We start from the raw sequence: 57,054 nt of genomic DNA, 5'->3' as shown, positions 1-57,054 counted from the left end.
CCGCGTCGACATCGAAGTCATCGGCACCAAGTAATCCGCCGACGCTTCACCGAAAGCCCCGCACCGCGGGGCTTTTTCATTTTCACCGCACACCCTCATCACCATGCTCAACGCCGATCAAGCCGAACTCGACAAATTTGGAGAACTCGCCCACCGCTGGTGGGACCCGAACAGCGAATTCAAACCGCTGCATGACATCAACCCCCTGCGCATCGACTGGATCGACAAGAGCATCGGCCTCTCTGGCAAGCGCATTCTCGATGTCGGCTGTGGCGGCGGCCTGCTCTCAGAAGGCATGGCAGCACGCGGCGCCGACGTCATGGGGATCGACCTCTCCGAAAAGCCGCTGGGCGTTGCCCGCCTGCACCTGCTGGAAAGCGGTCGCAAGGTCGATTACCGCCTGGTTGCCGTCGAACAGTTGGCCGAAGAAATGCCCAACAGCTTCGATGCCGTCACCTGCCTCGAAATGCTCGAACATGTGCCCGACCCCTCGAGCGTCATCACGGCCTGCGCCAAGCTGGTCAAGCCGGGCGGCCAGGTTTTCTTCTCAACGCTGAACCGCAACCCGAAGTCCTATCTGTTGGCCGTCGTTGGCGCCGAATACGTGCTCAAGATGCTGCCCAAGGGGACACACGACTACGCCAAGTTCATCCGCCCCTCCGAACTCGCACGCTGGGCCAAGCTGGCCCGCCTGGAGCCGCAGGAAGTGATCGGCATGAGCTACAACCCCTTCCTCAAAGAATACAGCCTGGGCAAGGACACCAGCGTCAACTACCTGATGCGCACCATCCGGCATGCTTGAAGCGGTCCTCTTCGACCTCGACGGCACCCTGGCGGATACCGCACCGGACTTGTGCGGTGCCGCCAATTTTTTGCTCATGGAAGCCGGTCGACCGCCGGCAGACTTTCATCGACTGCGCCCGTACGTCTCCCAAGGCGTACGCGGCCTGTTGCATGCCGCATTCGGGCTCACCCCGGAAGATATGGACTATGCGCCGCTGGCGGAGCGATTTCTCGCCCGCTACGCCGCCCATCTCTGCGTCGAGAGCCGGCTGTTTGACGGTGTACCGGCCCTGCTCACGGACATCGAACAGCGTCAGATGACCTGGGGCATCGTCACCAACAAACGCATGCGCTTTACCGATCCGCTGGTGGCACAACTCGACCTCAGCCCGCGCACGACCTGCGTGGTCAGCGGCGACACAACCAGTGAAGCCAAACCATCAGCCCGCCCGGTTCTGCACGCCTGTTCGTTGCTCGGGGTCGATCCCGCACGCACCCTCTTCGTCGGCGACGACCGCCGCGACATTGAAGCCGGACGCGCAGCAGGCTGCACCACCGTTGCCGTACGCTACGGCTACCTGGGCGACTGCGGCCCCATCGAAACCTGGGGTGCAGACCTGATCATCGATCACCCCGAAGCCTTAATCGCTTACCTGGGCACGCAGGCCATACCGCCCACTGCACGCTGAACGGCTACCTGTCGTCAACCTGCCCATCGGGCAGAAAGCAACAGGTTGCGCGGCGTCAGATGGCGGGGGCAGAAGGTACCAACCTGTACACGGTACCCGCGATCCGCGAGGTAATCCGCCAAATCGCCCACCAGCCAGATTTCCAGTGCTCGCCGGAAAGCATGGCGCACGATCAAATCCCGCATCAGCGCGTGCTGACGCTGCCATCCCGCCCGCTCGCAAGCATCAGACAGCCCCGCCACCGCGTCGGTCGGCCACCCGTCGCGTGCCGCCATCAAGCGGAGAAAATCGGCAAAACTGCCGCGAAACCACGCCGCCGGCACCGGCTTGAAACTGCGATAGGTCGCCATCCCCAAAGTGCGGCGGAAGGCATCATAGCCCAGCTTCCAGGCCATTTCCTTGTCCCGTTGCCGTGCCAGACGGGGCGATGCCGTGACGGTCTCGGTGACAGCCAGCCGGGTATCGTCCCGCGTCAGTTGCAGGGTACGCCCCGGCGATAACGGCGCGTAGATCTCGGTCACGCCGCGGTAATAGCAGCACGGCGCAACATCCAGCGCCGGGAGCGCCGCCGCTGCTCCTGTCTGCACCAAACGGCGGTGCAACTCACCGCAGGCGTGCAAGGCCACCCCCTGATGCGCTTCGGACGGATGCGCCTGCAGCGCGTCCGCTTCAGTGAAATGGTGCGCCAGGTCTTGCCGGGCGGCGAGCATTCGCCCTTCCTGACAGAGCGCTGCATCGATCTCCAGCGTCTCTACCGAACAGCCTCGATCCAGGGCAAGCAAGCGTCCGAGGTGCCCCTTTCCGCCGCACCAGTCGAGGATTGGCCAGGCAGTCCGTTGTGCAGCGGCCGCAAACGCTTCGATCTGGGCACGTTTTCGTCCGGGAATTTCCCAGGCCCAGCGCGCGCCATGATCAGGCAAGGCAACCGCCGGCAGCGGGGCGACCTCAGAGAGCGCCGCCACCTCTGCAACCATCGGTACATGCGTAGCGAGGAAGGTGAGCGCAGCCCCGCAATCATCATTGAGATGCCCCACCTCGGCCTCGTCCAGGTCTTGCAGCGCGGCATGCAAGGCAGGATAGACCGACATCCACGACAGTACCGGATCACGAAACGGCTGCGGATGCCAGAGATCGTGACAGGCCAGCAGCACGGCATCCAGCTGCCGCAAACGCGTACCCAACAACATCAGCGTGCTGCGCGCCGCTCGCGGCGACGATAGGCCAGCCAGGCGGGCACCAGCCCCCCGACTCCGAGCAGCAGCACGGCCAGCATGGGCCAGCGCACCGGCGCATTCCAGTCGGCACGGGCAGCCCGACGGTCAACGCTGTCGATACGCTGATATTTCAGGATGTTGTTACCCACATCGTTCGGCTTGCGGTTTTTCAGCCAGCGGTGACCCAGCGTGTAACTCTTGGGATGCAGCCCAAACACCCAGGGCGCATCATGCTGCAGGATCCGGTTCATCTCGCGCACCAGGGCCAGGCGCTCGGGCGTGTTGTCCATGTTCTTCATGCGGATGAAGAGACGGTCAAACGCCGGATTGACGTAGTTGGACGTATTTTCACCCCCCTGCGCGACACGGCTTTCCGCGCCATGGAGCAGGAAGAAGAAATTTTCCGGGTCAGGATAATCGGCATTCCAGCCCAGGTAGTAAAGCTGGGTGTTGCCCTTCTTGAGCTTGTCCTGGAAACGGTTGAAATCGGTACTGCGCACCACGAGCTGGATGTCGATCTTGGCAAACTGCCGGGTCAGCCAGTCAAAACGCGCCTTGTCGCCGCTGCCACCACCGGTCGTATCGAGATAGACGACCAGCGGCTCGCCAGTCTTGTCGTCGCGCCCATTCGGGTAGCCCGCCTCGGCCAGCAGGCGACGCGCCACCTCAACCGACTTGCGCCGGGGCTGGCCATCGACCCAGTCATACACCACCGGATTGATCCCCTCCGCGCCGTTTTCATAACCAAAAATACCCGGCGGCAGCGGGCTTTGCGCCGGAATGCCGCGCCCGTTCTGGAAAATCGAGATGAACTCTTCCTGATCGATGGCAATGGAAATTGCCTGCCGCAGCTTGGTCGACCGTGGGGACAGCCCCCCCACCACCGGATCCAGCATGTTGAAGCCCATGTAGAAGGTCGAACTCTTGACCGAAGTCAGCAGCCGGATGCCGCGCGCCTGCATGGCATCACTCAAGCCCACGCCACCACCGACATCGATGCGCACCGCCTGATCGAAGCTGTCCGATGAAATCCCGGAGGCATCGTAATAGCCTTGCAGGAATTTGTTCCAGTACGGAATCGACTCTTTTTCCCGCGTAAACACGGCCTGCTCGATGAGCGGCAACGGCTTGCCGCAATCGGCCAGCAACCCGGCCTCGGCATCGCCGGGCTCGCCCTCGCAGGGATAGGTTTCGCCGTGAAAATTCGGATTGCGGGTGAGCACCATGCGACGATTGGGATCGTTCTCGGTCAGCATGAACGGACCAGTGCCCACCGGCCACCAATCCAGGGTCAAATTCTTCTCGGCCATGCCGGGCTGGGCGTAAAAACGCTCGACTTCGCGCGGCACCGGGGCAAAAAACGGCATGGCCAGCCAATACGCGAATTGCGGGTATTTACCCTGAATGCGGATACGCCAAGTGTAGCGATCCACCCGCTCGACACCGGGGAGCGGAAAAGCATCGAGATCCAGCCAGGTTTCCTTGGGTACCTGCTTGGCCGCCTCGGCCAACGCCTGGCCGAGCGCCTTCAACCCGACGATTTTCTCGGCCATCATGCCGTAGATCGGCGAATGCAGGCGCGGGTGCGCGAGGCGCTTGATCTGGTAGATGTAATCGTCCGCCGTCAGCTCGCGTGTCCCGGTTTCCGGAAAATCGGCCATGCGCTGACGGTCGACCGCCGCCGTGGGCCCAAAATAAAGCGGCTGACCGCTGGCATCGAGCGCAAAGGCCGGATGCGGCTGATAACGGATGCCCGGCTTCAGCCGCAACTCGTAGATGCTTTCGGCAATCCGCTCGACCGGCGCATCAGCGGGCAAAGCCTTGCCCGCCGCATCGACATAGTGCGGCACCGGGACGGCCTCCACCGTGGCCGGCACCAGCGTATAAGGGCGGCGCAGATAGTGGTACTGCAGGGGCGGCTCGTAGATCTGGCCGGTGAAGGTGGCCTCATCCTCGGTGTAGGACTGCGCCGGATCAAGGTGTTTGGGCCGTTCCGTAAAGGCCGTGTACAGAATGTCGCGCCCTGCTTCCTGTGCCGGATAGGGGTCGTTCCAGGCTTGCCCGCAGGCGGTCAGCAGGCAAGCGGCGAGAAGGCCGAAACAAAGAATTCGCATGCCGCCAGTTTAGCCGAAGATGCCCGGACACAGGCCGATCCCCGGCTTGACCGGAAGACCTCGATTTGCCCACAATGGACTGCAACCCAAACCAAGAGGCAAACATGCTCGATACATCCGTCCCCGACTTCTCCCTGCCCGCCACCGGCGGCCAGACCTTCACGCTCTCCGGCCAGGCCGGCAAGATCGTCGTGATCTATTTCTACCCCAAGGACAGTACGCCGGGCTGTACCACCCAGGGCCAGAATTTCCGCGACCTGCACGCCGAATTTACGGCAGCAGATGCCTTGATCCTCGGCATTTCCCGCGACAGCCTGAAGTCACATGAGAACTTCAAGGCGAAGCAGGCCTTCCCGTTCGAACTCGGCTCGGATGCTGATGAAGCGGTCTGTACCCTGTTTGGTGTCATGAAGCTGAAAAACATGTACGGCAAACAGGTTCGGGGCGTGGAGCGCAGCACCTTTGTCATCGACCGCCAGGGCGTCCTGCGCCGCGAATGGCGGGGCGTCAAGGTGCCCGGCCACGTCCAGGAAGTGCTTGATTACGTGAAGACCCTTTAACCCACCACTCGCCGAGGCCCGTCATGCCGCGCAAACCTGCCGCAGCCAAGAAGTCCGTCCAGACGAAGATTTTCGTTCTCGACACCAACGTCCTGATGCATGACCCGAGCTGTTTGTTCCGCTTTGAGGAACACGATGTCTTCCTGCCCATCATGACGCTGGAAGAACTCGACAACCACAAGAAAGGCATGTCGGAAATTGCCCGCAACGCCCGCCAGACCTCGCGTACCCTCGACGAGATGCTGGCGGGTGAAGAGGTCGATATCGAAGAAGGCATCGACCTCTACGGTCCCTCGGCGAAGCTGGCAAGCGGCCGGCTCTACCTGCAGACGGAGGCGATCAGCCACGAATTGCCGCAAGGCCTGCCCACCTCCAAGGTCGACAACCAGATTCTCTCGGTCGTCATCCACCTGCAGAAAAAATTTCCCAAGCGCGCCGTCATCCTGGTGTCGAAAGACATCAACATGCGCATCAAATCGCGCGCCCTGAACCTCCTTGCCGAGGATTACTTCAACGACAAAGTACTGGAAGACACCGATATCCTGTACTCCGGCACCCGCGCCCTGCCCGACAATTTCTGGGACAAGCACGGCAAAGGCATGGAATCCTGGAAGAAGGAAACCAAAACCTACTACAAGGTGACCGGCCCGCTCTGCCCGCAACTGCTGATCAACGAATGCGTCTGGCTGGAAAAGGACGGCTTCTCGGCCATCGTCAAGGAAACCACCGGCAAGACCGCCGTGCTGGAAACCCTGATCGACTACACCCATCCTAAAAATGCGGTCTGGGGCATCACGGCACGCAACCGCGAACAGAATTTCGCACTCAACCTCCTGATGAATCCGGACATCGATTTCGTCACTCTGCTCGGCCAGGCCGGGACCGGCAAAACCCTGCTGACCCTGGCCGCCGGCCTGACGCAGGTACTGGAGAGCAAGCGCTTCGCCGAAATCATCATGACCCGCGTTACCGTGCCGGTGGGTGAGGACATCGGCTTCCTGCCGGGTACTGAAGAGGAAAAGATGGCCCCCTGGATGGGCGCACTCGAAGACAATCTCGACGTGCTCACCCACACGGAGGAAGCCGGTAGCCCTTACGCCGGCGATTGGGGCAAGGCGGCCACGAACGACATCATCCGCTCGCGGATCAAGATCAAGTCGCTCAATTTCATGCGCGGCCGCACCTTCCTGAAAAAATACCTGATCATCGATGAAGCCCAGAACCTGACGCCGAAACAGATGAAAACCCTGGTCACCCGTGCCGGCCCGGGCACCAAGGTGGTCTGCCTGGGCAACATCGCCCAGATCGACACCCCCTACCTGACAGAAGGGAGTTCCGGCCTGACCTATGTGGTTGACCGCTTCAAAGGCTGGTCGCATGCCGGTCACATCACGTTACAAAGAGGGGAGCGCTCGCGTCTCGCGGACCACGCAGCCGAAGTGCTATAATCAATTCCACAATTCCAAAGGGGCCGTGTCTGTGACACGGCCTTTTCGTTTCAGCCACGGGCTGTCCATGCCGGAGGAATGTCTTGAAACGCCGTAAATTCCTTGCTTCTTTTGCCGCACTCTCGATGGCCGTTTCCGAGGCCTGGGCTGCCAAGAAACAACAATCGAGCAGCAGTAAACCTGCCAGCACCAAGCCGAGCGCGAAACCCGGCGCAAAGCCTTCGAATACGTCGCGCAATGCCCGGCCCACCAACGCCCGCCAGGCACGCGGCGGACGCACCGCTGCCCCTCAGGGCCCAGTCGCCCATACCGCAGAAGATCCGGTCATTGAGCGTCCGCCGCAAGGTACGACTGCAGCCAAACTGCCACCGGTCAAAGCCCAGGAACCGCCCAGCGAGTGGCGCACCTATGAGATCACGACCACGGTCAACCTGAAACAGAGTGGGCAAAACCGGCTCTGGCTGCCCCTGCCGCTCAATCAGGACACCCTTTTCCAACGGACGCTCGGACACGCCTGGGAAGGCAACCCGGTGCAATCGAGCATGCGCCGACTGCCCGACGGCAATCTGGAAACCTTCTACTGCGAGTGGAAGGACGGTAACGACGGTCGCCTCCAGTTACGCACACAGGTGACCACCGCCGATCGTCACTTCGACATCACGAAGCGGACAGTGGCCCCGGAGCGGGAGGACATTCTGCGCAAGAACCTCCAGGCCTCCCAACTGGTCCCGAATGACGGACTGGCCCACCAACTCGGCGAACGTATTCTGGGTCGCATCAAGGATCCGGTTGCCCAGGCCAAAGCGATCTACGACTGGGTCATTGAAAACAGCATTTACGATCCGAGCCTGCCCGGCTGCGGTACCGGCGACGTGCGAACGCAGTTGGTGCGCGGGCAATATGGCGGCCGCTCGGCCGACATCAACGGCCTGTTTGTCGGCATCTGCCGGGCCATCGGCATACCGGCGCGCTGTGTCTACGGCCTGCGTGTCGGCCCTTCCCGCCTCTTCCGCAGCCTTGGCCTGTCCGGTGATGATGCCACGCGCGGGCAACACGTACGCGCCGAGTTCTATATCCCTGGCTATGGCTGGATTCCGGTCGACCCGAGCGATGTGCGTCGCGTCATTGCGCTGGAAGGCATTTCGGATCGCGACAGCCGCCTGCAGTCGCTGAAGCGCGTGCTCTTCGGGGTTTGGGAAATGAACTGGATTGCCTTCAACGTCGGCACCGACATCACCCTGCCCGGACGCCAGTTCGCTCAACCTTTTCTGCTCACGCCACAACTCGAGGCCGGCAGCACCCGCCACGACGGCAACGTTCCCGCCGCCATCCAATACACCATCAACGCACGTCAGATCGCGCTCTAAGTCCCTGCGAAACCCCCTGCGCCGCACACAGCGGCTCAAGGGGATCGTGCCATGCCATAAAGTGGCATAAAAAATCCCCGCCAAGCACATCACTGGGCGGGGATTTTTTTGCCCTCATCGCGCGACAAGGGCAAAGCTGGGTGGCGCCAAAATTACTGCAATTGTTGTTGCAGCAAGCCCAGAATCTTGCGGGCAGTCTCCGATTGATCCGCGCCCCCTTCTGCCGTCAACACCTGGACAGTGGTTTGTGTTCCCACGCCCGAGACATGGATGCGGTACTGCACCTTGGACGAGACAGCTTCCTTACCCTTCCAGAAAGCCAGCTTGGCCAGAATGCCATCATCCTTCTTGCTGGCGTTGTCCTGCTCCGGATCGACATAGCGCACGAAATAGAGGCCACGAGAACGATCACGGTCCTCCACGGTGAAGCCGACACGATCCAGCGCCAGCCCGACGCGACGCCAGGCACGGTCGAAGCGCTCATCCACTTCCAGAATGCCGTCCCCGTTTTTGCCACCCGCCATGCGGGCACGCGGTTCGGTCTTGGCCGACGACGCCAAGGCGGCTTCTGCACGCTTCTCTTCCGCCCCCAGACGTACCATCAGGCGACGCAGCATTTCAGCTTCCAACTCCGGATCTGCAGCGCGCGGCTGCCAGCGGGTCTGGTCCTTGGCGGAAGAGGAATAGACTTCCTCCATCCCACGGTGGCTGATGAAGATATCCGTCGTACCAAGTTCAGCACCCGGCTCAAAGCGGGTCCGGAATTTGTCGCGCTCTCCGGTGGAATACAAGGTATCCAGCAGGCGACCAAAGGTCCGTCGCACCAGGTCATCCCCAATCTTGGCGCGGTTTTCTGCCCAGTCGGTTTCCATCACCCCTGCTTCGGGGCGTTCGACGTTCACGATGAAGCCGGACTCCTGCCAAAACTCCTTGACGGTATCCCAGACCTTTTCGGCCGGCACATTGACCACCAGCCAACGCTGGGTACCGGAGCGTTCGACACGAACCTTGTCGATCTGCGGCAGCACCACGCTATTCTGAGCCTGAGCGGCCGGCGTCCGATCTGCCGCGTAAGCGGAGAAGGTCGCGGAACCCTTGCCCGCGCCATCCGGCACTTTATAACGATCATCGCGGCTGATCTGCGAGAGATCTGGCGGCACTTCAAGGGAAGGCGCCTTGCCGGAGGATTTGTAATCAATCTTCTTCGAATCAGGCAGGATGCCACACCCCGCCACGGCCAGCGCGACGAGGGAAATCAGCAACCCGGAATAGCGGCATTTCATTGATCGTGCTCCGTCAGGCAATCAGGCCGGCCTGGCGCATGGCGGCCAGAACACGCTGCTGACCAGCTTCCGACAAGGTCGTCAGCGGCAGGCGGATACCGTTCGGGATCAGACCGAGCTTGTGAACCGCCCACTTCACCGGAATCGGATTGGCTTCGCAGAAAAGATCACGATGCAGTCCGAGCAGCTTGAACTGAATCTCGCGCGCCTTGGCCACATTCCCTTCGGCTGCGGCAACGCACATTTCATGCATCAGGCGCGGCGCAACGTTGGCCGTGACCGAGATGTTGCCGTGGAAGCCCATCATGATGGTCGAGACACAGGTCATGTCATCGCCGCTGTACAAGGCAAAGCCCTTCGGGGCACGGGCAATCAGATCGCAGGCGCGATCGAAGTTGCCGGTTGCATCCTTCACCCCAACGATCCCCGGCACTTCAGCGAGACGCAGAATGGTGTCATTGGACATGTCGGCGACCGTACGGCCCGGCACGTTGTACAACAGGATCGGCAGATCAACCGCCTCCGAGATGGTCTTGAAGTGGCGATACAGACCTTCCTGCGTCGGCTTGTTGTAGTAAGGCACGACGGAGAGCGCCATGTCGGCACCGGCTTCCTTGGCAAATCGGGTCAGCTCGATCGCCTCGGCCGTCGAGTTGGCCCCCGTCCCGGCAATCACCGGAATACGGCCTGCCGCGTGGTCGACCGTGGTCTTGATCAACTGGCAGTGTTCTTCAACGTCAACCGTCGGTGATTCCCCGGTCGTCCCCACCACCACGAGGGCATCAGAGCCTTCCTGAACGTGGAAATCGATCAGGTTCTTCAGGGCATTCAAGTCGAGGCTGCCATCTTCATGCATGGGGGTGACGATGGCGACGATGGATCCAGTAATCATGACCGTATACGGAAGAAAATAATTCGTTGATTGTAACTGAACCCCCCGGCATGCGGATAGGCAGGGGGTAACAGATTGTTACCCTTGAGGCGGGTTTTTACCGATCCAGCGCAGTCGACCGCGGGAAAGCTGCATGACACCCTCCGGCAAAAGCAGCGAAGGATGACGGTCTGGTGCCGCCGTCATGATCTGACGGGCAAATTCATCCAGCCGTGCGGCGACGGGCGCATGCCAGCCGAGCACGGCCAACCGGTGTCGCAACAGATGCTTCAGGCGCGGCACGGACAAGGTACGCAGGACGCTCAGGCGCAAAGCATCGCCATCGGCGGCGGCTTGCCAGTCCTGACGCGCGAGTTCGTCGAGCAAGTCAGCTGCCTCGGCGAAATGCTCGGCCGCTTGCGCCAGCTTGGCTGACGCAGCCGGAAAACGCTCGGTCAGCACTGGAAACACGGCATGACGAAGAAAATTCCGGCTGTAACGCCGATCAGCGTTGCTCTCATCCTCGACCCAGTCGAGCCCATGCGCCTCGGTATAAGCAAGCAAGGCGCTACGCGGCACATCCAGTAAGGGACGCAAGCGCCGCAGGGATGCCATGGCGCACACCGGTTGCATCCCCCTCGCCCCGGCCACCCCTGAACCACGCAGGAGGTTGAAAAGGACGGTTTCAGCCTGATCGTCCTGATGATGTGCCAGACACAGCTGCGCCACCCCGGCAGCCATAAATGCGGCATAACGGGCGTGACGCGCCTCGGCCTCCAAGCCCTGAGCCGTGTTGCGCCGTACCTGTACGCGCAGAACCTGACAGTCGACGCCCAGGCGGGCCGAGAAATCGAGACAAAACTGCGCCCACGCATCCGCATAGGGTGACAAACCATGATGGACGTGCACAGCACGCAAGCGCGCCCCGAGGCCAAGCCGGGACAGCAAATGCAACAGGACGACCGAATCGCAACCGCCAGACAAGCCGACGTGGAGCGGTGCAGTCGTCCCGGCATGGGCGGCGATGAAATCGCCGACCCGGGTCAGGAGATCAGGCGGCGTCCTGTTCCTTGAAGCGGCCATAGCTCATCAGCCGCTCGTAGCGCTGGGCCAGCAGTTCGGAGGTCGACAGGCCGGCCACCTGCTTCAATGCATCCTGCAAGGCTTTCTTGAGATTTTGTGCCATTGCGGCGTGATCGCGGTGCGCACCACCCAGCGGCTCATTCACGATTTTATCGACCAGGCCCAGGGTCTTCAGACGCTGCGCGGTAATCCCCATGGTTTCAGCCGCTTCCGGTGCTTTTGCCGCACTCTTCCAGAGAATGGAGGCGCAGCCTTCCGGCGAAATCACCGAATAGGTCGAATACTGGAGCATCTGAACCATGTCGCCAACGGCGATGGCCAGCGCGCCACCCGAACCGCCCTCGCCGATCACCGTGACGATGACCGGCACTTTCAGCTCAGCCATGACATAGAGGTTGCGGCCGATGGCCTCCGACTGACCACGCTCTTCCGCATCGATCCCCGGGTAAGCCCCCGGCGTATCGACAAAGGTCATCACCGGCAGGCCGAATTTTTCAGCCAGCTTCATCAGGCGCAAGGCCTTGCGATAGCCTTCCGGGCGCGGCATGCCGAAATTACGGAAAATCTTTTCCTTGGTATCCCGCCCCTTCTGATGCCCGATCACCATCACCGGCTGACCATTGAAACGGGCCAGACCGCCCACGATGGCGTGGTCATCGGCAAAGGCACGATCGCCATGCAACTCTTCAAAATCGGTGAAGATGTGCTGGATGTAATCCAGCGTGTAGGGGCGCTGCGGATGGCGCGCCACCTGAGAAATCTGCCAGGGAGACAGCTTGGCGTAGATATCCTTGGTTAACTGGGCGCTCTTTTGCTCCAGACGGTCGATTTCTTCCGAGATATCGACGGCGGAATCATCCTGCACGAAGCGCAACTCTTCGATCTTGGCTTCCAGATCGGCAATGGACTGTTCGAAGTCGAGGAAACTGGTTTTCATGGACTGCTCGTTTTTAAACTGGCGCGTATTCTACCCCAAAGGGCAATCCTGCCACCCCTTCACGACCATCCCCTAGGAAACCCCTTGAATGCCGGGGAGGCGGATATTTGATAAGATCGTCCTTATCCCGCAACGCGACAGATTGATTCCCCATGTCTCACGACGACCTGCTCTTCGTCCACCCCCTACTCGGTACGGACGACGCCTGGTCAGGCTACCTCGTCGAAGCCGCCCCCCACAGTTCGCCCGACGCCATGCTGCGCGAGTTGGCACGGCATCCCGCACTGGGCGGCTTTGATCAGCGCCAACCCTGGTTCTTACCCGCCCATGCGGGGAGTGCCGAATGCCCCCTTCAGACGGCAGTCCATGTTTTTTCCGAAATCAGCGAAACCTCGCTGGCACTGGAAGAAGCCTTACGCCAGAAAAAAGCGCGGGTTGCCCAGGTGCTCCAGCAGAGCAGTAAACTGCCGCAACCGGGGGCCTGGGATCATGTTCTGCTCAGCGCGATCCATGCACGGACCTTGCCCCCCTACTCCCTGCTCGGCATTTCAAGCCGGACCGGCATCGTGGCTGCCGGGGTGCAAAGCCATGCCGATCACAAATGGGTGCAAGCCAACGCCTGCAACCTGTGCACCACCGAATTTTTGCTGATCCGCCACGAAGGCGACAAAAAAGCCGACGTCACCCGCGTCAAGCTCCTCGAATTGCTGGCTCTGCTGGCTGAAGACGCGGATACCGAAGCCATCGAAGCCATTTTCCGGCAGGAGCCAAAGCTGTCCTACAGCCTGCTCCGCCTGGTGAACTCCGCCGCAATGGGACCGCGTAGTCCAATCACCAGCTTTGCCCAGGCGATCAACATCCTCGGACGGCGTCAATTGCAACGCTGGCTGCAGTTGCTGGTCTATGCGGACCCGAACAACGGCAATCACCCGAACCCGCTGCTCCAGAAAGCGGCTGCCCGCGGCCGACTGATGGAATTGCTCACGGAAGGCATGCCACCACTGCCCGACGTCGATCACAACGGCGACGCGGCCTTCATGACCGGGGCCTTCTCCCTGCTCGACGTGCTGCTCAACATGCCGATGCGCGACATTCTGAAGCAGTTGCCGCTCCCGCCGACGGTCCATGACGCACTCGACGAAGAAAGCGGCACCTTCGGCCCCTACCTCAAACTGCTGCAGGCCGCTGAAAACCGCGAGTTCGACAAAGCCTGCACGGCATTCGAGGAGGCAGGCTTAAGCGGACAGCGCTATCTGAATGCCCAGCTGCAGGCCTTTTCCTGGGCGGCCCGCATTCATACGCCGGCCTGAGCGTTCTCAGCCGGCGTATCCGACGGTCAACCGAAGCGACCGCTCAAAAACGGATTGTATTGACGCTCCTCGCCCAGGGTCGACATCGGCCCGTGGCCGGGGATGAAATCCACGTCATCACCCAAAGCAAACAGCTTCTCTTTGATGGATGCGATCAAGGTGGCGTGATCCCCTCGCGGAAAATCGGTCCGCCCGATCGAGCCCTGGAAAAGCACATCGCCGACCTGCGCCAAACCGCTTTCGCGGTGGAAGAACACCACATGCCCCGGGGTATGGCCCGGGCAGTGCAAGACCTCCAGCGTGACCTCGCCAAACTGCACGCGATCTCCGTCCTGCAGCCAACGGTCCGGCGTAAACGCCTCGACATTCGGGAAGCCGAACATCTTGCTTTGCTGTGCCATGCCATCGATCCAGAAGCGATCCTCCGCGTGCGGCCCCTCGATCGGCACGCCGCTCACTGCAGCCAGGGCTGCGACACCGCCGGCATGATCGATATGGCCATGGGTCACGAGAATCTTGCTCAAGGTCAGCCCCTCCGCCGCCAGCGCACGCTGAATCCGGTCGATATCGCCCCCCGGATCGATGACTGCGGCCTGGCGGGTGGCCTCGCACCAGAAAATCGTGCAATTCTGTTCAAAGGGTGTCACGGGAACAATGGTGTAGCGCATGATCAAAGCGTGCCGAAGGAATGAAAAACAGCGGCGATTATCGCACGCGGCTTGCTTGCCGGGCGGCGGGCCAGCCCTTAAACTCCCTGTCAGCGCGCCTTTGCGCCAGTTGGAGGAACACGGACATCATGCTCGAACATCCTTTGCCAAGCGTTGAAGACTGGGTGCTGCTGTTTACCAACAACAGCCTGCCCGTTCTGCGCCTGACCCGGCGACGCCTGGACGACATGCGAGCAGATATCGACCGTGTCGACGCGCGGGATTTGGCCAAGGTCATCCTGCAGGACCCGATCATGACCGTCCGGGTTCTTGCCTACATTCAGCCGCTGCGCGGGCGCTCGCTGCAACACGACATCACCACCATCGCCAGCGCGGTGATGATGGCCGGCATCATCCCCTTCTTCAATCGTTTCAATGAGCTGCTCACCATCGAGGAGCAGTTGAGCGACGCCAGCCCGCAAGCTCTGCTGGGCGTCCTGCAAATCATCCGCCGCGCCCAGCGTGCCGCCGATTACGCACAGGACTGGGCCATCTGGCGTCAGGACGTGAACATGGAAGAAGTGCGGATTGCCGCCCTGCTGCACGACCTGGCCGAAATTCTGGTCTGGTGCTCCGCACCGGCACTCGGACTGCAGATCCAGGCCATGCAGAAAGCCAACCCCGGCATGCGCAGCGCGGATGCCCAGCGCCAGGTGCTGGGCTGCAGCTTTCAGGACATCCAGCATGCACTCTGTGGCGCCTGGCATCTGCCCGATCTGCTACGAGAACTGATTGACGATGATCATGCCGACCATCCGCGCGTCCGCAACGTCGTCGTTGCGACTCGGCTGGCCCGACACTCCGCCAACGGCTGGAACGATCCCGCCCTGCCGGACGATTTTGCCGACATTGGCGGCCTGTTGCACCTGAGTGTCGAAGCCGTGCGCCAGCGCTTGGGCCTGTCCCCGCACCCTGCCCGCGAAGCAGGCGACTAAAGCCGGCCATGGCAGCGGCGATGACAGCGCCGCTGCCAATCAGCCAATCAGCCAATCAGCCAATCAGCCAATCAGCCAATCAGCCGATCAGCCGCAGTAGCGCAAATTCGCCCAATCAAGCAGCAAGTCGGGCGACTGATACGCCAGGAAGAGCATGACCAGGATCAACCCTGCCACGCCCACCCCCACACCCCAGAAAAAGATGCGCCAACCGGACTTCATTCCGCTTCGGCCTGACGCACCAGCGGGCGCTCGTTGATCGGCCAGGAACAGGCCGTGGCCAGCACGGAGAGGCCAATCGCGATCATCCAGGCAATGTGATACGAACCCGTCTCGTCAAAAATGCGTCCGCCCAGCCAGGCCCCGAGAAAGCTGCCGAGCTGATGCCCGAGAAACACGATGCCGCCCAGCATCGACATGTAGCGCAAGCCAAAGACCTGGGCGATCAGGCCGTTGGTCAACGGCACGGTCGCCAGCCAGAGCAACCCGATTGCAGCGGCAAAAATCCAGGCGCTGGCGGTCGACAGCGGTACGAGCATGAAAATCACGATGGCCACGGCCCGCAGACCGTAGATCAGCACCAGCAGGTTTTTCTTGCTGCCGCGCCCGCCCGCCCAACCGAACAGGAAGGAGCCGAAAATATTGAAGAGCCCGATCAGGGCCACCGCCGTCATGCCGACATTGGCGCTCAAACCGCCATCAACCAGATACGCTGGCAGGTGCAGCATGATGAACGCAGTCTGGAAGCCACAGACGAAATAGCCCCAGAAAAGCAGGTGAAAACTGCGTTCACCGCTCGCTTCACGCAGTGCCTCACCCACCGACTGCCCGGCCGCACCGGCGGGACGATGCCCGTCCGCCATCGCATAGGCGAGCGGCGCAATCAAGCCGACACCGCAGGCCAGCAGCACCAGGGCACTTTGCCAGCCGTACGTCGAGATCAGCATCTGTCCGACCGGAAGTACCGCGAACTGGCCGAAAGAACCGCCCGCACTGGCAATCCCCAGTGCCAGACTGCGTTTCTCCGGCGTCGTATGGCGCCCGATCACGCCCATGATGACGGCAAAGGTCGTCCCGGACAGACCGAGGCCGATCAGCACCCCGGCCGAGAGATCGAAGGCCAGCGGGGTGGCCGCCTGCGACATCAGGAGCAGACCCAGCACATACAGGATGCCGGCCGCCAGGATGGTCCGTCCGGCGCCGTAGCGATCGGCAAAAGCACCGGCAAAAGGCGAGGCCAGGCCCCAGACGAGGTTTTGCAGCGCAATGGCGAAGGAGAAGGTTTCCCGGCTCCAGGCCAGATCGGCCGTCATGGGCTGCAAAAACAGGCCGGCCGTGTGCCGTACGCCCATCGAGAGGGTCAAAATGGTACAGCCCGCAATCATGATCAGCAGCGGGGTACGCCAGGTTTTGGCTTGAATCGTCATCTATGCTCCAGGAATGGGAAATTGGATTCCCGGATTCACGCTTGGTTCCCGCCCTTCGACTCCAGGATCTCCCAGCGCTCCAGCAAAGCCAGTAATTCGTCGTCGATGGCCGCCAGGCGCTCGGCAGCCTGTTGCGCACCTTTCGGGTCAGTCTGGTAAATCGCGGGATCTTCAAGCCGCGCGGTCAATTGCGCCTGCTCGGCCTCCAGCGCGGCGATCGTATCCGGCAAGGCCTCCAGCTCACGCGCCTCCTTCCAGGACAACTTATCGGCCTTGGGCTTGGCCGCAGCCGGCTTCGCGGCAGGCTTGCTCTCGGCCTTGGGTTTTTCAGCGGCCAACTGCGCCTGCACACCGGCCTGATAGGTCGCCCAATCGGTATAGCCCCCGACGTACTCCTTCCAGCCCCCCTCGCCCTCAGCGGCGATGGTCTGGGTCACCACGTTATCGAGAAAGGTCCGGTCGTGGCTGACCAGGAACAAGGTACCGTCATAGTCCTGTAGAAGCTGTTCGAGCAGTTCCAGGGTATCGATATCGAGGTCATTGGTCGGCTCATCGAGCACCAGTACATTGGCCGGCTTGGCAAACAGACGGGCCAGCAGCAGGCGGTTACGCTCCCCGCCGGACAGCGAACTGACCGGCGAACGGGCGCGCTCGGGCGCAAACAGGAAGTCTTCGAGATAACCGATGACATGCTTTTTGGCCCCACCGATCTCGACATAATCCGAGCCCGGCGAAATCACATCGGCCAGGGTGGCATTGGGATCCAGCTGGGTCCGGAACTGGTCGAAGTACGCGATTTCCATCTTTGTCCCCTGGCGCAGCGTGCCGCTGTCCGGCGCCAGCTCTCCGAGGATGAGACGCAACAGAGTCGTCTTGCCGGCGCCGTTGGGGCCGATCAGGCCGATCTTGTCGCCACGCTGGATGCGCGCCGAAAAATCGCGCACCACCGCACGTTGACCGTAGGACTTGCTCACATTGAGCAACTCGGCCACCAGCTTGCCACTCTTGTCCCCGGCATCCAGCTGCATCTGCACCTTGCCCATGCGCTCGCGCCGGGCCTGACGCTCCGCCCGCAGGCGATCCAGGCGCTGGACGCGAAACACGGCACGCGTGCGGCGGGCCTCCACGCCCTTGCGAATCCAGACCTCCTCTTCCTTGAGCAATTTATCGGCGCGCGCATTGGCCAGCGCCTCTTCGTGCAACTGCGCCTCCTTGCGCTCCTGATATTTGCTGAAATTACCGGGAAAGCTGGCCAGTTTGCCGCGATCAAGCTCGACGATACGCGTGCAGACACGATCGAGGAACGAGCGGTCATGGGTGATGAAGAACAAGGTCACGCCCGACTCGATGAGCAGGGTCTCCAGCCATTCGATGGCCGCGATATCCAGGTGGTTGGTCGGTTCGTCGAGCAGGAGCACCTCGGGCGCCACCGCCAGCGCCTGCGCCAGCGCGAGACGTTTTTTCTGCCCGCCGGAAAGGCTTCCGACCTCGGCATCCGGATCGAGGCCAAAGCGGGCAATCACCCGCTCGGCCTGCGCTTCATAGGCCCAGGCACCGCGCGCCTCCAACTCGTGCTGAAGCTGGTCCATGCGGGCCAGCAAGGCATCACTGTCAGCCCCGCCCTCACCCAGCCGATGCGACACACTGTGATACTCGGCGAGCAAGGCCGAGGTTTCCCCCATGCCGGAGACCACAGCGGCAAAAACGGTGGCACCCGGATCGAAAGGCGGCTCCTGAGGCACATAGCCCACACGAATTCCCGGCTGCACCCAGACCTCACCGTCATCCAGCCGCCCCTTGCCCGTACCGGCCGCCATGGCGGCGAGCAGCGAGGATTTGCCGGTGCCATTCCGGCCGATCAAGGCCACCCGCTCGCCCGGGTCGAGCTGGAAATCGGCGTGATCAAGCAAGGGAACATGGCCATAGGCCAGACAGGCATCGTTGAGCTTCAGGTAAGGCATGGGGTCTTTGCAATGAAAACGGCGCCCCGCAGGGCGCCGCGTTGGGAATGACGGGATTTTAGCCGCTCAGGTCTGGAAGCGGGACAATTGACTGCGCAAATCCTCGGACAAACGCTGCAATTGCGAGGCCTGCGTACTGTTGGTCTCGGCTTGCCGGCTGGCGGTTTCAGCCATCACGGCAATCTGCTCGACCAGATGCGCGATATTCTGGCTTGCTGCACTCTGCTCGCGTGTTCGCACCGCAATCTCCTCGACCACCGATACGGTTTCGCTGGCACGCTGATCAATGGTTTCGAGCGCGTCACCGGCCTCTTTGGCCATGGCGACACTCCCACTCATGTTGGCCGACACGGATTGCATGCGCGACACCGCCACACCCGTCTCTGTCAAAATGGCATTCACGGTTGTCGAGATTTCTTGCGTCGACACGGAAGTTCGCTCGGCCAGCTTGCGTACTTCGTCCGCCACCACTGCAAACCCCCGCCCCTGCTCCCCGGCCCGTGCCGCCTCGATGGCCGCATTGAGGGCCAGCAGGTTGGTCTGATCGGCGATTTCGCGGATCACGCCGACCACGCTGGAAATCTGCTTGGAACGCTCGCCCAGCGACTCGATCATCACCGCCGAATCCCCGATATCCACGGCCACCCGCTCGAGTTCCTGCATGGCACGCTCCACCACGCGACGACCATTTTCCGTCACCTGCTTGGCTTCTGCCGAGATGGTCGCAGCGTGATTGGCGTTCTCCGCCACATGGGTCACGCTGACAGACAAGGCTTCTGCCGAATGGGCAATGCTCGTCGCAGACTGCGAGGCCTGATTCGCGCCCTCGAGCGCCAGATGGGCGGCGCCTTGCAGCGAATCGGCCGAGCGGCTGACCTCCCCGGAAGTGGTTGCCGCACCTTGCACCAGGCTGCGAATGCGCTCCGCCATCAGATTGAAGGCATGCGCGATGGCCTGCACCTCATTACGACTCTCTGCCTCGGCGCCTTTCACACCAGCCCTCAGATCGCCCGTGCTCAGGCGCTCCACCTCAAGTTGCAAGATACGCAAACCGGCCAGACGATGGGTGATCAAAAAATACAGAATCACGGCCAACACCGCGCAAGAGAGCAGACTGACCAGCAGCATCAGATTGCGCAAGGCATGGCTTTCTTCCAGATATTCGTCCAGCCAACTTCCTGCCACCACGGTCCAGCCCCAGGTCGCAGCGGTCGAGGCATACACGATCTTGTCGCGCAAGCGCCCCTCTGCATCAGGCAACTGATAGCGGAACAGCCCTTCCTTACGGGCAAGCTGATCCCGCACAGCGCCCTTCACTTCATCGGAAAGATCGGCACCGGCCACGGTTTTTTCCTGATATTTCGGATGCAGGACAAATTCTCCAATCGTTTTTTCATCGGTCGGGCGAACGATATAGACATAGCCGGTTTTGCCTGCCACCACTTTGGAGAACTGATCGCGAATCCGGTTCAGGTCGGACTCCAGGCCAATCCGCAGGGAATACGCCCCCCAGGGCTTGCCATCGGCATCCTTGAGCACCTTCACCGTACTGAAGTTGTACTTGCCGCCGCGAATGGTCAGACCCTGATAATCCTGCCCGGCCAGAATCGATTTGGTCACCGGGTCCTCCGGCGGCAGCGGCACGCCGTTCATCGACTTTCCCTCCTTGTCTTTGAGCAGGGTAGCCAGACGATAGAGTTTGCCGTCCATGACGACCAGAAATGCGGTATCGTCGCCGGTCAACGCGCGAAAAGACTTCAAAATGCGCTCGTTGCCATTCATCACTTCGCCATTGATACGCATGATCGGCAAATTGACATCGCCCGCCGGCGCCAAGCCGGGGACTCGCTCAGGCTGCCCCCCTGCATATTTGATGAAGAACTGCGACTGCGCCTCCCCGCGCGCCCGGATGCCTTCGAACAACGAATCCAGTACGCCAACCATCAGGCGCGCCTCATGCGCCAGGTTGTCTTCCGCCACGATCAGGGCAGCGCGGTCCGCACGCTGCTGGACGATCAGGGTCATGATCGAGAACACCAGCACCAACGCAGTCAATGTGGCAAGAATCAGTTGATGGGCCACCGGACGCCCACGAAATACACGCATCAGCCTCTCCTCTTTATCGTTATATTCAGAAATTCCAATCTATCACAAGCAAGAGGTAGAACGGTACAATGCGCGCCTTGCCGAATGACAGGCACGCCTCCATAGTTAAATGGATATAACCCGCCCCTCCTAAGGGTGAATTGGTGGTTCGATTCCACCTGGGGGCGCCACTTTCGAGGATGCATGGCATGCAAGGTCAACTCTTCGACAATCTGCCCGAACAGTTATCGCCCATGCCGGCAGGTGCAGCACACCCGATTGGCCCCGGCGCCATGCACTTGCCTGGTTTCATCGGCACACACGCAGCAGCCATTCTGGCCACCATTCAAGCTATCAGCAGGCAAGCACCGTTTCGCCACATGATGACGCCGGGCAGCCATGCCATGTCGGTCAGCATGACCAACTGCGGTCTCCTGGGCTGGATCACGGATGCCCAGGGTTATCGCTACAGCCGCACCGATCCGGCCACCCATATGCCGTGGCCGCCGCTGCCGGCAGACTTGGAGACACTGGCCCGCGCTGCGGCTGCCGCCGCGGGCTATCCGGATTTTCGGCCCGAAGCTTGCCTGATCAACTGTTATGCCCCCGGCAGCCGGATGGGGCTGCATCAGGACCGTGATGAAGCCGATCTCAGCGCCCCCATCGTGTCTTTCTCCCTGGGTCGCAGCGCAACTTTTCTCTGGGGCGGTGCCCGGCGAAACGACCCGGTGGCACGGATCATCCTGCAGCAGGGTGATGCCATCGTCTGGGGTGGCCCGAGCCGGCTCTATTTCCACGGCATTGCACCGCTTGCAAGGCGATGCGCCCCGCAGGAACCCGAACTTCGCTACAACCTGACTTTCCGGCGCGTTACCCACCTTGCCCTGCGTGACGAGGGAGGCACGCGGTAAAATCACGGTTTTAACCGTACACTGCCCGATCATGTCCCGTCGCCCCACTGCCCCCCGCCACGCCATCGATATCAGCGAGGAAAATGGCGTTCGCTGCCTGCACTTCGGCTCGGACTGGGTGCAAGGTGCCATGCGCGTCGCCCGTCCCTGGTCGCTCGAACTGGAATACACGCGAGACATGATGACCGGGCTCTTGCTCGACCCGCCGACCAGCCAACCGCGTCGCATCCTTCAGATCGGCCTGGGCTGTGGTTCGCTGACCAAATTCTGCTATCGCCATCTGCCGGCAGCGCAGATCACCGTGGTGGAGATCAACCCGCAGGTCGAATTTGTCGCCCGCCAGTACTTCAAACTGCCGGACGACCCCGCACGGCTGAAGATCGTCGATGGCTGCGGGGCCGACTTCATCCTTGGCGGTGACAGCCATTTCGACTGGATCATGGTCGACGGCTACGACCCGGATGCTCGTACCGGGCCGCTCGACACGCTGCCTTTTTTCCAGGCCTGTCGCGCCCGTCTGAGCGAGGATGGCCTATTCGTTGCCAATTTTCTGGGCCGCAGCAAAGGTTTCCGGGAGAGCGTTGCCCGTCTGGGCGAGGCCTTCGACCAGCGCACGCTCGCGCTCCCGGCCTGTGATAGCGGAAATGTCGTGCTGCTGGCCAGTCATGGGCACGCTGTCTCGGTCGACGCCAACACGCTCGCCGAACGCGCCGACGCGGTCCGGGCAACCACCCAGCTCAACGCCCATCCTTTGTTGAAGCGACTGAAACTGGCAGCACAACACAACGGCGCACTTCAATTCTAGGCGGCTTGCTTTTTGTCATTTTTGGACTAAAAAGAAAACATCCTCCACCGATTAAAACGACAAGGCGGACAACGAACACCGACCCCACAGCACTGCGCCGGAACGCGCCTCAGGGGAAGTGCGCCGGCCTGACAGGAGGAAGAGACATGTTGTCCATACAAGATGTGCTGGACTACTGTGATCTGGATCGTGGTGAGATTGAAGCCATTGCCGAGCATGAACATGTTCCCATGGCGCTCGCGGCAGAGATCAGCGAAGTGCTGCTCAGCAGCCCGGAAGGGGTCTGCAAACTGCATACGATGATCATCGAAAACATGGTGCACGCCCTGGAGGCCGGGCACTACGAGCGTGTCTGCGCCTTGTCGAAGACTTACGAGCACTTGCAACGCACGCATCCGGCACCGAGCATCAGCCCCCGGATCGGCAACGCCTGACGTCTCCGGACCCTCCCCTCCTCAGCGGAGGACTCGCCGGCAACCGGATCGCCGGCACCGGCCCAGCGCGGGCCGGTTTTTTATGGGTGAAATTTGCCCTTTTCCGACGGTCGACCGTCAGACAGCGGGACGATTGCCAAAGCCGTGTTCGACGGCATACAAGGCCACCTGCACGCGGCTGGTCATGTTCAGCTTCTTGAAGATGTTCTGGACATGGATTTTCACCGTGCTTTCAGCCAGATCGAGCTTGCGGGCGATTTCCTTGTTGCTTTCGCCCAGCGCCAGGCATTCCAGAATATCGCGCTCACGCGGCGAAAACTTGTCGCGGTCAAAAGCCGGTTGCGCCTGACGCGGCTGCTCGCGCACCCCCTGGATCAGCTTGGAGGTCATCTGGGGCGACACCACCGACTCACCACGGGCGGCACGCCGAATGGCATCGACCAGGGTATCCGTCTCGATGTTCTTGAGCAGGTAGCCGCTGGCACCGGCCCGCAAGGCATCCATCAGATCCTGCGCATCTTCCGAGACGGTGAGCATCAGGACATGCACATCCGGGATTTCCTCGGCGATCACTTTCACGGCCTCCAGACCGGAAACACCAGGCATGTGCAAATCGAGCAGGACCACATCCGGCTTCAGCGAGCGGGCGCGCTTGATGCCCTCAAGGCCGTCGCCGGCTTCATCGACGACCTCGAAATCCTCCGTACGCTGAAGCAGCGATTTAATGCCGCTGCGGAACAGGGTATGGTCATCGACCAACAGGACGCGAATTTTCTCGTTCATCTTCATTCAACCTCTTTTGTAACACTGGGCAGGCGCAGGGTGACGCTGGTTCCGACCCCTGCCTGCGATGCGATCCGGCACTCGCCACCAATCCGGTGCGCCCGTTCACGCATGATTTTCAGACCGACGTGTCGATCCGACTTGAGATTCGGCTCGGTTTCCGGATCGAAACCGGCACCATTATCGCGAACCGCCACCTGGAGTTCGGTCAAATTTCGTTCCAGGCGCACCGTCACCCGCGTTGCCTGCGCATGCTTGCGGATATTGGAGAGCGACTCCTGCACGATGTGCATGATTTGGATTTCGTCACCCGGCTCAAGCGGCAAGCCGCTGCCGTGGCAGGTAAATTCGGTGCGAATTCCGGTCTGCCCCTCGAATTTTTCCAGGGCTGCCTCGATGGCCGACTCCAGATCTGCCTGATGCATCCGTGTCCGGAAATGCACCAGCAGCTCCCGCACATCATCGTAGCTCTCCTGCACCCCCTCCCGGAGCTGCCCGGCAGTCTGCATGGCTTCCTCGACCCGCCCCTTGCGCAGGGAATCCTGCAGGAGCTGCACCTGAATGTTCAGGAAGGCCAGCCCTTGTGCAATGGAGTCGTGCAGTTCCTGAGCCAGCAGGTTACGCTCTTCGGAAATCGCCAGTTCTTTCTCGCGGGCTTTGAGACGGACGTTTTCAATCGCCACGCCCAAATGCTGCCCCAGCGTTTCAAGCAGGTGTTTCTCGCCTTCCGACAAGCTCTGCTGACGCCGGAAATAAAGGTTATAGACCCCCAGCTTGGTCTTGTCGTGCATGATCGTGAACGCGGTCGCCGTCGCAAACCCTTCGCGGATACAACTCATCAGCTTCATGCCGGCCGGCGGATGGGCGGTATCAAAGGTCTGTGCCTCACCGCTCTGAATCACCTGGCCGCACAGACATTCGCCGCAACTCAAGGTCTGCTCGTTGGTCACGAACATGTCGGAAACGCCATCATGCGTCACCAGATGCAGTTCTTCGCTTTTGGCCGTATAGAGGCGTACCGCACCGGCATCGGCCCCCAAGGCTTCCTTGATCTGATCCAGAAAGCCCCGGCAGAGCACTTCGATCGGCGCCGGCTCGCTTAGATAGGAAGTGGCCTGGTACAGGATGCCGAGTTCACGGTTACGTTCAGCCAATGTGCTGGTTTCTGCGGCAACGCGCTCCTCCAGGGTGCTGTAGACCTGCTGGAGATGCTCCGCCATACGGTTGAAGCCGCGCGCCAAGCCACCTAACTCGTCATCCGAGTTAACCGGCACCCGGACGCTCAGATCGTTGTTCATCATCCGGCGCATACCGGCATGCAGCATGCCCACCGGGCGGATCACCAGATCATCAAAAAAGCGGATGAGCACCCCGGTCCCGATGATGGCCAGCATGACCAGCGCGATCTGGAAAGTGCGCAACAGATTGGTATCCTGGGCGTAGCTGTTCTCCATCGCGAGCACCAGTTCGTTGATGCTGTGGACAAAGGCTTCCAGCGTGCTGTTGAAGTGGTCGAGCATCTTCACCCGGCCGCTGCCGCTGCTTTCCAGATAGGCATCCAGCGTCGGCCGCATTGCCGACTGCCAGCTCTCGGCGACCACCTCAAGCTTGGCCTCCACAATCTCATTGCGCGGCGGTGCCATCGGGCGCATGGGGTCGCCCTGATGCAAATCCTTGAGCACCCGCTCAAATAACTGCCGTTCTTCGGCCAGACTACTGGAATAGATTCCGCTGTCGCCCTTTTCATCGAGCGCACGCGCCATCAGATGGCTGATGCGATAGGTACGCATGCGCTGGCTGCCGGCATCGTTGATGGCCGCCGCCACCCCTTCGAGTTGCCAGGAAATGTACAGCGTGGCCGCAATCGCCGTCAGGGCGATGATGAAGAAGGCACACAGGATGCCCACGATCTTGCGGGAGAGTTTGACTGGGGACGGCGGCGGCATGGAAAGGCGGGAATTCTGGACAGCCTGCACCATAGCCTCCGTTGAGCGCAAAAATCAATGACCGGGATCAAGTTCAAGAAAAAGCCCCCGATCACTGACCGGGGGCAGATCAAACAGGCGTCCTGTCTAAACAGGGCCCATGACTCAGGCGGCCTCTTTCTCCACATGCGCCTGCTTTTCGTACAGGAACGCCAGCACGGCGGCACGGGCTGCAATGTAGGCCGGGTCATTGGCCAGGGTCAGGCGATTGCGCGGGCGCGGCAGGTCGACCGTCAGAATCTCGCCGATGGTGGCGGCCGGGCCATTGGTCAGCATCACGATGCGATCCGAGAGCAGCACGGCCTCATCCACATCGTGGGTGACCATGACGACCGTCGCCCGGGTCTTCTCGCAGATTTTCATCAGCTCGTCCTGCAGCTTGGCGCGGGTCAGCGCATCGAGTGCGCCAAACGGTTCATCCATGAGCAGCACCTTCGGCTCCATCGACAGCGCCCGGGCAATCCCGACGCGCTGCTTCATGCCGCCGGAAATCTCGTTCGGGTACTTGTGCGCGGCATGGGCCAGGCCAACCAGTTCGATGGCCGCCTGAGTCCGCGCCTTCAGTTTGGCCTTGCCCTCCTTCGCCGAAAAAACGCGCTCGACAGCCAGATAGATGTTTTCGAAGCAGGTCAGCCAGGGCAGCAGGCTGTGGTTCTGGAAAACCACGGCACGCTCCGGGCCCGGACCGGCGATTTCCCGGCCATCGCAGAGCAGCACCCCGTCCGTCGGGCGGGTCAGCCCGGCGATCAGGTTCAAGAGGGTCGATTTGCCGCAACCGGAGTGGCCGATCAGGGCGATGAACTCCCCTTGCGCGATATTGAGATCGATATCGCGCAGCGCGACGAACTTGCCTTTCTTCGTCGTGAAGGTCTGGCCGACTTTTTCAATGCTTACGAACTTTTCCATGACGATCTCCTTAAGACGCTTCCTTGGTCAGCTTCTTGGCCAGCAGGATCAGCGCCTGCTCGAGGATCAGGCCGACGATGCCGATGACGAAGATGGCGATGATGATGTGTTCGACCTTCAGGTTGTTCCACTCGTCCCAGACCCAGAAGCCGATGCCGACGCCGCCGGTGAGCATTTCTGCGGCGACGATGACCAGCCAGGCGGTGCCGATGGAGAGGCGGATGCCGGTCAGCATGTAGGGCAGCACGGCCGGAAAGAGGATCTTGGTGACGACCTTCCATTCGGAGAGCGCCAGCACGCGGGCCACGTTGAGGTAGTCCTGCGGCACACGCTGCACGCCTTGCGCGGTGTTCATGATCATCGGCCAGATGGAGCAGATGAAGATGGTGTAGGTTGCGGCCGGATCGGCTTTCTTGAAGACGAGCAGGCCGATCGGCAGCCAGGCGAGCGGGGACACCGGACGCAGCAGACTGATGATCGGATTGACCATGGCCGACAGGAAGGCGGAACGTCCCAGAATGAAACCGAGCGGAATCCCGACCAGCGCGGCAAAGCCAAAACCAACGCCGACCCGTTGCAGCGAGGACAGCACATTCCAGCCGATGCCCTGATCGTTCGGTCCGTTACGGTAGAAAGGATCTGAGAAGAGCGCGACGGCCGCTTCCCAGACTTGAGCCGGGCCGGGAATGGCGCCGCCCTTGTGGGTCGCCACATGCCAGATGCCGATCAGCACGAGCAGGCCAAGAACCGGCGGCAAGGCCGCGCGGCCGAACGTGGCCAGACGCTCCGCAAACGGGATACCGGTCGGGGCCGGCGGGACAGACAGTGCTTTTTCCATTGTTTTTTCCTGAACCGGTGCAGGCGCTGCGGCACTCGGCTGAAGGGGGGTTGTCCGACGGTCGACCGGGCTTTCCTGGCCAAAATCGACGTCCAGCGTGGCGGAACCTGAATGCATCATGTTCTCCTTGGCAGCGGCCGCCCCGGCAAGCGGGGCGGGACCGGTGCAGTTAAGCCTTGACCTTGAAGCTGTCGGCATACTTGGCCGGGTCTTTGCCGTCCCAGACCACGCCGTCGATCAGCTTGTGGTTGCGCATCTCGCTCTTCGGCAGCGTGACCCCCGCGGCGGCGGCACCCTGCTTGTAGATGTCGATGCGGTTCACCTTCTTGGCCACCTCGAGGTAGTTCGGATGATCCTTCAGCAGGCCCCAGCGCTTGTGCTGGGTCATGAACCACATGCCGTCGGTGAGGTAGGGGAAATTCACCGCGCCGTCGTTGAAGAACTTCATGTGGTTCTTGTCATCCCAGCTCTTGCCCAGACCGTTCTGGTAACGGCCCAGCATGCGGGCGACGATGACCTCGGTGTCGGTATTCACGTAGGCCTTCTGGGCGATGGTCTCGGCCGTCTTCTGCTTGTTGGCGAGCGAAGCGTCGATCCACTTGCCGGCATCGAGAATCGCGGCAACGACGGCACGCGCCGTGTTCGGGTTCTTCTGGACCCACTCGGCCGTCGTACCCAGCACCTTTTCCGGATGATCGGTCCAGATGTCCTGCGTCGTCGTTGCCGTGAAGCCGATGTTGTCCATGATGGCGCGGTTGTTCCAGGGCTCGCCGACACAGAAACCATCCATGTTGCCGACCCGCATGTTGGCGACCATTTGCGGCGGCGGCACGGTGATGGTTTTGACGTCCTTGAGCGGGTTGACCCCCTGGGCCGCCAGCCAGTAGTACAGCCACATCGCGTGCGTGCCGGTCGGGAAGGTCTGGGCAAAGGTGTATTCCCGCTCCTTCTTCGCCACCAGCTTGGCCAGGCTCGGACCATCGATGGCGCCCTTGTCCTTGAGCTGGTTGGAGAGCGTGATGGCCTGGCCGTTGTTGTTAAGGCTCATCAGCACGTTCATGTCTTTTTTCGGGCCGCCGATGCCCATCTGCACGCCATAGATCAAGCCGTACAGCACGTGCGCGGCATCAATCTCGCCATTGACCATCTTGTCGCGCACGGCAGCCCAGGAGGCTTCCTTGGTCGGAATGATCTTGATGCCGTACTTTTCGTCAAATTTCATGACCGACGCCATGACCACGGAAGCGCAGTCCGTCAGCGGAATGAAACCGATCTTCACTTCCTTCTTTTCAGGGGCATCCGAACCGGCAGCCCACGCTGCACTGCGGACACCCGGCGGTACCATGCTCATCAACGAGGCTCCCAGGGCGGCTGAAACAAAATCACGACGTGAAAACGGCTTGGCAGGCTGCTCCAGTTTCTTGTCTTCCATTGCGTGCTCCTTCAAACATGAATAAAAAGCAAAACGGGCGTCACATCCGGCCTGCATCGCGCTGGCCGAATGGACGCCCTTGTCCGGTCCGGGGCCGGAGGCCCCTTGCCCGATCGCCGTTGATCGGACACTTCACCTTCCTTATTGCAATGGCCGTGCCAGGACTACACCAAAAGAACTAGTTACAAATAATTAAGCCAATTCAACCACTTACGAACACCCAAAACTGATCTGCTCGCCGATCCTTCATGCACTACCGCGGTGCAGCAAACTGAACTTTTGCACCGCATCGGGGACCAAGCGGCACCTTGCAAAGAGAGATCCCCATGCTCGACATCGCCCTGGTTTCCGATTTTGTCTGCCCCTGGTGCTACATCGGCCTGCGTCGCCTGGACAGCGCACTGATCGAAGTTCGCCGCGCGCGACCCGATTTCGTCTGCACGCCGCGCTGGCTGCCCTTCTTCCTGAACCCGGACACCCCACCGGAAGGCGAGCCTTACCTGCCCTTTCTGGAAGCCAAGTTCGGCAGCCGGGATGCCGTCGAGGCCCTGTTTCAGCGCGTGCGCGATGCCGGCGCGCCGTATGGCCTGCGCTACCACTTCGAACGGATTGCCTTGCGCGCCAATACCTTGCAAGCCCACCGCCTGGTCGCTTGGCAGCAGGCACGGGGAAGTGCAGCAGCCTTGGTCGAGGCCTTGTTCCGGGCTCAGTTTGTCGAAGGTCGGCCCATTGGCGACCCTGCGGTCTTGCGTGAGATTGCGGCGGAATGCGGCCTGCCCGCCGCCGAGGTGGAGACCTATCTGGCCGGCACGGCCGGAATCACCGAGTTGCAGCAGGAAGCCGCCGCAATCCGGGCTGCCGGGATACGCCAGGTGCCGACCTTCATCCTCGGTCAGCAGCGCATCGTCGTGGGCGCGGAAGACCCGTCCGTGCTGGCCCGGGCCATCCTTGAATCGATTTAAATCAGGGCCTTAAAGCAGCACACGCGCCATATCGATGACATCGCGCGCCACCTTGGCCAGGGTCTGCCCGCGCTCCATGGCCAGCTTGCGCATGGCGTGATACGCCGCATCCTCGTCCAGTCCACGCGCCTTCATCAGGACGCCCTTGGCCTTTTCGACCAGCTTGCGGTCGGTCAGCTTCTGGGAGATTTCATCAAGTTCGCGGCGCAGCGCCTGGGTATCCTCAAAGCGGGCCCGCGCCACATCGACGATGGGCTTGATCCGCTTGGGGTCCAGCCCATCGACCACATAGGCCGACACCCCCGCCTTGACGGCATCGCGGATGGTTTCCTGCCCCTCTTCCTGCGTGAAGATGACCACGGGACGCGGCATGTTGCGATGCATGGCCGCCAGGTTTTCCAGCGTATCCCGGCTCGGACTCTCGGTATCAATGAGGATCACATCCGGCTGCAGGCGCTCGACCTCGGCCGTCAGGTTGTCGGCACCGGCCAGGATGGCCGCCACCTGATACCCGGCAAGGGCAAGCCCGGCGCAGATTTCAGCGGCGCGGGAACGGGATTCGTCGATGACTAGTACGGTAAGCATGGTGCTTACCTAGCAAACTACAGGCCAGCTTCTTTCAGCGCCGCCGCCGCCATGGCCTGCATCACGGTATCAACCTGTCCGATCGGGCCGCTCAGTGAAAACCGGACCGCTGGATAGGTCGACCGCAGGGCCGTCACCATCTCCGGCAACTCCCGCTTCAGATGCCCGCCCTGAGCGATGAACATCGGCACGATGGCAATCTGCGTCGCACCGGCTGAGATTTGTGCCTGCACACACTCGCTCAAGGTCGGCGACATGAATTCCAGAAAAGCCAGTTCGACCGTTGCACCGGGCCGCGCGGCCTGCACCAGCGATTGGACATGACGCATCGGTGCCGCCCACTCCGGGTCGCGTGCACCATGGGCAAAAAGGATCAGGGTCTGGGACATGAGGTTCTCCGAGTGAGCGCCCCATTCTATCAGCCTCATTGCAGGCGCAGCAGCGCCAACGCGAAGTACACAAGAGAAGCGCAGATGCGCCGTTTGTGGGCATCCTTCACTGCTCGCCTTTGACAGGCCGACGGTCAACGCCCCCAATGACTCAAATCGGGAAACATGGCGACTGGGTGCGGCTGCTTCACCTTGTCAAGCGAAACAAAACGGTTATGCTCCTTTTGTCCTCGTTGCGCCCACCGGTCATCCGCGCTCATGAAGCCCTTCGCCCTGCTTGCTTCACTCCTCCTGACACTGCTTCTGAACGGCCCGGTCCGCAGCGCCACTGCCGATACGCCGCCGGGAGAGGCTGCGCATCTGCTGGTCTTGCTCTCCTATCACCATGGCCACAGCTGGGAAGACGATATCCTGCGCGGTTTTGAAGCCTGGCAGGATGCGCCGGGAGAACGGCCGGTCCTGCATGTCGAATGGATGGACACCAAGCGCTATGTCTCGCCGGCCTATCGTCAGCGCTACCAGCAATTCCTGGAGGAAAAATACGCCGGCCGGAAAATCGATCTGCTGGTGGCGGTCGACGACCTGGCGCTCACCTTCGCCGCCGGCAGCCCAGCCTGGCGATCCGTGCCCATCGTATTCAGCGGCATCAATGGCGACCCGGCCACCCTCATCGGCCAACGTGGCAACGCCACCGGGATTGCCGAGCGCTACGAAGTCGGGCGCACCCTGGCCCTGGTCATGTCCCTGCACCCGCAAACCGAGAGAATCATCTTCATCACCGCCACGGACGAATCCGGCGCCGGCAACCGGCGCACCATCGACCGCGGGCTGTCCGCGCTGCCGCCCGGGACTCGCCAGCGCCTGAGCATCGAACACTGGACACCGGCGCAGCTTGAAGAAATTGATGCGCCCCTTGCGCAGCTTGGGAAGCACACCGCAGTGTTTGCCCTCGGCTCCATCCAGAACCGGAGCGGACGCCCCGTGAGCAATGAACACCTGGCGGCCTATGTCCGGGCCAGGACGACGGTACCGGTTTACTCGGACATCGATCGTGCCATCGGTCACGGTGCCCTCGGCGGCTATGTGAACAGCGGCCTGGAAAATGGTCGCCTGATGGCAGATATGGCCCGCCGCATCCTCAGCGGAACAGCGGCCGATCAGATTCCGATTGTCTTCGACACCCCGCAGGTCTTGCTGGCCGACTATCAGGAACTGGTCCGCTTTGGCCTGTCCGCACAAGATCTGCCTGCCGATGCCCGCATCCGGAACCGCCCGCCCTCGCTGCTCGACCCGGAAAACCGCCCGCTGCTGGTCGGCTCCATCGCCGCCGTGCTGATTCTGAGCCTGCTCCTGATCCTCCTTGCCATGCGGGCGCGCCTGCGCATCCTGAACATCGAAAGCGAGAAAGCCCGCGCCCTCGAAGCGGCCAATACCGCACTGGAGCAGGCGCGTGCCGCGGCAGAAACAGCCAGCCAGGCAAAAAGCACCTTTCTGGCTAACATGAGCCACGAGTTGCGCACGCCGATGAACGCCATCATGGGCATGACCAACCTCGCACTCCGCCGGGCGGAGGATCCCCGGATCAAGGATCAACTGCAAAAAATCGATCTGGCCTCGCGCCATCTGCTGCAGGTCATCAACGACATCCTCGACATTTCGAAAATCGAAGCCAACCGCCTGAGCATCGAAACCGCCCCCTTCCGCTTGCAGACCGTACTCGACAGCCTGTACAACCTGATTGGCCAAAAAGCCGCCGACAAGGGTCTGAAACTATGCATGGAACTGGCCCCCGACCTGGCTCAGACGGTCTATCTGGGCGATGCGCTGCGCATCGGTCAGGTACTCCTCAATTTCACCGGTAATGCCCTCAAATTCACCGAACACGGCACGATTACCCTGCGCGCCAGCATGCAGGAGGAAGGCCCGGACAGCGCACTGATCCGGTGGTCGGTCAGCGATACCGGAATCGGCATCGCACCGGCGGTACAGGCGCGCCTGTTCAATGCCTTCGAGCAGGCTGACAGCAGCATGAGCCGGAAATATGGCGGGACCGGGCTCGGGCTGGCCATCTGCAAACAACTCGCACACCTGATGGGCGGCGAGGTCGGCGTCGAGAGCACCCCCGACGTGGGCAGCACCTTCTGGTTCACGGTACGACTCGGCAAACCGGTAGCGCAAGCGGTGGCGACCTGCCTGCCGGATCCGTCACACCCCCCCGTTCCATCCGGGATGAGGCCCCCCGAAGCAGCACTTCGGGCCGACCATGCGGGCAAACGCATCCTGCTGGTGGAAGACGAACCGGTGAATCAGGAGGTGTCCCGCAGCCTGCTCGAAGACGTCGGACTCCGCGTCGACCTGGCAGAAAACGGCTGCGCCGCCGTCGAACAGGCACAAGCACATGCTTACGCATTGATCCTGATGGACATGCAGATGCCGCACATGAACGGCCTTGAAGCCACCCGCGCCATCCGGACCGGCTCATGCAATGCCGAGACCCCCATTCTCGCCATGACCGCCAATGCCTTCGACGAGGAACGCCACGCCTGCCTGGCTTCAGGCATGAACGACCACATCGCCAAACCCGTCCAACCGGAAACCCTCTACGCGACCCTGCTCGCCTGGCTGGACAAACCGGCCCGCTGAAGCAACAGGCGGTTCGGGCACCAGCAGTCCGCGCCGCAGGAGAAGCGCCCCGGCACGGCATGCAAGATGACGCGCCCGACAGTGCGTCGCCCGATTGCCATGAGCGCTAATCCATTTGATCTAACTCAAAAAAACTAGACAGCAAGCCCGCTATGCTCCCCCACTGACCAGAATTTTAGTTTCTGGCACAAAAACCAACAAAATCGCCACAAAACGGCGAAACCATGGGAACTCAGGGAGCATGGATAAGGATCAGGAAATCCTGGCCATCAGTCGTCTGGTCTTCGAGCTGACCCGCGTCAGCACCACCGGCAACGACCTGGATGCGCTGCTGGCCCGTCTGCATGGCTTGCTGCTCAGCCTGCCCGGTTTGCGGGTGGTGCCGCACAGCGCCCTGCTGCTCTACAACCCGCGCCACTATCTGGTCCAGGTTGCCCAGTTCGGCCTTGAACCCACCTGGAGTGTGCGTAACTGGCAAGGCCATGCGGCGCCCACGCCGCCTGCCCGACAGTGCACCGCCCGCATCGGCAAGCTGCGCGACCTGAGCGACCAGGTCGAACTGGTCGGTGTCACGGAAGAGGCCCCCTGTTGCATCCTGCCTTTGAACAGCGACCAGATGCCGATGGGCGTCGCGCTGCTCTTCATCGAGCCCGACTGGCAACCCGATGCCGTCGAACTCGAATTCATGAGCGAACTGGCCGAGGCACTCTCCATCCTGGTGTCCCGCACCCTGGTCAATGAAACCCTGCGCGTGCGCGAGGTGGAACTCGAACACGCCCGCACCGATGCGATTCGCCGCCTGGGCACCGCCTCCGAGTACCGCGACAACGAAACCGGCATGCACATCATGCGCATGACCCACTACGCGACCAGCATCGCCAAGGCACTCGGGCTCTCGGCCGAAGAACGCGAACTGCTGGGCATCTGCGCCCCGATGCACGATGTCGGCAAGATCGGCATTGCGGACAGCATCCTGCTCAAGCCGGGGCGGCTGACCTCGGACGAATATGAAGTGATGAAGCGCCATACCGAGATCGGCGAAACCCTGCTCGACGGCAACGATGCGCTGATCACGGCAGCCCGCGACATTGCGGCTTACCATCACGAGCGCTGGGACGGCACCGGCTACCCACGCGGCCTGCGCGGCGAAGCGATTCCCATCCTGGCCCGCATCTGCAGCATTGCAGATGTCTTCGATGCCCTCACCTCGATCCGCCCCTACAAGAAGCCCTGGCCGTTCGAAGATGCCATTGCCTATATCCGCGACGGTGCCGGCACCGCCTTCGACCCGGCCGTGGTCGCCGCCTTCGAGCAGGCGCTGCCGGAAATTTCACGCATCCGGGAGCTCTATCGCGACGACCTGATCGACCCCAATGCCATCATCGAACTCCCGGCCTCCGCCTATCGGCCGGATGGCTGGATCAAGTGGGAAGACAGCCTGAAAATCGGCATCGATGCGATTGATGAACATCACCGCTACCTGTTCGACCTGACCAATGACCTCTTTGATGTCGTGGCGCAGAAAAAAGGGGCGCGCGATGTCGCCCGCGTCCTGAAAGCGCTTGAAATGTACACGCAAGTTCATTTCCGGGCGGAAGAACGCATGATGGCGCACCACGGCTACCCGGAAGAGAAAAGCCAGCACCACCAGCATCGCGCCTTCGAGGCCAAGCTGGAGGAGTTCCGGGCCGAACTGCACGACAACCCGCTTACCGCCCAGTTCGACGTGCTGCTCTACCTGCGCGACTGGCTGATCCGGCACATTCGCGTCGAAGACGCCAAACTGCTCGTCCTCGTCACGCCTTAAGGGGCGTCGGCCTGCGCCCCGCTTGCCGGACGCAGGCGGATCAGGGCCGGATCATCGGCATGATCGAGCAGGATGCGGCGCACGCGCCCCTGCCAGAGCAGTCCGAACGCCCGTCTTTCCTCTGCGCCCGCCTGCCCGCTCAGGCAGGCCTGCATCAGCGGCATCATGGCCGGATCGGCCGGCACGACCGAGAGATCGAGATCAGCCATCAGGCTTGCCCCGGTATCGCAGCGCGTGGCCAGCAAACAGCTTTGCCCACCGAGCCCGAAACGCAGCAAATTGCGCCGCCCATACTGCCCGCCCAGGCCCTTGAAGCCGCCTTCAGCGGCAGCCCCGGTGAGCAGGGAAAGCACCGCGGCCTGAACGCCGGTCACGCCACTGTCGCAGGCTGCGGCAAAAGCCAGGTACACCCCGCCTCGCTGCGGCACTCCTGCCGGATAGAGCGCCTGCATCAGGCGCCGGCCGAGTACGTAGGCGGAAGCCACGGTCGGACAGGAATGGCCGGCCAGGCGAACGGCATCGGCGTAACAATAGGTCAGCAGGCCATCCACCGGCGCACCGAGCAATTCGGCCAGGGGATCATGGACCGTCAGGCACGGCGCCTGCTCGAAAAAGGCGGGGAAGGACATGGCGGGATGCGCTCGGCAATGTGAATGCCTGCCAGCTTAGTCCGACGGTCGACCGTCCCCCATAAGCAAAATCAAATCCGCGACAGCCCCGCTACCGTTGCCCCGTCGCCGGATACCCGGAAAGGCACCGGCCGCACGGCAACAGCCGTGCTCAGCGGTTCAACCAGAGCACGAGGACCAGATTCAGCGCCAGCGAGAGACCGGCCACGCTCTTCCAGAAACGCAGGGGATTGCGCTGGATCAGCGGCTGCTTGCCCGGCGCCGAGACAGGCCGGCTGGGGCCGCGCTCCAGCGCGAGCAGAAACTCCTCGGCCGTTTCGAAACGGTCCTCCGGCAGTCTGGCCACAGCCTTGAGCAGGATGTTCTCCAGCCAGCCGGGGATCTCCGGGCGCCAGCGCGTCGGCCGCGCCGGCTCGCCAAACTTGGGCTTCTGGAAGGGCTCGATTTCGCCATAGGGATATTTGCGGGTCAGCAGGTGGTAGAGCAGCACGCCCGCCGCATACAGATCGAGCCCCGTCGTCGGGGCTGCGCCCTCGAAGCACTCGGGAGCGAGATAGGACGGCGTCCCCGCCGTGCCCGGCTCGTCGCCCGGCTGCAATTCGCCCAGGCTCAACGCCACCCCCAGGTCCAGCACGCGCAACTGGCCGTCCTGCCCCAGATGCACATTGTCCGTCTTGATATCGCGATGCACGATATCAAGGCGATGCAGGGCGGAAATCGCCTTCAGCAGATGGATGCCCAGGCGGACCACCTCCCCCACCGGGAAGTGCTGACCGGACTCGATGCGCTGCGCCAGCGTGGCGCCGGCATGCCAGGTCATCAGGTAGTACAAACCGCTGCGCTGCTCGGCCGGCACCACTTGCGGGAAATACGGTGACACGACGCGTCGCGCCCGCCACTCTTCCATGAGCAAGGCGGTGATCGCCGTTTTATCGCCGACCATCGTCGGCTGCAAGGTCTTGAGGACCAACTGCTGCCCGTTGCGCGCATGGCGCACCCGATACACCAGGGTTTCTCGGGCATCGTGCAGGACGTCCTCCACGATCAGGCCATCGACCTCCTGCCCGACCTTCAGACGCGGCAGCAAGGGCAGGCTGGCGGCGCCCTCCAGGCTGTCCCGCAGGTTTTCCGGGGCCAGCGCGAGGATGTCGAGCACCACCGCCGTCGCGTTGTCATGGCCGCCCTCGGCCACCGCCAGGCTGGTCAGGGCCGCCGCCGCGGCCTGCGGTTCCGGATGATCGAGCAGCACCTCGGCCATCAGGGCATCCGGCAAGACGCCATAGACGCCATCCGAGACGAGCAGGAAACGGTCGCCCAGCGCCAGTTCGCCATCACCGAAATCCATCAGCACACGCGGATCGAGGCCGATGGCGCGCGACAGCACATTGCTCAGTTCCGGGTGTTCCCAGGTGTGATCGACGGTCAGTTGCTGCAATCGCCCGCCTTGCAGTCGATAGATGCGGGAGTCGCCGATGTGTGCCGTGTAATAGCGCCGACCGCGCACGACCAGCACCGACAAGGTGGTCGCCATGCCAGCGAGGGCCGGATTGCGGTTGCCTTCGGCAATCACCCAGCGGTTGAGCGCCGTGCTCACCGTTTCGATGGCACGCGGCACGCTCCAGGTATCGGGCGTCGCGAAGTAATCGGAGAGCAGGCCGCGCACCGTGTATTCGGACGCTTCCTGCCCGCCCTTGTGGCCCCCGATGCCATCGGCCACCGCGGCCATCGCGCCCTTGTTCTCCAGCTCCAGACCACTCGGCGTGGCGACGCCGCAGTAGTCCTCGTTCCGCTCGCGCGGGCCGGTCAGGGATGCATGTCCAACGGCAATATCCAGCGGCATTTCGGGCTCCTCAAACCGGTTGACCGTCTCCCGACGGTCAACCCGGCATTCACATCAAATTTTGGCGGTGGTCAGATGGCTCGCGCCCCACGTCGTACGCCAGCGGGTTTTGACACCGGTCAGGCCGAGCAGGGCCAGCACGGCCAGGCCGGCGAAGATCAGGAAACCGGCCTGGTAGCTGCCAGTCAGCTGCTTGGCGTAACCCAAGCTGGAGGCCAGGTAGAAGCCTCCCACCCCACCGGCCATGCCGACCAGACCGGTCATCACGCCGATTTCCTTCTTGAAGCGCTGCGGCACCAGCTGGAACACCGCACCGTTGCCCATGCCGAGCGCCAGCATGGCACACACGAAGACGATCAGCGCCATCCAGGCTTCCGGCAGACCGAAGCTGACGATGGCGAGGAAGATAGCGGCGAAGACATACATCACGGTCAGCGATTTCACGCCACCGATACGATCCGCCACGTTGCCGCCGATCGGGCGCACCAGCGACCCGGCAAAGACACAGCCGGCGGTGAAGAAACCGGCCATCTTCGGATCCAGACCGTACTGGGTGTTGAAGTAGATGACCAGCGAAGAAGCCAGACCGACAAAACCGCCAAAGGTCACCGAATAGAAGAACATGAACCACCAGGCATCCTTGTCCTTCAGGACCTTCAGGTATTCAGCCAGCGTCTTCGGCGGCGGGGCATCCGGCGCGTCCTTGGCGAGGATCAGGAAGGCGATGAAAACAATGATCAACGGAATCAGCGCCAGCCCGAAAACATTGGTCCAGCCATACGCCATGGCCAGGCCCGGGGCAAACAGCGCGGCAAAGGCGGTCCCGGAGTTACCGGCCCCGGCGATGCCCATGGCCGTTCCCTGATGCTCTGGCGGATACCAGCGCGAGGCAAGCGGCAAGGCCGCCGCAAACGAAGAACCGGCCACCCCGAGGAAGACGCCGAGGATCAGCACCTCCTTGAAGGAATGCACGCCGACCAGCCAGGCATAGGCCAGCGCGGCAATGACGATCACCTGACCGATGATCGCCGCCTTCTTCGGCGACAGGCGATCAACCAGCACGCCCATCACCATGCGCAGCAGCGCCCCGGCCAGCACCGGCGTCGCCACCATCAGGCCCTTTTCGGCATGCGACAAGCCGAGATCCTTGGCGATCCCGATGGCCAGGGGCCCGAGCAGGACCCATACCATGAAAGCCAGATCGAAGTAGAGAAATGCCGCCAGCAGCGTGGGCGTGTGGCCGGCCTTGAGAAACGATTTCTTGTCCATTTTGGCGCCTCTTTTTCAGTTGACCGCAAGACGGTCGTGAAGGGGGGATTGCGGAATCAGCGCATGACGCCCTTGCCATGAACCCGCCCCCGTTGGCGGCCTGATCGCTGTACTGGGTGTCCTAGCGCAAGGCCTGTGCCAGGTAGCCAACCCATTGATTTCAATGACATCGCACACCACCTCTCGGTAGCGCGCGCACCAAAACAAGGCGCGCCTCGCCAAGTCGGTGCGTACCGGATGCCTGACGCACCAAGCGGGCGCATCTACCCGCCTGCGCCGGCGCAGCCCGCAGGCAAGCCGCGGCAGGCCCCTCCGGGCCAAGGCCGCTGGCACGCCGAACATGCCATTGGAAAATCAATTTGGGCTACACTCTCCCGTCATTTAAGGAAAACCGCCCATGAAAGAATACAAAGTCGTGATTTACCAGGAAGGCCTGCTCGGCTCCCTGATTTTCGGTGCTTCCAAGGTCGATCCGGTGCGCTTCACCGACTTCCTCAATCAGAATGCCCGCCAGGGCTGGCGCGTCGTCACCATGGAAAAGGACATCCGCCGCATGCTGCTGCTCTGGCGCCGTGAAGCCTACGTCGTCGTGATGGAACGCGACGCATGAAAAGCGGCCTGATTGCCGCGCTGGCCATTGCCGTCGGCTGGGCCGGCCTGGCCATCGCCCAGCTCTGGCTCAGCCTGATGCCGGCCGAACAGTTCATCAAGATCACGATCACCGCCGGCATCCTGATCGGCATCATCCTGCTCGTCACGCTCGCCATCCGGGACTACCTGGCAGAGCGGAAGATGAAGGATGACGGCTATCTGGACGGCTGAACATGGCCCCCCGCCCATCCGGGCAGCCAATCGAGCGCCCAATCGAGATTCGCGCCGCGAGTTTTCCGGCCGACCGGTCAGCCGTGCTCGAGATATTCAGCGAGTACGTGGCCAGCCCCAAGGCGGATCTGACATTCCAGGACTACACCCGCGAATTCGCCCAGCTTCCCGGCAGCTACGCCGGCCCGCGCGGCTGTATTCTGCTCGCCTGGGTAGCAGGAGAACTGGCCGGCTGCGCCGCCCTGCGCCCGGTCGATGCCGTCATCGGGGAAATGAAGCGGGTGTATGTACGCCCGCTGGCACGCGGTCTGGGACTCGGCCGCCAACTGGTCACGACCCTCATCGCGCAGGCCCGCAACGCCGGCTATCACGAACTGCGCCTCGACGTCCTGCCGGAATTCACCGCAGCCCGCGCCCTCTATGCCCAGCTCGGTTTCCTGCCCGCTGCGCCGGTCAGCCACAATCCGATCCCGGGCACGGCTTTCCTCGGGCTAAGCCTTTAAGCGCCCGCCCCTTCCCTCTGCAGAACAAGCGCGTTCGCCAAGGCAAGCGACCGGATCAAGCCGGAGCGACACACGGCAGGAAAACGCGGAAGCAGGTGCCTGCGCCAACCTGACTCTCCACTTCGATACGTCCGCCATGCTTCTGGACGATGTCGTAAGACAGCGACAGACCAAGCCCCGTGCCTTTCCCCACCGCCTTGGTGGTGAAGAAGGGGTCGAAGATGCGACCGAGATGTTCGGGCGCAATGCCGCACCCCGAATCACACACCTCAATCCTCACAAAATCACCCTCCAGGCGCGTCCTGACCGTAATCGTGCCTCGCTCCGGAATGGCCTGCGCCGCATTGACCAGCAGGTTCATGACCACCTGATTGATTTGCGCCTGAACGCAATTCACGGGCGGCAATTCTGCAAAATCGCGCACCACCTCGGCCTTGTACTTGAGCTCATTCCAGACCACGTTCAAGGTGCTCTCGATCCCTGCATTGAGATCAGCATCGGCCCGTTCCGCCTGATCCACACGGGAGAAATCCTTGAGATCGGCCACGATTTTCTGAACCCGGACCAAGCCGTCCTGCGACTCATCGATCAGGGCCCGCAAGTCGTCCTTCAGGTAATCGTAGTCGGCGGCGGCATAGTCTGCTTCGCCCAGGGGACGGGCCCGGCCGGTATCCAGCAACGCCTGCATCTGCTGAGCATAGCGTTGCAGGGCATTCAGGTTGGATTTCACGAAACCGACCGGATTATTGATTTCATGCGCCACCCCGGCCGCCAGCTGACCAATCGAGGCCAGTTTTTCAGATTGCAGCAACTGAACGTGCGCAGCCTCCAGTTCCGCCACCTTGCCCGCCAACTCCAGCCAGCGGCGGCGCAACATTTCGAGCAAAAACCACCCCAGCATCGCGACACCGGCGCAAATCGCCAGCGTCACCACGCCCATTTCTACCCGCTGATGGGCCACCGCGGCCGCAATCGGCGCATAGTCCTGGCTGACACTGATGCCACCGCGCACATCGCCAAGCTGGTAACCCTGACGGGCATGACAGGCCAGACAGGCCTGTTTGACTGTCAGAGGCGCCATATAGCGCAAGCGCGGCCCTTCTTCCTGGTGTTCAATTCCCCAGGTTTCCAGAACCCCTTGCTCAAACCCCTTCAAGGCGGCGGTTTCCCATGCATCGGCCTGGTTCTCGGGGCGAATCGGCTTCAGGCTGGTCAGACGAAACTGCGCACCATTGCTGGCTTCCGCCATTTCTGCAATCAGGCGGGTCATGTACGCCGGATTGATCATCGTCAGCACCGTCCCATCCTGGGCGACCAGGTCCCGCTTGGGATGGTCCAGATGAGGATTGGGCGGTGTGCGCGAGGTAACCGGCACATACACCCCGCCATGGCTGGCATTCCAGTTACGCGTGAGGACCACCATGCGAAACATGTTGCGCGCGCCCTCAATGGCAATCTGTTCGCTATGCGCCTGCAAATCCCGGACATGACTGCTGTAGTAGAGCAGACACCCCGATAGCCAAAGCGTCAGTGGCAACAGCCACCAACGCCGTTCGCGCACGACACGGGGCACACGGATGTGGGGAGATGCAGCAGGCTGATGCACGTTGTCTGATTTCGATAAGGGCGTATGAATTATAGGGAGATTCCGACAACCCGGTGCTGTTCGTATTACCCTGGAAGTACCGGATTGTACAAACTTGGCAAAATAAGCATAAAGCCTTGCTCAAGCGCCCTGGGCACGCCAAACTAAAGGGCATGGGGGGAGAAACCGGCATGCGTGAAACATCGCAATTTGCATCAATCGAACAGCGACCTGTCGTCCTGATTGTCGATGACCATCCGCTCAATCTGGAGCTGGTCAAAACAATTATCGGCGATCTCGAAATCGACGTCCGTACGGCAGAAAACGGCACGTCCGCCTTGGCGCACGCGCATGCGCATCCCCGGCCCGATCTGATCCTGCTTGATGTCATGATGCCCGGCATGGATGGCCATCAGGTACTGGCCGCACTGCGCAGCACGCCCGAGACTGCCGGCATCCCGGTGATCTTCCTGACCGCCCTGGATTCAGCCGAAGACGAGCAGGCCGGCCTTGAAGAAGGCGCCGTCGATTACATTGCCAAGCCGATCCGCCCAGCCGTCCTGCTGGCCCGGGTCAAGGTCCAGCTTGAACTGCAGCGCAGCCGCCGGATGCTGGCTGCGCAAAATGCCGACCTCGCCGCCGAAGTGCATCATCGCCAGGAACAGAACACGGCCTTGAGCGAACGTCTGGAACTGACCCTCGCTGCCTCTGGCCTGGCCGTCTGGGAATACCACCCTGGTCCGCCCGGACGCTTGCACTGGAGCGTGAGCCTGAGCGAGGCCTTTGGGCTGGCCTGCGAGCCTGCGACCCCCGAGCAATGGCTGGCCCTGATGCACCCGGATGACCGGGCGCGCCTGAGCGAATTTCTGGACACAAAACAGGACATCGTCCATCTGGAATGCCGCATGCAGGACGGTGACGGCCACTGGCGCTGGATTGAGCTACAGGGACGCAGGCGCCCCTGCGCCTCCCCGGAACGCGCCCTGCTGACCGGGATCATGGCGGATGTGACAGCACGCCGTCAGCAAGAAGCCGAACACCGCCTCTCCGGCACCGTGCTGACCGGCATTCAGGACAGCGTCGTGATCACCGATGCCTCCTCCAGCATCGTCATGGTCAATACGGCCTTCACCCGCGTCACCGGCTACAGTGCCCATGAAGTGCTGGGCAAGAACCCGAGTTTTCTGAAATCCGGCCAGCACAACCAGGCGTTCTACGCTGCACTTTGGCAAAGCCTGAACGACACCGGTACCTGGCAAGGTGAAATCATCAATCGCCGGAAAGATGGCCAACTGATTACTGAGTGGCTCAATATTTCCGCCATCCGTAACGAACATCAGACCATCACGAATTACATCGGCATTCTGACCGACCTCTCGGAAAGGCAGGAAGCTGCCAGCCGCATTCAGTACCTGGCCACCTTCGATCCGCTCACCGATCTGCCGAACCGCACCCTCTTCGCTGACCGGCTGGAACAGGCACTGCTCAACATGCAGCGCTTCAAGCGTCGGACAGCCGTGATTCTGCTGGATCTGGACCGTTTCCGACTGATCAACGAGACCCTGGGGGCACCGGTTGGCGATGAAGTACTGACCGAAGTCGGACGGCGTCTGGCCTTGCAGGTGCGCGAAGGCGATACGATCGGCCGTCGCCATGGCAACGAATTCGGCTTCGTCATGGCGAATGTGGCCCAGGAGCATGATGCGATCACCCTGGCGCAGCGTGTCCTGGAAGCCATTTCGATTCCATTCGAGATCAACGGTGTTCCACTCTCCCTGAGCGCCAGCATCGGGATCAGCGTCGCACCGCGGGATGGCAACACGGCAGAACAATTGCTGAAGGCGGCCAATATTGCCCTCGACCGTGCCAAGGAAAGCGGCGGCAACAGTTTCCGTTTTTACTCGCCCAACATGGACGCGGATGCAGCCCGCCGCCTCAGCCTCGAAGTCGCACTACGGGATGCACTCAGCCGCAACGAACTGCATCTGGTCTACCAGCCGCAAGTCAGTTTATCGACCGGCCAGCTGACCGGAATGGAAGCGCTGCTGCGCTGGATACATCCGGAATACGGCGCGATTTCACCCAGCGAATTCATCCCCATTGCGGAAGAAACCGGGCTAATCCTGCCCATTGGCGAGTGGGTCATGCAAACAGCGTGCATTCAGACACGGCGCTGGCTTGATCTGGGCCTGATCCATCTGCGCGTGGCGGTCAACCTGTCGACACGCCAGTTCAGGCAGGAGAATCTGGTCGCCCAGGTGGAGCAGATCCTCCGGCAGAGCGGGCTTCCCCCCGCCGCATTGGAACTCGAAATCACGGAAAGCGCCTTCATCGAGGACATTGATCGAGCCATCGCCCATGCCCATGCACTCAAGGGGCTCGGCATCAAATTGTCACTGGATGATTTCGGAACCGGTTATTCCTCGCTGGCCTACCTCTCCCGCTTCCCCTTCGACAAGCTCAAAATCGATCAGGGCTTTGTCCGCGACATCACGGAAAACCCGGTCAACGCTGCCATTGCAACCGCGGCCATCGTGATGGCACGCAGCCTGAACCTGAACGTGCTCGCCGAGGGGGTTGAAACCGAAGCTCAGGCACGCTTTCTGCGCGCTCGACGCTGTGATGCGATGCAAGGCTATTTGTACAGCCGCCCCCTTCCGCCGCCGGATTTCGAAACCCTGCTGGCCGGCAATCCCTGCCTGAAGCTGGCAGAAATGCCGGGCGAGGACCAGCAAACCCTGGTTCTGGTAGACGACGAACCGAATGTCCTGAGTGCATTGACCCGCCTGCTCCGCCGCGAGGGGTACCGGATCCTGACGGCGGCATCCCCGCTCGCAGCCTTCGAAATCCTGGCCCAAAACAAAGTTCAGGTGATTGTTTCCGACCAGCGCATGCCGGACATGACCGGTACCGAGTTTTTCTCCCGGGTGCGTCTGCTCTACCCGTCGACCATGCGCATCGTGCTGACGGGCTATACCGAAATCGACTCCGTCAAGGCCGCCATCAACCGAGGCGCCATCTACAAGTTCCTGACCAAACCGTGGGAGGACGACGAACTGCGCGAACAAATCCGCGAAGCCTTCAGGCTGGCCAGGGATCTGATGCAACAAGCTCAGGAAGGCAAAACGGATGTCTAAGTTTATCCAGATCTTCCTGCGCTACTTCGTGCCCGGCGCGCTGATCATTGTGGTCGGCGCCTGGTTCATCATCGAAAGCGAGCGCCAGCACCGGCTCAACGACATCAAGGCGGAACAACGCATGGCGGTTGGCTTGGGCGCACAGGCCCTGCTCCCGCACATCCAGATGCTTGTTGCCGACATGGAATACCTGCGGCGCAATAACAGCGTGCAGGACATGGCCACGGCTTCGACGCCGCAGAACGTGAGCCGCCTGCAGGCGGAACTCGCCAACTTTATCCGGTCACGCAAAATCTACGACTCGGTACGCTGGGTCGATGCCAAAGGCGATGAACTCACCCGGGTCGAGCTGTATCAGGGACAAGCCCAGATTGCGCCTGCCGCCACACTCAGGCATGAGCAGGACGAAGCCTACTTCAAGGTGGCCATGGCAAGCCCGCCGGGCAAACTCTACCTGTCACGCCTGTCGCTGAATGTCGAACATCAGGAAATCGAACGCCCCTTCAAGCCGACACTGCGTCTGGCCGCCAGCATCGCCGATGAGCGGGGCGAAACGCGCGGCCTGCTCGTCCTGAATTACCTCGGTGACGAGATGCTCCGGCATTTCGAGGCAACGACCCACACGTTTGGCAATCAGTTTTCATTGCTGGATGGTGCCGGCTATTGGTTGCATGCAGTCGACCCTCAGGATGAGTGGGGTTTCATGGTCGGCGATACGGCGCGCAGCCTGCCGGTTCGGCACCCTGAAGCCTGGTCACGTTTTCAGGACATGGCGGGCCAATTCGAGTTGGCGGATGGGCTCTGGACCTTTGAAACAGTGCAACCGCTGGAGACGCACAGCCCCACGCTCCAGGCCGTCGATCCCATGCCCTATCGCTGGATCATTGTTTCCTACCTGCCTCAGGAACAACTCCTGACGGTGTTGCCCAGCCAACATCAACGCATCTGGCTGGCCATCGGCAGCTTGGTCATCCTCCTCGCCATCGGCAGCACCTTGCTGGCCCGGCAACAACAACGGGAACAGTCCCGGGAACTTCGCTACCAGGCCATCTTCGATAATGCCCTGGTCGGGATGGCCACCTCGTCCCCGGACAAGCGCTGGCTGACGGTCAACCCGGCGCTATGCCACATGCTCGGCTACACCGCCGATGCCTTGCAAGGGCGCTTATGGACGGAATTGACCCACCCGGATGACCTGTCGCTCAACCTGGCCGCCTTCGAGGCCACCCTGAACGGCCAACAACCCAGCTACAGCATGCGCAAGCGCCTGATCCGGGCCGATGGCAGCGCCATTTATACCGATATCACTTCGCATCTGATTCGCCGCCCGGATGGCAGCCCGGATTACTTCGTGACCATCCTTGAAGATGTCACCGCGCGCCAAGAGGCAGAACAGGAAAACGACCGCTTCAGCCATCGCGCCAATGTGTTGCTTGAACTGCCCAAACTTGCGGAAGTCAGGGATGAGCCACAGTTCATGCAAGCCGTGCTGGATCGCCTGGAAGCCCTGACCGAGAGCAAGATCGGCTTCATTCATTTCATCAACGACGATGGCCTCAGTATCGAACTGGTCACCTGGTCATCCGCCACGCTGACACAGGGCTGCAAAGCAGCCCCGGACCGCCACTATCCGATCGATGAAGCAGGCATCTGGGCTGACGCGGCTCGTACCAAAACACCGCTCATCGTGAATGACTACCCTCATGCGGCAAAGCGCGGCGTCCTCCCCGACGGACACACGCCTCTGATGCGTTTCATCTGCGTCCCCATCATCGAAAACGGGAACGTGAAAGTCCTGATGGGCGTGGGCAATGCCGCCCGCCCCTATCAGGACCGGGATGTCGAAACCGCGCAGCTTCTGGGTAATGAAACCTGGCGGATCATTCAGCGCCAGCGCAGCGAAAAAGCGCTCCAGGCCGCAGCTCAGGTCGTCAATGCCAGCCCGATTGTCTGCTTCCGCTGGCTGGCCGAGGAGGGATGGCCCGTCGCCTTTGTCTCCGATAACGTCAGCCAGTGGGGCTATATCCCTGCGGATCTGATGGCGGGAGAGCCGGCATTCGCCGATATCGTCCATCCGGATGACCTGGCACGCATTGTCGAGGAAGTCACCCAAAACACGGCACAGGGCAAGCCCTGCTACGAACAGGAATACCGGCTGATGACCCGGACGGGGGAACCGATCTGGGTGGTCGACCGGACGCGGGTCACGCGTGACGAGGCGGGCCATGTGCTCTGGTACGACGGTGTCTTGACCGACATTACCGAGCGCAAGCAGCAGCAGATGCGACTCTCCTCCGCCCTGGCTGAGCAGCAATCCCTGAACAAACGGCTGGAAGAGGCGAATAATCAGTTGCTGCAATCGGAAAAAATGGCGTCCATCGGACAGCTTGCCGCCGGTGTCGCCCACGAGCTGAATAACCCGATTGGGTTTGTTCACTCCAATCTCGGCACACTGGACGCCTATCTGAATGACCTGATGGGTTTGATCGAAACCTACCAGCAACTGACCGACAACCTCGGCAAGGATCATCCAGCACTGGAACGACTGGCGCGCCACAGGGAAGAAATCGATTTCGACTACCTGCGTGCCGACATCTTCCAGCTGATTGCCGAATCGAAGGACGGACTCGCCCGCGTCAAGAAGATCGTCCAGGACCTCAAGAATTTCTCACGCGTCGGCGAACAGGAGTGGCAACTGGCCAACCTGCATGAAGGCCTCGATTCCACGCTCAATATCGTCTGGAATGAACTCAAGTACAAATGCAAGGTGGTCAAGGAATACGGGGACTTGCCCCCGACCTACTGCCTGATTTCCCAACTCAACCAGGTGTTCATGAACCTGCTGGTCAATGCCAGCCATGCCATCGAGCAGCAAGGCACCATCACCATCCGGACGCGGCAGACGGATAGCCATCAGCTGTGCATCGAAATCAGCGATACGGGGTGCGGCATTCCCAAGGAAAACCTGACCCGGATATTCAATCCCTTCTTCACGACCAAGCCGGTCGGCAAAGGAACCGGGCTGGGACTCTCGCTCTCGTATAGCATCGTAGAACGACATCATGGCAAGATTGAAGTTGAGAGCGAGCTTGGCGTCGGCACCACCTTCCGCATTCTCCTCCCCCATGTTGCTGCACCGCCAGCCCAGCCTGACCCAGAGGAAACACAATAATGAGCGAGGCCACCCCCGCCACCCTGTTGTTCGTCGATGACGAACCCAGCATCCTGTCATCGCTCCGGCGCCTGTTCCGCCCCCACGGTTACCGCATCCTCGTTGCAGAGAGCGGCCAGGCGGGAATCGATACGCTGGCCACGGAAAGCGTCGACCTGGTCATCTCCGACATGCGCATGCCGGAGATGGACGGTGCCCACTTTCTCAAGGAAGTCCGCACCCGCTGGCCGGGCATCGTACGCATCCTGCTGACCGGCTATGCCGATATCAGCTCGACCATCGCCGCGATCAACGAAGGGGAAATCTACCGCTACATCTCGAAGCCCTGGGATGACGCGGAGATTGTCCTGATCGTGCGCGAGGCCCTGGAACGCCAGCGCCTGCTCAATGAAAACCAGCGCCTGACCGAGCTGACCCAGGCACAGAACGACGCCCTGAAAACACTCAATGCCAGCCTGGAAACCAAAGTCGCAGAACGCACCGAGGAAGTGCGCGAGGCGCTGAGCGAGCTGAAAAAAACCTTCCTCGCCACCGTTCAGGTCTGCGCCGGTCTGGTCGAATTGCGGGCCGGACAGGCAGGCCGGCAATTGGCCGGGCATGGACGCCGTGTCGCCGAACACGCCCGGATTGTCGCCAAACGCATGGCGCTCGCTGACAGCGACGTGCAAAACATCATGCTCGCCGGCCTGCTGCACGACATCGGCAAAATCGGCCTGCCGGATGATCTGCTCGACAAGCCCTTCAACCTGCTTACTCCGGAACACCGGGCTCTGGTCATGAAACACGCGGGACTCGGTCAAAGCATCCTGATGCCGATCGAAAAACTGCGCGATTGCGCCCAGATCATCCGCCATCACCACGAGCAGTACGATGGCAATGGCTACCCTGACCGCCTGGCCGGGATGGCCATCCCGATCGGCGCCCGCATTCTCGCCGTGGTCAATGACTACGATGCCCTGCAACTGGGCACCTTGGCCCAACGCCCGTTAAAGGCGGAGGATGCGCTGGCCTTCCTGATCGACAACCGCAGCAAACGCTACGACCCGCTGGTCGTGGATGCCTTTGCGGCCTACATCACCGAACAGAACCGCGGTGCCATCCGGGAAGTGCCGATGCGCCCCATGCACCTCAAACCGGGCATGACCCTCAGCCGGGAACTGAACCATCACGATGGCTTCCTGCTCCTGGCTGCGGGATGCAGCCTGACGGCTGACATCATTCAGCAACTGATCAAACTCGAAACCACCGACCAGCGTCCCTATACGCTGTATATCCGCCAGGAGGAAGCATGAGCCGGATCCTGCTCGTCGACGACGAAGAGTCGATCCTGAAGTCCCTGAAACGCCTGTTGCGCGTTGCCCCCTGTTCATTCGGCGGCAAGTCCTACGTGCTTGACATCGAAACCTGCACGTCCGCCAAAGCGGCCCTGGCGCGCGCGCGTGAAGAAGATTTCGATTTATTCATCAGCGACTACCGCATGCCGGAAATGGACGGCATCGAATTTCTCAAGGCGGCCAAGCAGATCCAGCCCGATGCCGCCCGCCTCATCCTCTCCGGCTATGCCGACCTGAATGCCCTGATCCGTGCGGTCAACGAAGTGGGCATCGAGCGTTTCATCGGCAAACCCTGGAATGACTACGAACTCCTCTCCGCCATCGCCCAGGCCCTGGCCCACCGCGAACTCCTGCTGGAAAACCGGGAGCTGGCCAATCTGGTACGCCAGGAAATGGGTGACGTTTCCCCCGAGGAACTCGAAGCCCAACGCCTCGAAGCCCTGGAACCCGGCATCACGGAAGTGCACTGGGGGCCGGATGGTTCGGTCATCCTCGACCCGGAGCTGGATCAGCATTGAATTCCCCCCTCGGCATCCCCCTCTTCATCCGCGTAAAAACCTGAGCCATGCAAGCCTTTCAATGGGATCGCCGGTTTGATACCGGCATCGAATCCGTCGACACACAGCACAAGCATCTGGTCGAGGTGGTCAATCAACTGGGCACGCTCCTGGAGACCGGCAACGACCCGGATGCCGAAGCGCTGACCGCCCTTTTCCACGATCTCGCCCAGTATGCCCATCGTCACTTTGCCGATGAGGAACAGCTGATGGCCGCCGCCGGGATCGACATCCGGCATCTGCAGGAACACGCCCGGCATCATCGCCAGTTTGTCGAACAGGTGGTGAACCTCTGGAATGCCCGCAGCACCCTCGCCCATCCGGCAGAAACCCTGCACGGCTTTCTGGCTTCATGGCTGACCGTCCATATCCTCGGCGAAGATCAGTTGATGGCGCGGCAAATTGCCGCTGTGCGTGCAGGCACGCCGCCCGAACAGGCATTCGCCAGCGAGGTGCGCACCGAAGACCCGGCGGCAGCCATCCTGCTCGGTGCCATGGAGCGCCTGTATGGTGTCCTGTCAGAACAGAACAAGCACCTGGCCAGCCTGAATCAAACCCTGGAGACCCGTATTGCAGAACGGACAGCGGAATTGTGGCAAGCCAACCAGACGATGGCGCGCGAACAACGCGAGCTGACCGCCCTGCTGCAAAAAGTCGAAGAAGCCCAGAACCAGCTCCTCCAGTCGGAAAAGATGGCGGCCATCGGTCAACTGGCGGCCGGGGTGGCCCACGAGATCAACAATCCGGTGGGCTTCGTCAATTCCAACATGGGGACCTTGAAAACCTACACCGCACAACTGTTTGAGGTCATCGATGCCTACGAAGCGGTGGCTGCCGGCGCACCACCGAGCCGTCTGGCCGAAGCCAAACGCGCGGCCGATCTGGCCTTCCTGCGCGAAGACCTGCCGCAGCTGATCGACGAATCCCAGGAAGGACTCAGCCGCGTGACGCGCATCGTCCAGGATCTCAAGGACTTTTCGCACATCGACGAAGCCGGCCAGCAGGAAGCGGATCTCAACGCCGGCATTGAAAGCACCCTGAACGTCGTCTGGAACGAAATCAAGTACAAGGCCGACATCGTCCGTGAGCTGGGGGACATCCCGCCCGTCCTCTGTGCCCCCGCGCAGATCAATCAGGTTTTCATGAACATTCTGGTCAATGCGGCGCAGGCCATCGAGACCCACGGCACCATCACGCTGCGCTCGGGGACACAGAACGGCCATGTCTGGTTTGAAATCGAAGACAACGGCAAAGGGATACCCGAAGAGGTCCGCAAACGCATCTTCGAACCCTTCTTCACCACCAAGCCGGTCGGCAAGGGGACCGGACTCGGCCTCTCCATTTCCTACGACATCGTGGTCAAAAAACATCGCGGCAGTCTGGATGTCCGCAGCGAACCCGGCAAAGGCAGCTGCTTCCGGATCGCGCTACCGATTCATCCTCCGGCGTAAGCAGGCAGCCCCTGTCCACGCCGGGTTCGCCATGAGGCGCCTGGCGCGCTGCTTCCGGGCCGCCGCCATGACCCAGCACCGGCGGGGACAATCCGTCACAGACCCGATGCCCCGGCTCGGCTAAGATCGGGTGTTCTACCTTGCTCGATACAGCACCGATGTCCGCCCCCAGCCCCCAGTTACGCACCCTCCCCGACCGCATCCGCCAGGTTGCCCTGTTCGAGGTCGGCGGACTGCTGCTGATCACGCCGCCCTTCATCTGGCTGAGTGGCGTGCCGGCTGGCGACTCCTTCCTGCTGCTGGCTGTGATCGCGCTCATTGCCGCACTCTGGAATGCCGGCTACAACACCGGCTTTGACTGGCTGGAAGGCCGCCTGACCGGACGGACGGCAGACCGCCGTCCCCTGCTCTGGCGCAGCGTGCACGCCCTTGGCTTCGAGGCTGGGCTGTTGCTGTTCAGCCTGCCCATCATCGTGTTCTGGACCGGCATGGGCTGGCTCGAAGCCCTGCTGGCCGACATGGCCATTGCGCTTGCCTACGTGGTGTATGCCTTTTTTTTCAACCTCGCCTATGACCGGGTGTATCCGATCAGCGCGCCCGATTGATCAAGCCGCTGCCCGACGGTCAACCTCATCCTGCGGGCAAAAACCAGCCGCCCCCCTGCCAAGGAGCCTGACATGTACGACCTCTATATCGGCAACAAAAACTACTCCTCCTGGTCGCTCCGCCCCTGGCTGCTCATGCAGCACTTCGGCATCCCCTTCCGCGAGCATCTGGTCTCCGTGGCCGGGCGCCCCTTCAACCCGGCCCTCAAACCGCTGGCCGGCAACGGGCGCGTACCCTGCCTGCATGAGGCGGATGGTTTCCAGGTCTGGGACAGCCTCGCCATCATCGAAACACTGGCCGAGCGCGAACCGGCGATCTGGCCGGGCGAAGCCCGCGCCCGTGCGCGGGCACGCAGCCTCTGTGCCGAAATGCACGCCGGCTTTACCGCCCTGCGCAGCGCCATGCCGATGAACCTCAAGCTGCGCCTCTGCGGCAAACCGGCGGAGGCCGATGTGCAGCGCGACATCGACCGCATCATCGAGATCTGGACCGAGGCGCGCAGCCAGTGTGCGCAGGATGACGGCCCCTGGCTGTTTGGCGCGTTTACGGCGGCCGACGCGATGTTCGCGCCCATTGCCTGCCGCTTCGACACCTATAACGTCCCGCTGCCGCCGCTCGCTGCAACCTACCGTGACACCGTGCTGGCCCATCCGGCCCTGCTCGCCTGGCGTGCCGCCGCCCTTCAGGAGCGCGAGGCGCACGCCCATTACGACAAACTGGCCGAGACCTACGGCGGCCCGCGCTAGAGCACGCAGGGGGTACTGAAAATCCGGCGTGTCCGACGGTCGACCGTCGGACACGCCCCAAAATCACCCGACGCGCAATCCCCCTGCCGGCAGCCTGCTACCATCGCGCCATGAGCCGCTACCAAGACCTCGCCGACCAGACTGAAGGGTTGATCCGCCACGGCACGCTGCGGCCGGGCGACAAGCTGCCCTCGATCCGCCAGGCCTGCCGCATCCATGACGTCAGCCCGGTGACCGTGACGCAGGCCTATTACCGGCTGGAAAGCCGCGGCCTGATCGAGGCCCGGCCCAAATCCGGCTATTTCGTCCGCGCCCACCTCAACACCGCGTTTCCGGAGCCGGAGATGCGCCAGCCGCACGCAGGCTCCAGCGCACTCGCCGTCAGCGATTTTATCTTCCAGATTCTCGACAGCGTGCGCGACCCGGACATCGTGCCGCTCGGCTCCAGCTTTCCCGCACCCACGCACTACCCGCTCGACAAGCTGGGCCGCTTTCTCGCCCAGGCCGCCCGCAAGCTCGACCCGCTGGCCACCGTGACCGACCTGCCGCCCGGCAACGAGGCGCTGCGCCGCCAGCTGGCCCTGCGTTACCTGAACCAGGGGGCACAGGTATCGCCGCAGGAGATCATCATCACGGCCGGCGCCATGGAAGGGCTGAATCTCTGCCTGCAGGCCGTGACCCGGCCGGGCGACGTGATTGCCGTGGAATCGCCCACCTTCTACGCAGGCCTTCAGGCCAGCGAGCGGCTGGGCCTCAAGGTGGTCGAAATCCCCAGCCATCCGCGCGACGGGGTCAGCCTGCCCGCGCTCGAAACGGCGCTGCGCACCCACCCGATCAAAGCCTGCCTGTTCATGCTCAATTTCGCGAATCCGGCGGGCAGCCTGGTGCGCGATGCCAACAAGCAGGCCCTGCTGGCCCTGCTTCGTCAGTACGACGTGCCGCTCATCGAAGACGATGTCTATGGCGAGCTCTATTTCGGCCCGACGCCACCGCGCTGCACCAAGGCCGACGACAGCGCCGGTCTGGTCATGCATGTCGGCTCCTTTTCCAAAAGTCTGGCGCCGGGTTACCGCATCGGCTGGGTGGCGGCGGGCCGCTACGCCAGCCAGATCCAGCGCCAGAAGCTCTCGCTCAGCCTCGCCACCGCCGTGCCGATCCAGATCGCCCTCGCCGATTACCTGCGTCACGGCGGCTACGACCAGCACCTGCGCCGCCTGCGCCACAGCCTGCTCACACAATCGGTCCGGATGATCGAGGCCATCGAAGCGCACTTCCCGCCCGGCACCCGGCTGACCCGGCCGCAAGGCGGTTACTTCCTGTGGCTGGAGTTACCGGCGCAGATCGACACCCTGCGCCTGCACCAGGCCGCACTCGAACGCGGCATCAGCATCGCCCCCGGCCCCATTTTTTCAGCGCAGCGCGAGTTCCGGCACCACCTGCGGCTCAATTTCGGCCATCCGGACAGTGCGCGACAAAGCGCGGCCATCGACGTCCTGGGCGAACTCATCCGCGCCCAACTGGCCGCCTGAGCGGCTGGGTACGGGCGCGGGCAATCTGTACCTATCCAATATCAAACAAACTACATCTGTTTCCATTTTGCCGCGGATGATCTACTCCGCCCTCAGGTCGTCGGGGCGATATTCCCCGGCATTGCGAGAGGAAGGAAACAGGGATGAGCCAAGCCGGCAACAAGGTGCGGGAAGCCAAAGTGGCGCTGTACCGCAAACAGGGCACGATTCACGCCAAAACCACCCGCGGGCGTTTTAACAGCCTGCGCTGGGGCATGGTCTGGCTGACCCAGATCATCTTCTATGGCACCTGCTGGCTGAGCTGGCGCGTGGGCGACACCACCCGTCAGGCCGTCTGGTTCGACATCGCGCACGAAAAGCTCTACCTCTTCGGCTGGGTTTTCTGGCCGCAGGATGCCTTGCTGCTGGCTTTTGTTCTGATTCTGGCCGCCACCGGGCTCTTTCTAGTAACCGCCCTCGCCGGTCGGCTGTTCTGCGGTTTTGCCTGCCCGCAGACGGTGTACACCAGCCTCTTCGTATGGATCGAAACGCAGATCGAAGGCGACCATCTGGCCCGACTGAAGCTGGATCAGGCCCCCGCCAGCCCGCGCAAGCTGCTGCTCAAGTCGATCAAACACGGCCTGTGGCTGCTCTTTGCCGTGTGGACGGCGATCAGCTTTGTCGGTTACTTCACCCCTATCCGCGAACTGCTGCCGGCGCTGGCCGAGGGGGCCGTCGGCCCCTGGGAAAGTTTCTGGCTGATTTTTTACGCGGCCTTCACCTACGTGCAGGCCGGGCTGGCCCGCGAAGCGGTCTGCCAGCACATGTGCCCCTACTCACGCTTTCAGGGCGTCATGTTCGATGCCGCCACCCGCACGGTGAGCTATGACGTGCTGCGCGGCGAGCCGCGCAGCCATCGTCAGGCGGCCAGCCCGCGCACAGCCCAACCCGGCGCCTGCATCGATTGCGGCATCTGCGAGCAAGTCTGCCCAACCGGCATCGACATCCGCGACGGGCTGCAATATCAGTGCATCAACTGCGGCCTGTGCATCGATGCCTGCGATCAGGTCATGCTGAAAACTGGCGCCGCCCCCGGCCTGATCCGCTTCATGTCCGAAGAAGAACATCAGGGAACGCCGCCTCGCTCCGGCATGCGCCAACGCCCACGCGTCCTGATCTACGCGGCCTTGCTGCTCGTCACCACGCTCCTCATGGCCTGGACGCTGCAAACGCGCCCGACCCTGCGCGCCGAGATCCTGCGCGACCGCGGCGCCCTGCTCCGGGAAAGCCCGGAAGGCCGGATTGAAAACGCCTATACGGTGAAAATCCTGAATCTGGCCGAACAGCCTCGCCGCGTGCACCTGACGGTGAGCGGCCTGCCCGGTCTGGCGCTGGTTGGGCGCAGCGACTGGCCGCTGGAACCAAGCAGCATCCTGGTGCTCTCGGTCACGGTCGCCGCGCCGGCAGAGGGCCCGCTACGCGGCAGCCAGCCGATCCGCTTTCACGTTCAGGACGATGACGGCAGCAGCGAGCCGATCAGCGAAAACAGCACCTTCATCCTGCCCTGAACGGGCGACAGGCGCGGCCGGATCAATCGCCGCGCCGGCGCAGCATGTAGAGATAGAGCGACTCAACCCGCTCGCGCGCCCACGGCGTGCGGCGCAGGAACTTGAGGCTGGAGGCGATGCTCGGATCGACGTTGAAACAGCGGATGTCGATTTCCCGCCCCAGCGCCGCCCAGCCGTAATGCTCGACCAACTCGGTGAGCAGCTTTTCCAGCGTGACGCCGTGCAGCGGATTATTAGGCTGGGCAGAAGGCGTGGGCGAGGCCGTCATGGCTTGAAATCCGGGTATGGAGAGACGTTGACCATCGGACAATCAGCGCTTGCGGCGCGCCGGCATCGGCTTGCGCTGACGCTGCCCCGGCCGGGCCTTGCTGGTCTCCGCCGCCTTCGGCTTCGGCACCAGCAGGTTCTTCGCACGACTGGCCGCCGCCGCACGATGCGCGGCAATCGCCTCACTCACTGCGGCAAGCTCAACCACCACGGGCGCCTGTTCCGCCCCCGGCACATAATCGACCAGCGCCTGCTTGGCCGCATAAACGCGGGCCTCGCCGTCTTCCTGCTTGGGCAGCGCCTGAAACAGCGCCATCCCTGCCGGGCTCAAGGCCACGCCCGCAGCGTCCCCAACCAGCAGGCCAACCACACCCAAACGCGCCAGGCTATCGACGAAACGCTGCTCCAGCGGCACCTTGATCTGCAGAAAATCAATCGCCGCCACAATCTCGACCAGTTCAGCCGGACGGCGCTTGGCAGCCAGACCGACAGCAAGCAGGAAAAGAGGATCGTGATCGTGAATGGGATGCATGGCGACTTTCAAAAACGGATGGCGCGGCGCGCCAAAGGACGAAGTGTACCGCCAGCCGGGCAGGCAAGTGGGAGATTTTTAGCCTGGCGGCAGCAATCGTCCGCTCGTACCTCGCCCCCTATTGCCTTTCCTCAGCGAAACATCAGCGGACAGCGCGGGATCGCGACGGAGTAGATGAAATTGCGGGAGGTCGGCAATCGGCCAGAAGCGGCCATTCTTCCTACAAGCAATTTTTGTCAGAAATGGTTTTGTAAGCTGCCGTTGAAATGCAGGT

The 57,054-nt window shown here is 61.9% G+C and carries 50 protein-coding genes and 1 tRNA gene; 26 read left to right on the top strand and 25 right to left on the bottom strand.

The annotated features are described in order from the left end of the window. Positions 1-103 precede the first annotated feature (103 nt). Together ubiG and AACO21_RS15335 are read left to right on the top strand one after the other, a co-directional pair. A complete protein-coding gene (ubiG, locus tag AACO21_RS15340; RefSeq protein WP_346193401.1) occupies positions 104-802 on the top strand; it encodes a bifunctional 2-polyprenyl-6-hydroxyphenol methylase/3-demethylubiquinol 3-O-methyltransferase UbiG in 699 nt (232 codons plus the stop codon). Continuing rightward, positions 795-1,472 carry an HAD-IA family hydrolase gene (locus tag AACO21_RS15335; RefSeq protein WP_346193400.1) on the top strand — a complete coding sequence of 226 codons (678 nt, stop codon included), beginning with the start codon at positions 795-797 and terminating at the stop codon, positions 1,470-1,472. Before ubiG ends, AACO21_RS15335 begins: the two co-directional genes overlap by 8 nt. A gap of 14 nt (positions 1,473-1,486) precedes the next feature. Here AACO21_RS15335 and AACO21_RS15330 read toward each other — a convergent pair whose 3' ends face one another. Next, positions 1,487-2,659 carry a methyltransferase gene (locus tag AACO21_RS15330; RefSeq protein WP_346193399.1) on the bottom strand — a complete coding sequence of 391 codons (1,173 nt, stop codon included), beginning with the start codon at positions 2,657-2,659 and terminating at the stop codon, positions 1,487-1,489. Further along, positions 2,659-4,800, bottom strand: coding sequence for an ABC transporter substrate-binding protein (locus tag AACO21_RS15325; protein WP_346193398.1), 2,142 nt, complete (start codon positions 4,798-4,800; stop codon positions 2,659-2,661). Before AACO21_RS15325 ends, AACO21_RS15330 begins: the two co-directional genes overlap by 1 nt. 104 nt (positions 4,801-4,904) lie before the next feature. Between AACO21_RS15325 and AACO21_RS15320 the strand changes: the two genes are divergently transcribed. The 3 genes from AACO21_RS15320 to AACO21_RS15310 all read left to right on the top strand — a co-directional run bounded on the left by AACO21_RS15320 (position 4,905) and on the right by AACO21_RS15310 (position 8,175). After that, the gene (locus tag AACO21_RS15320) at positions 4,905-5,360 is read left to right on the top strand and encodes a peroxiredoxin (protein WP_346193397.1); all 456 of its coding nucleotides are present in this window, start codon (positions 4,905-4,907) and stop codon (positions 5,358-5,360) included. Positions 5,361-5,383: 23 nt separating this feature from the next. Beyond that, on the top strand, positions 5,384-6,808 hold the full coding sequence (locus tag AACO21_RS15315; protein WP_346193396.1) for a PhoH family protein: 1,425 nt from the start codon (positions 5,384-5,386) through the stop codon (positions 6,806-6,808). 83 nt (positions 6,809-6,891) lie between these two features. Then, on the top strand, positions 6,892-8,175 hold the full coding sequence (locus AACO21_RS15310) for a transglutaminase-like domain-containing protein (RefSeq protein WP_346193395.1): 1,284 nt from the start codon (positions 6,892-6,894) through the stop codon (positions 8,173-8,175). A gap of 152 nt (positions 8,176-8,327) precedes the next feature. On the opposite strand, the gene bamC is transcribed toward AACO21_RS15310, so the two are convergent. From bamC to AACO21_RS15290, 4 genes are all read right to left on the bottom strand, one after another. Continuing rightward, a complete protein-coding gene (bamC, locus tag AACO21_RS15305; RefSeq protein ID WP_346193394.1) occupies positions 8,328-9,458 on the bottom strand; it encodes an outer membrane protein assembly factor BamC in 1,131 nt (376 codons plus the stop codon). A gap of 13 nt (positions 9,459-9,471) precedes the next feature. Further along, positions 9,472-10,350 (bottom strand): 4-hydroxy-tetrahydrodipicolinate synthase, encoded by an 879-nt coding sequence (dapA, locus tag AACO21_RS15300; RefSeq protein WP_346193393.1) that lies wholly within the window; start codon positions 10,348-10,350, stop codon positions 9,472-9,474. Positions 10,351-10,428: 78 nt separating this feature from the next. Then, positions 10,429-11,412 carry a tRNA lysidine(34) synthetase TilS gene (gene tilS / locus AACO21_RS15295; RefSeq protein WP_346193392.1) on the bottom strand — a complete coding sequence of 328 codons (984 nt, stop codon included), beginning with the start codon at positions 11,410-11,412 and terminating at the stop codon, positions 10,429-10,431. Further along, positions 11,381-12,349 (bottom strand): acetyl-CoA carboxylase carboxyltransferase subunit alpha, encoded by a 969-nt coding sequence (locus AACO21_RS15290; protein ID WP_346193391.1) that lies wholly within the window; start codon positions 12,347-12,349, stop codon positions 11,381-11,383. The genes tilS and AACO21_RS15290 overlap by 32 nt, the downstream gene beginning before the upstream one ends. A 152-nt stretch (positions 12,350-12,501) precedes the next feature. Between AACO21_RS15290 and AACO21_RS15285 the strand changes: the two genes are divergently transcribed. Further along, positions 12,502-13,659, top strand: coding sequence for an HDOD domain-containing protein (locus tag AACO21_RS15285; protein WP_346193390.1), 1,158 nt, complete (start codon positions 12,502-12,504; stop codon positions 13,657-13,659). Between the two features lie 26 nt (positions 13,660-13,685). Here the strand turns inward: AACO21_RS15285 and AACO21_RS15280 are convergent, their stop codons facing one another. Next, positions 13,686-14,330: an MBL fold metallo-hydrolase gene (locus tag AACO21_RS15280; protein WP_346193402.1), complete on the bottom strand. Its 645-nt coding sequence runs from the start codon at positions 14,328-14,330 to the stop codon at positions 13,686-13,688. A gap of 125 nt (positions 14,331-14,455) precedes the next feature. Between AACO21_RS15280 and AACO21_RS15275 the strand changes: the two genes are divergently transcribed. After that, the gene (locus tag AACO21_RS15275; protein ID WP_346193389.1) at positions 14,456-15,301 is read left to right on the top strand and encodes an HDOD domain-containing protein; all 846 of its coding nucleotides are present in this window, start codon (positions 14,456-14,458) and stop codon (positions 15,299-15,301) included. Positions 15,302-15,388: 87 nt separating this feature from the next. Here the strand turns inward: AACO21_RS15275 and AACO21_RS15270 are convergent, their stop codons facing one another. The 4 genes from AACO21_RS15270 to AACO21_RS15255 form a co-directional block, all read right to left on the bottom strand. Further along, a complete protein-coding gene (locus AACO21_RS15270) occupies positions 15,389-15,523 on the bottom strand; it encodes a hypothetical protein (RefSeq protein WP_346193388.1) in 135 nt (44 codons plus the stop codon). Continuing rightward, complete coding sequence (locus AACO21_RS15265; protein WP_346193387.1) at positions 15,520-16,728, bottom strand: MFS transporter; 1,209 nt, start codon at positions 16,726-16,728, stop codon at positions 15,520-15,522. Before AACO21_RS15265 ends, AACO21_RS15270 begins: the two co-directional genes overlap by 4 nt. A 35-nt stretch (positions 16,729-16,763) precedes the next feature. Next, a complete protein-coding gene (locus AACO21_RS15260) occupies positions 16,764-18,689 on the bottom strand; it encodes an ATP-binding cassette domain-containing protein (RefSeq protein ID WP_346193386.1) in 1,926 nt (641 codons plus the stop codon). A 66-nt stretch (positions 18,690-18,755) separates the two neighbouring features. Continuing rightward, positions 18,756-20,795: a Cache 3/Cache 2 fusion domain-containing protein gene (locus tag AACO21_RS15255; protein ID WP_346193385.1), complete on the bottom strand. Its 2,040-nt coding sequence runs from the start codon at positions 20,793-20,795 to the stop codon at positions 18,756-18,758. 95 nt (positions 20,796-20,890) lie between these two features. Between AACO21_RS15255 and AACO21_RS15250 the strand changes: the two genes are divergently transcribed. The 4 genes from AACO21_RS15250 to AACO21_RS15235 all read left to right on the top strand — a co-directional run bounded on the left by AACO21_RS15250 (position 20,891) and on the right by AACO21_RS15235 (position 22,924). Continuing rightward, positions 20,891-20,965: transfer RNA gene (locus tag AACO21_RS15250), tRNA-Arg, on the top strand. An 18-nt stretch (positions 20,966-20,983) separates the two neighbouring features. Further along, a complete protein-coding gene (gene alkB / locus AACO21_RS15245) occupies positions 20,984-21,685 on the top strand; it encodes a DNA oxidative demethylase AlkB (protein ID WP_346193384.1) in 702 nt (233 codons plus the stop codon). A gap of 31 nt (positions 21,686-21,716) precedes the next feature. Continuing rightward, a complete protein-coding gene (locus AACO21_RS15240; RefSeq protein WP_346193383.1) occupies positions 21,717-22,490 on the top strand; it encodes a spermidine synthase in 774 nt (257 codons plus the stop codon). A 146-nt stretch (positions 22,491-22,636) separates the two neighbouring features. Continuing rightward, a complete protein-coding gene (locus AACO21_RS15235) occupies positions 22,637-22,924 on the top strand; it encodes a hypothetical protein (RefSeq protein WP_346193382.1) in 288 nt (95 codons plus the stop codon). Positions 22,925-23,041: 117 nt separating this feature from the next. On the opposite strand, the gene AACO21_RS15230 is transcribed toward AACO21_RS15235, so the two are convergent. The 5 genes from AACO21_RS15230 to AACO21_RS15210 all read right to left on the bottom strand — a co-directional run bounded on the left by AACO21_RS15230 (position 23,042) and on the right by AACO21_RS15210 (position 28,868). Beyond that, positions 23,042-23,713 (bottom strand): response regulator transcription factor, encoded by a 672-nt coding sequence (locus AACO21_RS15230; protein WP_346193381.1) that lies wholly within the window; start codon positions 23,711-23,713, stop codon positions 23,042-23,044. Further along, a complete protein-coding gene (locus AACO21_RS15225) occupies positions 23,710-25,653 on the bottom strand; it encodes a type IV pili methyl-accepting chemotaxis transducer N-terminal domain-containing protein (RefSeq protein ID WP_346193380.1) in 1,944 nt (647 codons plus the stop codon). The genes AACO21_RS15230 and AACO21_RS15225 overlap by 4 nt, the downstream gene beginning before the upstream one ends. 144 nt (positions 25,654-25,797) lie before the next feature. Then, on the bottom strand, positions 25,798-26,598 hold the full coding sequence (locus tag AACO21_RS15220) for an ABC transporter ATP-binding protein (protein ID WP_346193379.1): 801 nt from the start codon (positions 26,596-26,598) through the stop codon (positions 25,798-25,800). Positions 26,599-26,608: 10 nt separating this feature from the next. After that, the gene (gene ntrB / locus AACO21_RS15215) at positions 26,609-27,556 is read right to left on the bottom strand and encodes a nitrate ABC transporter permease (RefSeq protein WP_346193378.1); all 948 of its coding nucleotides are present in this window, start codon (positions 27,554-27,556) and stop codon (positions 26,609-26,611) included. A gap of 49 nt (positions 27,557-27,605) precedes the next feature. Then, positions 27,606-28,868 (bottom strand): CmpA/NrtA family ABC transporter substrate-binding protein, encoded by a 1,263-nt coding sequence (locus AACO21_RS15210; RefSeq protein WP_346193377.1) that lies wholly within the window; start codon positions 28,866-28,868, stop codon positions 27,606-27,608. Between the two features lie 326 nt (positions 28,869-29,194). Here AACO21_RS15210 and AACO21_RS15205 point away from each other — a divergent pair, with 326 nt between their 5' ends. After that, positions 29,195-29,830: a DsbA family oxidoreductase gene (locus tag AACO21_RS15205; protein ID WP_346193376.1), complete on the top strand. Its 636-nt coding sequence runs from the start codon at positions 29,195-29,197 to the stop codon at positions 29,828-29,830. 9 nt (positions 29,831-29,839) lie between these two features. Here the strand turns inward: AACO21_RS15205 and AACO21_RS15200 are convergent, their stop codons facing one another. Next, positions 29,840-30,415, bottom strand: a complete 576-nt coding sequence (locus tag AACO21_RS15200) for an ANTAR domain-containing protein (RefSeq protein WP_346193375.1) — start codon at positions 30,413-30,415, stop codon at positions 29,840-29,842. 17 nt (positions 30,416-30,432) lie between these two features. After that, a complete protein-coding gene (locus AACO21_RS15195; RefSeq protein WP_346193374.1) occupies positions 30,433-30,804 on the bottom strand; it encodes a CbiX/SirB N-terminal domain-containing protein in 372 nt (123 codons plus the stop codon). 258 nt (positions 30,805-31,062) lie between these two features. Here AACO21_RS15195 and AACO21_RS15190 point away from each other — a divergent pair, with 258 nt between their 5' ends. Next, on the top strand, positions 31,063-33,447 hold the full coding sequence (locus AACO21_RS15190) for a response regulator (RefSeq protein WP_346193373.1): 2,385 nt from the start codon (positions 31,063-31,065) through the stop codon (positions 33,445-33,447). 241 nt (positions 33,448-33,688) lie between these two features. Then, on the top strand, positions 33,689-35,254 hold the full coding sequence (locus tag AACO21_RS15185; protein WP_346193372.1) for a bacteriohemerythrin: 1,566 nt from the start codon (positions 33,689-33,691) through the stop codon (positions 35,252-35,254). On the opposite strand, the gene AACO21_RS15180 is transcribed toward AACO21_RS15185, so the two are convergent. The 3 genes from AACO21_RS15180 to AACO21_RS15170 all read right to left on the bottom strand — a co-directional run bounded on the left by AACO21_RS15180 (position 35,251) and on the right by AACO21_RS15170 (position 38,992). Further along, positions 35,251-35,883, bottom strand: a complete 633-nt coding sequence (locus AACO21_RS15180; RefSeq protein ID WP_346193371.1) for a hypothetical protein — start codon at positions 35,881-35,883, stop codon at positions 35,251-35,253. The genes AACO21_RS15185 and AACO21_RS15180 overlap by 4 nt on opposite strands. Before the next feature lie 151 nt (positions 35,884-36,034). After that, positions 36,035-37,723 carry a protein phosphatase 2C domain-containing protein gene (locus AACO21_RS15175; protein WP_346193370.1) on the bottom strand — a complete coding sequence of 563 codons (1,689 nt, stop codon included), beginning with the start codon at positions 37,721-37,723 and terminating at the stop codon, positions 36,035-36,037. Between the two features lie 54 nt (positions 37,724-37,777). Beyond that, positions 37,778-38,992, bottom strand: a complete 1,215-nt coding sequence (locus AACO21_RS15170) for a nitrate/nitrite transporter (protein ID WP_346193369.1) — start codon at positions 38,990-38,992, stop codon at positions 37,778-37,780. A 397-nt stretch (positions 38,993-39,389) separates the two neighbouring features. Between AACO21_RS15170 and AACO21_RS15165 the strand changes: the two genes are divergently transcribed. Genes AACO21_RS15165 through AACO21_RS15155 form a run of 3 tightly spaced genes read left to right on the top strand, consistent with a single transcriptional unit; the run spans position 39,390 to position 40,317 of the window. Beyond that, positions 39,390-39,602, top strand: a complete 213-nt coding sequence (locus AACO21_RS15165) for a DUF4177 domain-containing protein (protein ID WP_346193368.1) — start codon at positions 39,390-39,392, stop codon at positions 39,600-39,602. Beyond that, positions 39,599-39,814, top strand: coding sequence for a hypothetical protein (locus tag AACO21_RS15160; RefSeq protein ID WP_346193367.1), 216 nt, complete (start codon positions 39,599-39,601; stop codon positions 39,812-39,814). The genes AACO21_RS15165 and AACO21_RS15160 overlap by 4 nt, the downstream gene beginning before the upstream one ends. A 2-nt stretch (positions 39,815-39,816) precedes the next feature. Next, positions 39,817-40,317 carry a GNAT family N-acetyltransferase gene (locus AACO21_RS15155; protein WP_346193366.1) on the top strand — a complete coding sequence of 167 codons (501 nt, stop codon included), beginning with the start codon at positions 39,817-39,819 and terminating at the stop codon, positions 40,315-40,317. A gap of 55 nt (positions 40,318-40,372) precedes the next feature. Here AACO21_RS15155 and AACO21_RS15150 read toward each other — a convergent pair whose 3' ends face one another. Beyond that, positions 40,373-41,923, bottom strand: coding sequence for an ATP-binding protein (locus AACO21_RS15150; RefSeq protein ID WP_346193365.1), 1,551 nt, complete (start codon positions 41,921-41,923; stop codon positions 40,373-40,375). Between the two features lie 116 nt (positions 41,924-42,039). On the opposite strand from AACO21_RS15150, the gene AACO21_RS15145 reads away from it, so the two are divergent. From AACO21_RS15145 to ccoG, 9 genes are all read left to right on the top strand, one after another. Beyond that, positions 42,040-45,039 carry an EAL domain-containing protein gene (locus AACO21_RS15145; protein WP_346193364.1) on the top strand — a complete coding sequence of 1,000 codons (3,000 nt, stop codon included), beginning with the start codon at positions 42,040-42,042 and terminating at the stop codon, positions 45,037-45,039. After that, positions 45,032-48,211, top strand: coding sequence for a PAS domain S-box protein (locus AACO21_RS15140; RefSeq protein WP_346193363.1), 3,180 nt, complete (start codon positions 45,032-45,034; stop codon positions 48,209-48,211). The genes AACO21_RS15145 and AACO21_RS15140 overlap by 8 nt, the downstream gene beginning before the upstream one ends. Continuing rightward, positions 48,211-49,503 (top strand): HD domain-containing phosphohydrolase, encoded by a 1,293-nt coding sequence (locus AACO21_RS15135; protein WP_346193362.1) that lies wholly within the window; start codon positions 48,211-48,213, stop codon positions 49,501-49,503. Before AACO21_RS15140 ends, AACO21_RS15135 begins: the two co-directional genes overlap by 1 nt. After that, positions 49,500-50,063: a response regulator gene (locus tag AACO21_RS15130; RefSeq protein WP_346193361.1), complete on the top strand. Its 564-nt coding sequence runs from the start codon at positions 49,500-49,502 to the stop codon at positions 50,061-50,063. Before AACO21_RS15135 ends, AACO21_RS15130 begins: the two co-directional genes overlap by 4 nt. A gap of 47 nt (positions 50,064-50,110) precedes the next feature. Next, positions 50,111-51,553, top strand: a complete 1,443-nt coding sequence (locus AACO21_RS15125) for a bacteriohemerythrin (protein WP_346193360.1) — start codon at positions 50,111-50,113, stop codon at positions 51,551-51,553. Positions 51,554-51,711: 158 nt separating this feature from the next. Continuing rightward, positions 51,712-52,158: a PACE efflux transporter gene (locus AACO21_RS15120; protein WP_346193359.1), complete on the top strand. Its 447-nt coding sequence runs from the start codon at positions 51,712-51,714 to the stop codon at positions 52,156-52,158. A gap of 72 nt (positions 52,159-52,230) precedes the next feature. Beyond that, the gene (locus AACO21_RS15115; protein ID WP_346193358.1) at positions 52,231-52,905 is read left to right on the top strand and encodes a glutathione S-transferase family protein; all 675 of its coding nucleotides are present in this window, start codon (positions 52,231-52,233) and stop codon (positions 52,903-52,905) included. 110 nt (positions 52,906-53,015) lie between these two features. Continuing rightward, positions 53,016-54,434 carry a PLP-dependent aminotransferase family protein gene (locus AACO21_RS15110; protein WP_346193357.1) on the top strand — a complete coding sequence of 473 codons (1,419 nt, stop codon included), beginning with the start codon at positions 53,016-53,018 and terminating at the stop codon, positions 54,432-54,434. Between the two features lie 143 nt (positions 54,435-54,577). Further along, the gene (gene ccoG, locus AACO21_RS15105) at positions 54,578-55,981 is read left to right on the top strand and encodes a cytochrome c oxidase accessory protein CcoG (RefSeq protein WP_346193356.1); all 1,404 of its coding nucleotides are present in this window, start codon (positions 54,578-54,580) and stop codon (positions 55,979-55,981) included. A 22-nt stretch (positions 55,982-56,003) separates the two neighbouring features. Here ccoG and AACO21_RS15100 read toward each other — a convergent pair whose 3' ends face one another. The 3 genes from AACO21_RS15100 to AACO21_RS15090 all read right to left on the bottom strand — a co-directional run. Next, on the bottom strand, positions 56,004-56,249 hold the full coding sequence (locus tag AACO21_RS15100; RefSeq protein ID WP_346193355.1) for a VF530 family protein: 246 nt from the start codon (positions 56,247-56,249) through the stop codon (positions 56,004-56,006). Positions 56,250-56,291: 42 nt separating this feature from the next. Beyond that, positions 56,292-56,780: a hypothetical protein gene (locus AACO21_RS15095; RefSeq protein WP_346193354.1), complete on the bottom strand. Its 489-nt coding sequence runs from the start codon at positions 56,778-56,780 to the stop codon at positions 56,292-56,294. 78 nt (positions 56,781-56,858) lie between these two features. Next, positions 56,859-57,054, bottom strand: a 196-nt coding sequence (locus AACO21_RS15090) for a hypothetical protein (RefSeq protein WP_346193353.1), incomplete at its 5' end; no start/stop codon positions are given.

Source organism: Dechloromonas sp. ZS-1 (assembly GCF_039649255.1).
Taxonomy (GTDB): domain Bacteria; phylum Pseudomonadota; class Gammaproteobacteria; order Burkholderiales; family Rhodocyclaceae; genus Azonexus.
The sequence above is the reverse complement of the archived record's forward strand: the minus strand, read 5'-3'. Positions and strand labels throughout refer to the sequence as shown.

Excerpts from the sequence above, each read along its gene's own strand:
- ubiG (WP_346193401.1), top strand. The coding sequence starts at position 104 with ATGCTCAACGCCGATCAAGCCGAACTCGACAAATTTGGAGAACTCGCC.
- AACO21_RS15335 (WP_346193400.1), top strand. The coding sequence starts at position 795 with ATGCTTGAAGCGGTCCTCTTCGACCTCGACGGCACCCTGGCGGATACC.
- AACO21_RS15330 (WP_346193399.1), bottom strand. The coding sequence starts at position 2,659 with ATGTTGTTGGGTACGCGTTTGCGGCAGCTGGATGCCGTGCTGCTGGCC.
- AACO21_RS15325 (WP_346193398.1), bottom strand. The coding sequence starts at position 4,800 with ATGCGAATTCTTTGTTTCGGCCTTCTCGCCGCTTGCCTGCTGACCGCC.
- AACO21_RS15320 (WP_346193397.1), top strand. The coding sequence starts at position 4,905 with ATGCTCGATACATCCGTCCCCGACTTCTCCCTGCCCGCCACCGGCGGC.
- AACO21_RS15315 (WP_346193396.1), top strand. The coding sequence starts at position 5,384 with ATGCCGCGCAAACCTGCCGCAGCCAAGAAGTCCGTCCAGACGAAGATT.
- bamC (WP_346193394.1), bottom strand. The coding sequence starts at position 9,458 with ATGAAATGCCGCTATTCCGGGTTGCTGATTTCCCTCGTCGCGCTGGCC.
- dapA (WP_346193393.1), bottom strand. The coding sequence starts at position 10,350 with ATGATTACTGGATCCATCGTCGCCATCGTCACCCCCATGCATGAAGAT.
- tilS (WP_346193392.1), bottom strand. The coding sequence starts at position 11,412 with ATGGCCGCTTCAAGGAACAGGACGCCGCCTGATCTCCTGACCCGGGTC.
- AACO21_RS15290 (WP_346193391.1), bottom strand. The coding sequence starts at position 12,349 with ATGAAAACCAGTTTCCTCGACTTCGAACAGTCCATTGCCGATCTGGAA.
- AACO21_RS15285 (WP_346193390.1), top strand. The coding sequence starts at position 12,502 with ATGTCTCACGACGACCTGCTCTTCGTCCACCCCCTACTCGGTACGGAC.
- AACO21_RS15275 (WP_346193389.1), top strand. The coding sequence starts at position 14,456 with ATGCTCGAACATCCTTTGCCAAGCGTTGAAGACTGGGTGCTGCTGTTT.
- AACO21_RS15270 (WP_346193388.1), bottom strand. The coding sequence starts at position 15,523 with ATGAAGTCCGGTTGGCGCATCTTTTTCTGGGGTGTGGGGGTGGGCGTG.
- AACO21_RS15265 (WP_346193387.1), bottom strand. The coding sequence starts at position 16,728 with ATGACGATTCAAGCCAAAACCTGGCGTACCCCGCTGCTGATCATGATT.
- AACO21_RS15260 (WP_346193386.1), bottom strand. The coding sequence starts at position 18,689 with ATGCCTTACCTGAAGCTCAACGATGCCTGTCTGGCCTATGGCCATGTT.
- AACO21_RS15255 (WP_346193385.1), bottom strand. The coding sequence starts at position 20,795 with ATGCGTGTATTTCGTGGGCGTCCGGTGGCCCATCAACTGATTCTTGCC.
- alkB (WP_346193384.1), top strand. The coding sequence starts at position 20,984 with ATGCAAGGTCAACTCTTCGACAATCTGCCCGAACAGTTATCGCCCATG.
- AACO21_RS15240 (WP_346193383.1), top strand. The coding sequence starts at position 21,717 with ATGTCCCGTCGCCCCACTGCCCCCCGCCACGCCATCGATATCAGCGAG.
- AACO21_RS15235 (WP_346193382.1), top strand. The coding sequence starts at position 22,637 with ATGTTGTCCATACAAGATGTGCTGGACTACTGTGATCTGGATCGTGGT.
- AACO21_RS15230 (WP_346193381.1), bottom strand. The coding sequence starts at position 23,713 with ATGAAGATGAACGAGAAAATTCGCGTCCTGTTGGTCGATGACCATACC.
- AACO21_RS15225 (WP_346193380.1), bottom strand. The coding sequence starts at position 25,653 with ATGCCGCCGCCGTCCCCAGTCAAACTCTCCCGCAAGATCGTGGGCATC.
- AACO21_RS15220 (WP_346193379.1), bottom strand. The coding sequence starts at position 26,598 with ATGGAAAAGTTCGTAAGCATTGAAAAAGTCGGCCAGACCTTCACGACG.
- ntrB (WP_346193378.1), bottom strand. The coding sequence starts at position 27,556 with ATGATGCATTCAGGTTCCGCCACGCTGGACGTCGATTTTGGCCAGGAA.
- AACO21_RS15210 (WP_346193377.1), bottom strand. The coding sequence starts at position 28,868 with ATGGAAGACAAGAAACTGGAGCAGCCTGCCAAGCCGTTTTCACGTCGT.
- AACO21_RS15205 (WP_346193376.1), top strand. The coding sequence starts at position 29,195 with ATGCTCGACATCGCCCTGGTTTCCGATTTTGTCTGCCCCTGGTGCTAC.
- AACO21_RS15200 (WP_346193375.1), bottom strand. The coding sequence starts at position 30,415 with ATGCTTACCGTACTAGTCATCGACGAATCCCGTTCCCGCGCCGCTGAA.
- AACO21_RS15195 (WP_346193374.1), bottom strand. The coding sequence starts at position 30,804 with ATGTCCCAGACCCTGATCCTTTTTGCCCATGGTGCACGCGACCCGGAG.
- AACO21_RS15190 (WP_346193373.1), top strand. The coding sequence starts at position 31,063 with ATGAAGCCCTTCGCCCTGCTTGCTTCACTCCTCCTGACACTGCTTCTG.
- AACO21_RS15185 (WP_346193372.1), top strand. The coding sequence starts at position 33,689 with ATGGATAAGGATCAGGAAATCCTGGCCATCAGTCGTCTGGTCTTCGAG.
- AACO21_RS15180 (WP_346193371.1), bottom strand. The coding sequence starts at position 35,883 with ATGTCCTTCCCCGCCTTTTTCGAGCAGGCGCCGTGCCTGACGGTCCAT.
- AACO21_RS15175 (WP_346193370.1), bottom strand. The coding sequence starts at position 37,723 with ATGCCGCTGGATATTGCCGTTGGACATGCATCCCTGACCGGCCCGCGC.
- AACO21_RS15170 (WP_346193369.1), bottom strand. The coding sequence starts at position 38,992 with ATGGACAAGAAATCGTTTCTCAAGGCCGGCCACACGCCCACGCTGCTG.
- AACO21_RS15165 (WP_346193368.1), top strand. The coding sequence starts at position 39,390 with ATGAAAGAATACAAAGTCGTGATTTACCAGGAAGGCCTGCTCGGCTCC.
- AACO21_RS15160 (WP_346193367.1), top strand. The coding sequence starts at position 39,599 with ATGAAAAGCGGCCTGATTGCCGCGCTGGCCATTGCCGTCGGCTGGGCC.
- AACO21_RS15155 (WP_346193366.1), top strand. The coding sequence starts at position 39,817 with ATGGCCCCCCGCCCATCCGGGCAGCCAATCGAGCGCCCAATCGAGATT.
- AACO21_RS15140 (WP_346193363.1), top strand. The coding sequence starts at position 45,032 with ATGTCTAAGTTTATCCAGATCTTCCTGCGCTACTTCGTGCCCGGCGCG.
- AACO21_RS15135 (WP_346193362.1), top strand. The coding sequence starts at position 48,211 with ATGAGCGAGGCCACCCCCGCCACCCTGTTGTTCGTCGATGACGAACCC.
- AACO21_RS15130 (WP_346193361.1), top strand. The coding sequence starts at position 49,500 with ATGAGCCGGATCCTGCTCGTCGACGACGAAGAGTCGATCCTGAAGTCC.
- AACO21_RS15125 (WP_346193360.1), top strand. The coding sequence starts at position 50,111 with ATGCAAGCCTTTCAATGGGATCGCCGGTTTGATACCGGCATCGAATCC.
- AACO21_RS15120 (WP_346193359.1), top strand. The coding sequence starts at position 51,712 with ATGTCCGCCCCCAGCCCCCAGTTACGCACCCTCCCCGACCGCATCCGC.
- AACO21_RS15115 (WP_346193358.1), top strand. The coding sequence starts at position 52,231 with ATGTACGACCTCTATATCGGCAACAAAAACTACTCCTCCTGGTCGCTC.
- AACO21_RS15110 (WP_346193357.1), top strand. The coding sequence starts at position 53,016 with ATGAGCCGCTACCAAGACCTCGCCGACCAGACTGAAGGGTTGATCCGC.
- ccoG (WP_346193356.1), top strand. The coding sequence starts at position 54,578 with ATGAGCCAAGCCGGCAACAAGGTGCGGGAAGCCAAAGTGGCGCTGTAC.
- AACO21_RS15100 (WP_346193355.1), bottom strand. The coding sequence starts at position 56,249 with ATGACGGCCTCGCCCACGCCTTCTGCCCAGCCTAATAATCCGCTGCAC.
- AACO21_RS15095 (WP_346193354.1), bottom strand. The coding sequence starts at position 56,780 with ATGCATCCCATTCACGATCACGATCCTCTTTTCCTGCTTGCTGTCGGT.